The organism is Pseudomonas sp. PD9R (assembly GCF_019200975.1).
Lineage (GTDB): Bacteria > Pseudomonadota > Gammaproteobacteria > Pseudomonadales > Pseudomonadaceae > Aquipseudomonas.
The window spans coordinates 168,746-226,416 of the sequence record NZ_JAHTMR010000012.1 but is presented as its reverse complement, the minus strand read 5'-3'; the positions used below and the strand labels follow the sequence as shown (position 1 = coordinate 226,416).

Annotated in this window: 51 protein-coding genes (2 of these 51 running past the window's edge); 35 read left to right on the top strand and 16 right to left on the bottom strand. The window is 58.5% G+C overall.

Annotation, left to right across the window (positions count from 1 at the left end):
- From araG to KUF73_RS22365, 6 genes are all read left to right on the top strand, one after another.
- Positions 1-984: the 3' portion of an L-arabinose ABC transporter ATP-binding protein AraG gene (gene araG, locus KUF73_RS22390; protein WP_218440194.1), read on the top strand. Its footprint begins 558 nt before the window's first position; 984 of the gene's 1,542 nt are visible here — the last part of the coding sequence; its start codon lies beyond the left edge, outside the window; its stop codon occupies positions 982-984.
- 12 nt (positions 985-996) lie between these two features.
- The gene (araH, locus tag KUF73_RS22385; RefSeq protein ID WP_218440193.1) at positions 997-1,965 is read left to right on the top strand and encodes an L-arabinose ABC transporter permease AraH; all 969 of its coding nucleotides are present in this window, start codon (positions 997-999) and stop codon (positions 1,963-1,965) included.
- 222 nt (positions 1,966-2,187) lie between these two features.
- A complete protein-coding gene (locus KUF73_RS22380) occupies positions 2,188-2,901 on the top strand; it encodes a GntR family transcriptional regulator (RefSeq protein WP_218440192.1) in 714 nt (237 codons plus the stop codon).
- Positions 2,898-3,896 carry an ADP-ribosylglycohydrolase family protein gene (locus tag KUF73_RS22375; RefSeq protein ID WP_218440191.1) on the top strand — a complete coding sequence of 333 codons (999 nt, stop codon included), beginning with the start codon at positions 2,898-2,900 and terminating at the stop codon, positions 3,894-3,896. Before KUF73_RS22380 ends, KUF73_RS22375 begins: the two co-directional genes overlap by 4 nt.
- 125 nt (positions 3,897-4,021) lie before the next feature.
- Positions 4,022-5,488 carry a cytosine permease gene (locus KUF73_RS22370; RefSeq protein WP_218440190.1) on the top strand — a complete coding sequence of 489 codons (1,467 nt, stop codon included), beginning with the start codon at positions 4,022-4,024 and terminating at the stop codon, positions 5,486-5,488.
- The gene (locus KUF73_RS22365; protein WP_218440189.1) at positions 5,481-6,410 is read left to right on the top strand and encodes a PfkB family carbohydrate kinase; all 930 of its coding nucleotides are present in this window, start codon (positions 5,481-5,483) and stop codon (positions 6,408-6,410) included. The genes KUF73_RS22370 and KUF73_RS22365 overlap by 8 nt, the downstream gene beginning before the upstream one ends.
- 130 nt (positions 6,411-6,540) lie before the next feature.
- Here KUF73_RS22365 and KUF73_RS22360 read toward each other — a convergent pair whose 3' ends face one another.
- The 3 genes from KUF73_RS22360 to KUF73_RS22350 form a co-directional block, all read right to left on the bottom strand.
- Positions 6,541-6,921: a Rho termination factor N-terminal domain-containing protein gene (locus KUF73_RS22360; RefSeq protein WP_218440188.1), complete on the bottom strand. Its 381-nt coding sequence runs from the start codon at positions 6,919-6,921 to the stop codon at positions 6,541-6,543.
- A gap of 32 nt (positions 6,922-6,953) precedes the next feature.
- Positions 6,954-7,283 (bottom strand): hypothetical protein, encoded by a 330-nt coding sequence (locus KUF73_RS22355; RefSeq protein ID WP_218440187.1) that lies wholly within the window; start codon positions 7,281-7,283, stop codon positions 6,954-6,956.
- Positions 7,284-7,364: 81 nt separating this feature from the next.
- The gene (locus KUF73_RS22350; RefSeq protein WP_218440186.1) at positions 7,365-8,570 is read right to left on the bottom strand and encodes an MFS transporter; all 1,206 of its coding nucleotides are present in this window, start codon (positions 8,568-8,570) and stop codon (positions 7,365-7,367) included.
- 297 nt (positions 8,571-8,867) lie between these two features.
- Between KUF73_RS22350 and KUF73_RS22345 the strand changes: the two genes are divergently transcribed.
- From KUF73_RS22345 to KUF73_RS22320, 6 genes are all read left to right on the top strand, one after another.
- Positions 8,868-9,350, top strand: a complete 483-nt coding sequence (locus KUF73_RS22345; RefSeq protein ID WP_218440185.1) for a GNAT family N-acetyltransferase — start codon at positions 8,868-8,870, stop codon at positions 9,348-9,350.
- A gap of 192 nt (positions 9,351-9,542) precedes the next feature.
- Complete coding sequence (locus KUF73_RS22340) at positions 9,543-10,535, top strand: 2-dehydro-3-deoxygalactonokinase (RefSeq protein ID WP_218440184.1); 993 nt, start codon at positions 9,543-9,545, stop codon at positions 10,533-10,535.
- Positions 10,536-10,554: 19 nt separating this feature from the next.
- Positions 10,555-11,175, top strand: a complete 621-nt coding sequence (locus KUF73_RS22335) for a 2-dehydro-3-deoxy-6-phosphogalactonate aldolase (RefSeq protein ID WP_218440183.1) — start codon at positions 10,555-10,557, stop codon at positions 11,173-11,175.
- 48 nt (positions 11,176-11,223) lie between these two features.
- On the top strand, positions 11,224-12,372 hold the full coding sequence (gene dgoD, locus KUF73_RS22330) for a galactonate dehydratase (protein ID WP_008085519.1): 1,149 nt from the start codon (positions 11,224-11,226) through the stop codon (positions 12,370-12,372).
- A 170-nt stretch (positions 12,373-12,542) separates the two neighbouring features.
- On the top strand, positions 12,543-13,853 hold the full coding sequence (locus tag KUF73_RS22325) for an MFS transporter (protein WP_218440182.1): 1,311 nt from the start codon (positions 12,543-12,545) through the stop codon (positions 13,851-13,853).
- A gap of 60 nt (positions 13,854-13,913) precedes the next feature.
- Complete coding sequence (locus tag KUF73_RS22320) at positions 13,914-14,717, top strand: IclR family transcriptional regulator (RefSeq protein WP_218440181.1); 804 nt, start codon at positions 13,914-13,916, stop codon at positions 14,715-14,717.
- A 179-nt stretch (positions 14,718-14,896) separates the two neighbouring features.
- Here KUF73_RS22320 and KUF73_RS22315 read toward each other — a convergent pair whose 3' ends face one another.
- Entirely contained in the window at positions 14,897-16,561 is a 1,665-nt protein-coding gene (locus tag KUF73_RS22315) for an electron transfer flavoprotein-ubiquinone oxidoreductase (RefSeq protein ID WP_218440180.1), read from the bottom strand.
- 548 nt (positions 16,562-17,109) lie between these two features.
- Here KUF73_RS22315 and KUF73_RS22310 point away from each other — a divergent pair.
- From KUF73_RS22310 to KUF73_RS22265, 10 genes are all read left to right on the top strand, one after another.
- The gene (locus KUF73_RS22310; protein WP_007945693.1) at positions 17,110-17,859 is read left to right on the top strand and encodes an electron transfer flavoprotein subunit beta/FixA family protein; all 750 of its coding nucleotides are present in this window, start codon (positions 17,110-17,112) and stop codon (positions 17,857-17,859) included.
- A gap of 2 nt (positions 17,860-17,861) precedes the next feature.
- Positions 17,862-18,791, top strand: a complete 930-nt coding sequence (locus KUF73_RS22305) for an electron transfer flavoprotein subunit alpha/FixB family protein (protein ID WP_218440179.1) — start codon at positions 17,862-17,864, stop codon at positions 18,789-18,791.
- A gap of 194 nt (positions 18,792-18,985) precedes the next feature.
- Positions 18,986-19,822: an ABC transporter substrate-binding protein gene (locus tag KUF73_RS22300; protein WP_218440178.1), complete on the top strand. Its 837-nt coding sequence runs from the start codon at positions 18,986-18,988 to the stop codon at positions 19,820-19,822.
- Positions 19,823-19,831: 9 nt separating this feature from the next.
- Positions 19,832-20,188: a DUF4398 domain-containing protein gene (locus tag KUF73_RS22295; protein WP_218440177.1), complete on the top strand. Its 357-nt coding sequence runs from the start codon at positions 19,832-19,834 to the stop codon at positions 20,186-20,188.
- The gene (locus KUF73_RS22290) at positions 20,185-20,997 is read left to right on the top strand and encodes an OmpA family protein (protein ID WP_218440176.1); all 813 of its coding nucleotides are present in this window, start codon (positions 20,185-20,187) and stop codon (positions 20,995-20,997) included. The genes KUF73_RS22295 and KUF73_RS22290 overlap by 4 nt, the downstream gene beginning before the upstream one ends.
- 316 nt (positions 20,998-21,313) lie before the next feature.
- Positions 21,314-22,753, top strand: coding sequence for a PLP-dependent aminotransferase family protein (locus KUF73_RS22285; protein WP_218440175.1), 1,440 nt, complete (start codon positions 21,314-21,316; stop codon positions 22,751-22,753).
- Positions 22,754-22,853: 100 nt separating this feature from the next.
- Positions 22,854-23,321: a translation initiation factor 2 gene (locus KUF73_RS22280; protein WP_218440174.1), complete on the top strand. Its 468-nt coding sequence runs from the start codon at positions 22,854-22,856 to the stop codon at positions 23,319-23,321.
- 165 nt (positions 23,322-23,486) lie between these two features.
- Positions 23,487-23,741, top strand: a complete 255-nt coding sequence (locus KUF73_RS22275; RefSeq protein ID WP_218440173.1) for a YkgJ family cysteine cluster protein — start codon at positions 23,487-23,489, stop codon at positions 23,739-23,741.
- 41 nt (positions 23,742-23,782) lie between these two features.
- Complete coding sequence (locus KUF73_RS22270) at positions 23,783-24,388, top strand: START domain-containing protein (RefSeq protein ID WP_218440172.1); 606 nt, start codon at positions 23,783-23,785, stop codon at positions 24,386-24,388.
- Between the two features lie 273 nt (positions 24,389-24,661).
- Positions 24,662-26,755, top strand: coding sequence for an LTA synthase family protein (locus tag KUF73_RS22265; RefSeq protein ID WP_218440171.1), 2,094 nt, complete (start codon positions 24,662-24,664; stop codon positions 26,753-26,755).
- Between the two features lie 149 nt (positions 26,756-26,904).
- Here the strand turns inward: KUF73_RS22265 and KUF73_RS22260 are convergent, their stop codons facing one another.
- The gene (locus KUF73_RS22260; RefSeq protein ID WP_032833547.1) at positions 26,905-27,057 is read right to left on the bottom strand and encodes a DUF3309 family protein; all 153 of its coding nucleotides are present in this window, start codon (positions 27,055-27,057) and stop codon (positions 26,905-26,907) included.
- Positions 27,058-27,408: 351 nt separating this feature from the next.
- On the opposite strand from KUF73_RS22260, the gene KUF73_RS22255 reads away from it, so the two are divergent.
- From KUF73_RS22255 to csrA, 3 genes are all read left to right on the top strand, one after another.
- Positions 27,409-28,224, top strand: coding sequence for an SDR family oxidoreductase (locus tag KUF73_RS22255; protein ID WP_218440170.1), 816 nt, complete (start codon positions 27,409-27,411; stop codon positions 28,222-28,224).
- Between the two features lie 64 nt (positions 28,225-28,288).
- A complete protein-coding gene (locus KUF73_RS22250; protein WP_218440169.1) occupies positions 28,289-28,621 on the top strand; it encodes a YnfA family protein in 333 nt (110 codons plus the stop codon).
- Positions 28,622-28,767: 146 nt separating this feature from the next.
- Positions 28,768-28,959 (top strand): carbon storage regulator CsrA, encoded by a 192-nt coding sequence (csrA, locus tag KUF73_RS22245; RefSeq protein WP_218440168.1) that lies wholly within the window; start codon positions 28,768-28,770, stop codon positions 28,957-28,959.
- Here the strand turns inward: csrA and KUF73_RS22240 are convergent.
- The 5 genes from KUF73_RS22240 to mnmC form a co-directional block, all read right to left on the bottom strand.
- Positions 28,948-29,175: a YheU family protein gene (locus KUF73_RS22240; protein ID WP_205892131.1), complete on the bottom strand. Its 228-nt coding sequence runs from the start codon at positions 29,173-29,175 to the stop codon at positions 28,948-28,950. The two genes, csrA and KUF73_RS22240, sit on opposite strands and share 12 nt — an antisense overlap.
- 183 nt (positions 29,176-29,358) lie before the next feature.
- Positions 29,359-30,549 carry an osmoprotectant NAGGN system M42 family peptidase gene (locus KUF73_RS22235; protein WP_218440167.1) on the bottom strand — a complete coding sequence of 397 codons (1,191 nt, stop codon included), beginning with the start codon at positions 30,547-30,549 and terminating at the stop codon, positions 29,359-29,361.
- 180 nt (positions 30,550-30,729) lie between these two features.
- Positions 30,730-32,478, bottom strand: a complete 1,749-nt coding sequence (ngg, locus tag KUF73_RS22230; protein WP_218440166.1) for an N-acetylglutaminylglutamine synthetase — start codon at positions 32,476-32,478, stop codon at positions 30,730-30,732.
- 3 nt (positions 32,479-32,481) lie between these two features.
- The gene (locus tag KUF73_RS22225; RefSeq protein WP_218440216.1) at positions 32,482-34,254 is read right to left on the bottom strand and encodes an N-acetylglutaminylglutamine amidotransferase; all 1,773 of its coding nucleotides are present in this window, start codon (positions 34,252-34,254) and stop codon (positions 32,482-32,484) included.
- A gap of 182 nt (positions 34,255-34,436) precedes the next feature.
- Positions 34,437-36,416, bottom strand: coding sequence for a bifunctional tRNA (5-methylaminomethyl-2-thiouridine)(34)-methyltransferase MnmD/FAD-dependent 5-carboxymethylaminomethyl-2-thiouridine(34) oxidoreductase MnmC (gene mnmC, locus KUF73_RS22220; RefSeq protein ID WP_218440165.1), 1,980 nt, complete (start codon positions 36,414-36,416; stop codon positions 34,437-34,439).
- Positions 36,417-36,612: 196 nt separating this feature from the next.
- Here mnmC and pap point away from each other — a divergent pair, with 196 nt between their 5' ends.
- Positions 36,613-38,127: a polyphosphate:AMP phosphotransferase gene (gene pap, locus KUF73_RS22215; RefSeq protein WP_218440164.1), complete on the top strand. Its 1,515-nt coding sequence runs from the start codon at positions 36,613-36,615 to the stop codon at positions 38,125-38,127.
- Positions 38,128-38,229: 102 nt separating this feature from the next.
- Positions 38,230-39,414, top strand: a complete 1,185-nt coding sequence (locus tag KUF73_RS22210) for a thiolase family protein (RefSeq protein ID WP_218440163.1) — start codon at positions 38,230-38,232, stop codon at positions 39,412-39,414.
- Between the two features lie 103 nt (positions 39,415-39,517).
- On the opposite strand, the gene KUF73_RS22205 is transcribed toward KUF73_RS22210, so the two are convergent.
- Entirely contained in the window at positions 39,518-39,721 is a 204-nt protein-coding gene (locus KUF73_RS22205; protein ID WP_218440162.1) for a DUF6316 family protein, read from the bottom strand.
- A gap of 208 nt (positions 39,722-39,929) precedes the next feature.
- On the opposite strand from KUF73_RS22205, the gene KUF73_RS22200 reads away from it, so the two are divergent.
- Complete coding sequence (locus KUF73_RS22200) at positions 39,930-40,883, top strand: DMT family transporter (protein ID WP_218440161.1); 954 nt, start codon at positions 39,930-39,932, stop codon at positions 40,881-40,883.
- A gap of 89 nt (positions 40,884-40,972) precedes the next feature.
- Here the strand turns inward: KUF73_RS22200 and KUF73_RS22195 are convergent, their stop codons facing one another.
- Positions 40,973-42,367 (bottom strand): class II fumarate hydratase, encoded by a 1,395-nt coding sequence (locus KUF73_RS22195; protein WP_218440160.1) that lies wholly within the window; start codon positions 42,365-42,367, stop codon positions 40,973-40,975.
- Positions 42,368-42,559: 192 nt separating this feature from the next.
- Here KUF73_RS22195 and KUF73_RS22190 point away from each other — a divergent pair, with 192 nt between their 5' ends.
- The 5 genes from KUF73_RS22190 to KUF73_RS22170 all read left to right on the top strand — a co-directional run bounded on the left by KUF73_RS22190 (position 42,560) and on the right by KUF73_RS22170 (position 46,961).
- Positions 42,560-43,084 (top strand): DUF2059 domain-containing protein, encoded by a 525-nt coding sequence (locus KUF73_RS22190; protein ID WP_218440159.1) that lies wholly within the window; start codon positions 42,560-42,562, stop codon positions 43,082-43,084.
- Positions 43,085-43,096: 12 nt separating this feature from the next.
- Positions 43,097-43,396: a BolA family transcriptional regulator gene (locus KUF73_RS22185; protein ID WP_218440158.1), complete on the top strand. Its 300-nt coding sequence runs from the start codon at positions 43,097-43,099 to the stop codon at positions 43,394-43,396.
- Between the two features lie 171 nt (positions 43,397-43,567).
- A complete protein-coding gene (locus KUF73_RS22180; protein WP_218440157.1) occupies positions 43,568-44,509 on the top strand; it encodes a rhodanese-related sulfurtransferase in 942 nt (313 codons plus the stop codon).
- A gap of 3 nt (positions 44,510-44,512) precedes the next feature.
- The gene (locus KUF73_RS22175; RefSeq protein ID WP_218440156.1) at positions 44,513-45,151 is read left to right on the top strand and encodes a DsbA family protein; all 639 of its coding nucleotides are present in this window, start codon (positions 44,513-44,515) and stop codon (positions 45,149-45,151) included.
- Entirely contained in the window at positions 45,144-46,961 is a 1,818-nt protein-coding gene (locus tag KUF73_RS22170; protein WP_218440155.1) for an ABC transporter ATP-binding protein, read from the top strand. The genes KUF73_RS22175 and KUF73_RS22170 overlap by 8 nt, the downstream gene beginning before the upstream one ends.
- 25 nt (positions 46,962-46,986) lie before the next feature.
- On the opposite strand, the gene KUF73_RS22165 is transcribed toward KUF73_RS22170, so the two are convergent.
- Positions 46,987-51,621: a deaminase domain-containing protein gene (locus KUF73_RS22165; protein ID WP_218440154.1), complete on the bottom strand. Its 4,635-nt coding sequence runs from the start codon at positions 51,619-51,621 to the stop codon at positions 46,987-46,989.
- A gap of 277 nt (positions 51,622-51,898) precedes the next feature.
- Here KUF73_RS22165 and KUF73_RS22160 point away from each other — a divergent pair, with 277 nt between their 5' ends.
- Together KUF73_RS22160 and KUF73_RS22155 are read left to right on the top strand one after the other, a co-directional pair.
- A complete protein-coding gene (locus tag KUF73_RS22160) occupies positions 51,899-54,358 on the top strand; it encodes an EAL domain-containing protein (protein ID WP_218440153.1) in 2,460 nt (819 codons plus the stop codon).
- 45 nt (positions 54,359-54,403) lie between these two features.
- Positions 54,404-55,201 carry a TenA family transcriptional regulator gene (locus KUF73_RS22155; protein WP_218440152.1) on the top strand — a complete coding sequence of 266 codons (798 nt, stop codon included), beginning with the start codon at positions 54,404-54,406 and terminating at the stop codon, positions 55,199-55,201.
- 136 nt (positions 55,202-55,337) lie between these two features.
- Here the strand turns inward: KUF73_RS22155 and KUF73_RS22150 are convergent, their stop codons facing one another.
- From KUF73_RS22150 to mupP, 3 genes are all read right to left on the bottom strand, one after another.
- Positions 55,338-56,264, bottom strand: a complete 927-nt coding sequence (locus KUF73_RS22150) for a GGDEF domain-containing protein (RefSeq protein ID WP_218440151.1) — start codon at positions 56,262-56,264, stop codon at positions 55,338-55,340.
- Positions 56,265-56,626: 362 nt separating this feature from the next.
- Positions 56,627-57,367 (bottom strand): YciK family oxidoreductase, encoded by a 741-nt coding sequence (locus KUF73_RS22145; protein WP_218440150.1) that lies wholly within the window; start codon positions 57,365-57,367, stop codon positions 56,627-56,629.
- A 110-nt stretch (positions 57,368-57,477) separates the two neighbouring features.
- On the bottom strand, positions 57,478-57,671 hold the 3' end of the coding sequence (mupP, locus tag KUF73_RS22140; RefSeq protein ID WP_218440149.1) for an N-acetylmuramic acid 6-phosphate phosphatase MupP. It continues 478 nt past the right edge of the window; 194 of the gene's 672 nt are visible here — the last part of the coding sequence; its start codon lies beyond the right edge, outside the window; it ends in the stop codon at positions 57,478-57,480.

Here is a 57,671-nt window from a genome sequence, read left to right as displayed (position 1 = left end):
GATCGCTTGATGGCGATCATCGGTCGCCTGCGCGATGAGGGCAAAGTGGTGCTGTACGTCTCCCACCGCATGGAAGAAGTGTTCCGCATCTGCAACGCCGTGACCGTGTTCAAGGACGGTCGCTACGTGCGCACCTTCGAAGACATGAGCGAACTGACCCACGATCAACTGGTCACGTGCATGGTCGGTCGCGACATCCAGGACATCTACGATTATCGCTCTCGTCCGCGTGGCGCGGTGGCGTTGAAAGTCGACGGGCTGCTCGGCCCAGGCCTGCGCGAGCCGGTGAGTTTCGAGGCGCACAAAGGCGAAATTCTCGGGCTGTTCGGTTTGGTCGGTGCCGGTCGCACGGAGCTGTTTCGCATGCTCAGCGGCCTGGAACGCAACACTGCCGGGCGCCTTGAACTGCGCGGCCATGAGTTGAAACTGCGTTCTCCCCGCGACGCCATCGCAGCCGGGATTCTGCTGTGCCCGGAAGACCGCAAAAAGGAGGGCATCATGCCGCTCTCCAGTGTTGCCGAGAACATCAACATCAGTGCACGCGGCGCCCATTCCACCTTCGGTTGCCTGTTGCGTGGTCTGTGGGAAAAGGGCAACGCCGACAAACAGATCAAAGCGCTGAAAGTGAAGACGCCTAACGCGGCGCAGAAAATCATGTACCTGTCCGGCGGCAATCAGCAGAAGGCCATTCTCGGTCGCTGGCTGTCGATGCCGATGAAGGTCCTGCTGCTCGACGAGCCCACGCGCGGCATCGACATCGGTGCCAAGGCCGAGATCTACCAGATCATCCACAACCTGGCCGCCGACGGTATTTCGGTGATCGTGGTGTCCAGCGACCTGATGGAAGTGATGGGTATTTCCGACCGCATCCTGGTGCTGTGCGAAGGCGCCCTGCGCGGCGAACTGAGCCGCGAACAGGCCAACGAATCCAACCTGCTGCAACTGGCTTTGCCGCGCCAACGCGCTGACGGCGTGGCGAACTGAGAGGTAACTATGATGACAACCCAAAACAATGCCCTGCCAACCCAGCGCAAACCTCTGGACCTGCGGCGCTTTCTCGATGACTGGGTGATGCTGCTGGCAGCCGTCGGGATCTTCGTGCTTTGCACCCTGATGATCGACAACTTCCTTTCGCCGCTGAACATGCGCGGCCTGGGCCTGGCGATTTCCACCACCGGAATCGCCGCGTGCACCATGTTGTATTGCCTCGCGTCCGGGCATTTTGACTTGTCGGTGGGCTCGGTGATTGCCTGCGCCGGGGTGGTTGCGGCGGTGGTGATGCGCGACACCAATAGCGTGTTTCTGGGTGTTTGTGCGGCGCTGGTGATGGGGCTGATCGTCGGCCTGATCAACGGGATCGTGATTGCCAAGCTGCGGGTCAATGCGTTGATCACCACGCTGGCGACCATGCAGATCGTACGCGGCTTGGCCTACATTTTCGCCAACGGCAAAGCGGTAGGCGTGTCTCAGGAGCAATTCTTTGTGTTCGGTAACGGCCAGCTGTTCGGCGTGCCGGTGCCGATTCTGATTACCATCGTCTGCTTCCTGTTCTTCGGCTGGCTGCTCAATTACACCACCTATGGCCGCAATACCATGGCCATCGGCGGCAATCAGGAAGCGGCGCTGCTGGCGGGTGTGAACGTTGATCGGACCAAGATCATCATCTTCGCCGTGCACGGTGTAATCGGTGCATTGGCCGGGGTGATCCTCGCATCGCGCATGACCTCGGGCCAGCCGATGATCGGGCAGGGCTTTGAGCTGACAGTGATCTCGGCATGCGTGCTGGGCGGCGTTTCGCTCAGCGGCGGGATCGGGATGATTCGGCACGTGATTGCCGGTGTGCTGATTCTGGCGATCATCGAGAACGCGATGAACCTGAAGAACATCGACACGTTTTATCAGTACGTGATTCGCGGTTCGATTCTGCTGTTGGCCGTGGTCATCGACCGCCTCAAACAACGCTGACACTTAGGCTGATCTCACGGACGCCATCGCGGGCAAGCCACGCTCCCTCGGATTACATGTCGATTGCATAATTCGTGCACGACACCTGACCTGTGGGAGCGTGGCTTGCCCGCGATGGCGGTGTACCTGATTCACCTTGTTATCGCGAACAATCGCATCCTTCCGTCATCTCCCTTAAATATTCCTTGCCTGCCGCGGCCCGTTTCGGTTATCAATTTGTACATGATTAGACAGGTACGATTTGACAAGAAACAACGGGTGGTCGACGAACTCATCCGGCGCATTGAAAGCGGCCTCCTGGAGGACGGTTTTCAGTTGCCGGGCGAGCATCAGTTGGCTCAAGAATTCAAAGTCAGCCGAGGTACTTTACGTGAAGCCCTGGCCGAGTTGAAACGGCGTAACTACATCGCCACGCAAAGCGGGGTCGGCTCCATCGTCACGTTCGACGGTGTGGTGCTCGATCAACGCAGCGGCTGGGCACAAGCCCTGGCCGACAGCGGGGCGCTGGTCAATACCGAAGTGCTGCGGCTGGAGGCGGTCACCCGTCCTGACCTGCTGTCGCGTTTCGGCACCGACCAATTCATCACTCTGGACCGTCGTCGTCGTGACAACAACGGCACGCTGGTCTCCCTCGAACGCTCATTGATGCCCGCCACCGGAGGCCTGGAAAGCCTGCCGCGCGTCGGTCTGATCGACAACTCCCTGACCATCACGCTGGCCGCCTACGGTTATATCGGTGAGCGCGGCGATCAATGGATCGGTGCCGAACCGCTGAGCGCCGAAGACGCTGAGCTGCTGGGACGTCCGGTCGGCACGGTTTTCCTCAAGGCGTTGCGCACCACTTATGACCGACAGAACCGTTTCATGGAACAGGTGGAAAGCCTGCTCGACCCGGTACATTTCCGTCTGCACCTGCAATTTGGAACGTCGAAATGACTGTGCTTGATCGTGCCTTGGGCGCGTTTTATGGCTTGGCCCTGGGCGATGCGCTGGGTATGCCGACCCAATCCCTGAGCCGCGCCGAGATCAAGGCGCGCTTCGGTGAAATTACTGATCTGCAGGATGCCGGCCCGCATCAACCCATTGCCGCCAACATGCCCAAGGGCTCGATCACCGACGACACCGAACAGGCGATCCTGGTTGGCCAGTTGTTGATCGATGGCAAGGGCCGCATAGAACCGGAGCTGCTCGCCCAGCGGTTGATCGAATGGGAGGCCGAGATGCAGGCCAAGGGCTCGCAGGATTTGCTCGGCCCTTCGACCAAGCGTGCGATCGAGATGATTCTCGCCGGTCATTCGCCGGAAGAAGCGGGGCGCTACGGCACCACCAATGGCGCGGCGATGCGCATCACTCCCGTAGGAATTGCGGCGAACGTTGCCAATCCTGAGCGTTTCATCGACGCCGTGGTACAGGCTTGCCAGGTCACCCACAACACCACGCTCGGGATCTCAAGCGCGGCGGCGGTGGCGGCGGTGGTTTCGGCCGGGATCAATGGCGTCGATCTGGGCGAAGCGCTGACCCTCGGCCAGCAAATCGCTCAGCAAGCTGAAAGTCATGGCCACTGGGTCGCCGGCGGACGCATTGCTTCACGCATCAGTTGGGCGCGGACTATCAGTGTCGATAGCGACAAGGCAATGTTGGCCGATTTGATGTACGACGTGATCGGCACTTCGGTGGCGTCACAGGAGTCGGTGGTGGTCTCGTTCGCGCTGGCCCAGCAAGTGGCGGTCGGCGAAATGAATGCCTTCGAAGCGCTGTGCATGGCTGCCAGCCTGGGCGGCGACACGGACACCATCGCCGCGATTCTCGGTGCGATGCTTGGGGCCTGCCTGGGCCTTGAGAGTTGGCCTGCCGAGATGATCGACACGGTTAAAGCCGTCAATGGTCTGGAGTTGGAACCCCTTGTGAAAGGGCTCCTCTCCCTGCGCTGAGGAAGCTCCTACATAGACCTTTTACCTTCACGACATCGTGGGGGGGGCGGCGATCGATGAGTATCGCGGGCTGCCAATTATCTGAATTGCCCACAACCACAAAAATGGCAACAGGAGCATTTTTCATGAGTTCATCAAACACCGGGCAAAGCGTCGGGCAACTGGAAACCCGTGGCATCGAACCGGTACCGGAAGCCGAGTGCAACGGCCATCCGTTGCAACTGTTCTGGGTCTGGTTCGCTGCCAACATTTCCATCCTCGGCCTGCCTCTCGGCGCGACACTCGTGGCGTTTCGCGGGTTGGCGATCTGGCAAGCGATCATCGTCGCGATTCTCGGTGCCGCTGGTTCCTTTGCGGTGGTCGGGATCATCTCCATCGCCGGTCGGCGTGGCCGTGCGCCAAGCCTGACCCTGTCCCGCGCCATCTTCGGCGTACGCGGCAATATCGGCCCGACCCTGGTCTCGCTGATGTCGCGTCTGGGCTGGGAAACCGTCAACACCACAACCGCCGCGTTTGTACTGCTGTCGCTGTGCTCGATCCTGTTCGGCTCTCCGGTTGAGGCCAAAAGCGCCCCTGTGCTGACGCTGTTGTTCATCGCGATTTTCGTGCTGCTCACCTTGTCCGTGTCCGGCCTCGGTCACGCCACGTTACTGGTGATCCAGAAGTGGGCGACCTATGTATTCGGCGCCCTGAACATTCTGGTCGGCGGCTTCCTCTGCGCCACCATCGACTGGAGCGCGGTATTCAACGCCACACCTGCGCCATTGAGCGCGATGATCATCGGCGTCGGCACCATGGCTGCCGGTACTGGCATTGGTTGGGCCAACGCTGGTGCCGACATGTCGCGTTATCAGCATCGCAGCGTCAAAGCCGTGCGTCTGGTGGCGTCGGCGGCGTTCGGTGCGGGGATTCCGCTGGTGCTGTTGATCACCCTCGGCGGCCTGTTGTCGGTGGGTAACAATGACCTGGCCCAGGCCACCGATCCGATCATCGCGATCCGCGACATGCTGCCGACCTGGATGGCCGTGCCCTACCTGATCACGGCGTTCGGCGGCCTGCTGCTGTCGAACAACCTGTCGGTGTACTCCGCTGGTTTGACTACGCTGACCCTTGGCCTGAAGGTCAAGCGCGTCTACGCCGTGGTGGTGGATATCGTCGCGATCTTCGCCGGTTCGATCTATTTCATGCTGATCGCGGACAGTTTCTACGGCCCGTTCATCACCTTCATTTCCCTGCTCGCGGTGCCGATCACCGCGTGGGTCGGGATCTTCGTGGTCGACCTGATTCACCGTCACTATTACAGCCCCAAGGATCTGCTGGACGTCAGCCCGAGCAGCGCCTATTGGTATCGCGGCGGCGTCGAATGGCGTGCGTTCGGGGCCTGGGCCATTGCCATCGTATTGGGTTTCAGCTTCACCACCATCGGCACCACGGCCGAAAACGTGTGGTTCAAAGGCTTCCTGTCCGACTCGTGGCTGGGGCATAACGGCCTTGGCTGGATCGTGACCTTTGTGGTCGCCGGTGGCCTGTACTTCGTACTCGGCGGGGCGAAGGATCGTCGCGCTGCCTTGACCGAGAATGCTCATGCCTAAACTGTTGCACACCGGCCAGGTCATCATCGATCTGGTCATGGCTGTGGATAAATTGCCGCAAGCGGGTGGTGACGTGCTGGCGCAGTCCGCCAGTTTCGAAGCCGGTGGCGGCTTCAACGTGATGGCCGCCGCCCAGCGTAATGGGTTGTCGGTGGTCTATCTGGGGCGTCATGGCACCGGACGTTTTGGTGACCTGGCCCGCGAGGCGATGCGCGTGGAAGGCATCCAGATCGGCATCGCTCACCGCGCCGAGCGCGATACCGGGTTATGTGTCGCTATTACCGATGCTTCGGCCGAGCGCAGTTTTGTGTCCTACATCGGCGCTGAGGGCGAGCTGACTGCCGAAGACCTGGCGAGCGTGTCGGTCGAGGCGGGGGATTATGCCTACGTCAGCGGTTACAGCCTGCTGCATGTCGGCAAGGCTCAGGCGCTGGTGGATTGGGTGCTGGCGTTACCGGGCGAAGTCAACGTGGTGTTCGATCCGGGGCCGTTGGTGAACTCGCCGGATGCGCCGTTGATGCAGGCGTTATTGCCGCGCATTGATCTGTGGACCAGCAACGCGGTCGAGGCACTGCGATTTACCGGGGCATCGGACATTGCCGGGGCGCTGGATCGCCTGGTTGAACACTTGCCCGCCAAGGTGTTGATGGTGGTGCGTGATGGGCCGCAAGGGTGCTGGATCAATCAGGGTTCTGAGCGGCAGCATGTGCCGGGTTTCAAGGTCGATGCAGTGGACAGCAATGGCGCTGGCGATGCGCATGCAGGGGTGTTTGTGGCGGGGCTGGCGCAGGGCTTGACGGCGTTTGATGCGGCGCGCCGGGCCAATGCGGCTGCGGCGTTGGCAGTCACTCGGTGGGGCCCGGCGACTTCGCCGAGGACGGCGGAGGTGGATGCGTTGATCAGCAGGAATTTCAGCGCCTGATCGGTCCTCATCGCGGGCAAGCCCACTCCCACAGGTTGGATGGTGGACACATGATTTGTGAACGCCATTGACTCCTGTGGGAGCTGGCTTGCCCGCGAAGGGGTCATCAAATTCAACACATGAGCTGGCCCTAACTCGCCTTTCGCAGCGCCTCAATCAACTCCTGCTTGCGCATCGTCGAACGCCCGGAAATATTTTTCGCCCGAGCCTCTTTCCTCAAACTGTCGACGGTCTGGGTATCCCGCGAAGCCCTGCTGTTACGCGAATGACCTTCACGGCTGGCCACCGCGCGCCGTGACGACTCCTTGCGATCCTCCGATTTGGCGCTCGCTGGTTTTTTCTGTCCTGAACCGCCGGATTTCTCACCACCGCCCGACTGTTTGTTCACCGTCGCCCAAGCTCGCGCTTCGGCCTCGCCCTTGGACACACCTTTGCTTTCGTAACTGTCTTCGATGTGTTCTGCCTTGCGTTTCTGCTCGGCGGTGTATTTGGTTTTGCTTCCCCGAGGCATGGGATTTCTCCTGGTTTCAGAAGTATTGCCACCTATTGGCTGATGCCGCCTTTTGCACCTGAACTGTCAGTGGTAGTCGAGCCCAGTCCACCGCTGGGCGGCGTTTTCGTGTCCGGTAGATTCAACCCGCCCTGGCGTCCTGCATCGTTGCCCTGAGTCCGTGGATCGGTGCCGGTAGAGGGTGGCAGACGGCTGTCGGTTCCCGTGCCATTGATGTTGATGACGGGGGCGCTCTGAATGGCCGGGGCGATGGGTTTTTCCACTGGATTGGTGGGGCCGGTGCTCGAACCGATGGTCCCGGCGAACGCGGCAGTGGACAGCAACGTCGTGAGGGCGAGGGCGGTCAACCTGGACAGGCTCATGGTGTCGTCTCCAATAAATAGAGTCCCTACCTGATTAGTCCGCCCTTGCTCTGGATGGGTGCCTGACAGGCGACGAACGGCTTACGCCCGTTGCAAGGCCTTTGCCCGATTCGCTCGGCGCCAGATCAACCGGCCCCCGGTGATCAGCCAGTTGAGGAGGGCGACGGCCAGTACCGTAAGCAACAGTGCGGCCATGCCGTGTTCGACGATGATTTTGCCGGCCAGTAATGGAAAGCCGAACACGCCGATGAAGTAAGAGAGGCTGAACAACAGCAACGATTGCGCGGTGGTACCGCTCGGCGCCTCATTGGCCGCCAGGCCGTTGATCACTGAATAGGTCAGTCCATAACCCACCCCGAGCATCACTGCGGCGAGCACGTAGCTGAAACTGCTGTCGACCACGAAGCCGAACATCAGGATCGAGCCCATCATCAAACCTGACAACAGACAAGACGCCCGCAGTGGGTCGCGCTTGACCACGATGCCCGCGATCAGCATGCGGCTGCTGATGGCAGCACTCATGAAGCCGAGGAAAAACAGCGAGTAGTCGAGCGAGTGCAGCGCGGCGTAACTCGTCTGGAAGCTCGACAGTCCGCCGAAAACACAACCGCCCAGGCCAACCATGATGATCGGGAATACCGCCCTGGACGACAGCACTTGTGACGCTGCCCGCCAGGAAATTCGCGATACGGCAGTCGATTGCACCGAAGCTTCTTTCAGGTGTTTATCCAGCCGCCAGAACAGCAAAACACCGATCAGGCTGGCCAGCGCGGCGAGATAAAACGCCGCCGTCACTGGATAACCGAGCGCACTCGCGGCGCGCCCCAGCAGTGGGCCACTGCCGATCCCGGTCATCATGCTACCGGACAACAAGGCAAAGTATTTGGCACGTTGCGCAGGGGTTACCAGACTTGCAACGATGATCGGGCCCAAGGTGTAGAACACCCCCCAGCCCAACCCCAGCAGCAGCCCGAAAAACAGAAGAAGATGGCCGAAGCCCGGTGTCAGTGCGAAGCCGAGGCTGGCGGCGACCAGCAAGATGCCGAACAGCGCGACCGAGCGGGCCGCGCCCAGCAAATCGGACAAGTGACCTGACATGAGCACCGCGGCAAAGGTGCTGAGCATCGCCGCCGAAATCACGCTGCCGGCATCGTGCTCGTTACCCCCGCGTGAACCAATCAGCAGCGACAGCAAAAAGGTCGAACCGTAGGACAACGAGAGCAAGTAGCTGGCCAGGCAAAACAGGCCGAACAACTTACTGGAGACGGGCGGTGTTGCGGTAGACATGACGCGGTTCCTTGACCTGATAAATACGCAGGGCATTTATCTACCACGCCAGGCGGCAATGTTAGGTCCGAGGTTCGCGATGCGAGGGTTAGTACCGACCGGAGTATGGCGTTTTTGTGGCGAGAGAGCTTGCTCCCGCTGGTTGCGAAGCAGCCCCGGAAATAGGTAACGCGTTCCTTCAGGAGAAAAGAAGGGCGGCAACTGGGGGCTGCTTCGCAGCCAGCGGGAGCAAGCTCCCTCGCCACAGGCCGCTTGCCGACTTAGTATGGCGTTTTCCTCTTCTGACAAGGCACGTCCATGACGATCGAAATCCGCCCGGCGACCCCCAGTGATGCCCCGCAAATACTCGCATTCATCACTGAACTGGCCGATTACGAACGTGCGCGCCATGAAGTCATCGCCAGCGTCGCCGACATCGAGCGCAGCCTGTTCAGCGAAGGCGCCACCGCCCACGGCCTGATCTGCCTGCGTGATGGCTTGCCGATTGGCTTTGCCGTTTTCTTTTTCAGCTATTCCACATGGCTGGGCAGCAACTGCCTGTACCTAGAAGACCTCTACATCACCCCGGAACAGCGCGGCGGCGGTGCGGGCAAAACCTTGTTGCGCCACTTGGCGAAAATCGCCTGCGCCAATGATTGCGGGCGTTTCGAATGGAGCGTACTGGAGTGGAATACGCCGGCCATTGAGTTCTACAAATCTTTGGGCGCACAACCGCAGGAAGAGTGGGTTCGGTATCGGATGGATGGGAAGGTGTTGCGCGAGTTTGCCCAAGGTAATTAATCGACCCTAAAAGATCGCAGCCTGCGGCAGCTCCTACACAGGATTTATGTTCCCTGTAGGAGTTGCCGAAGGCTGCGATCTTTTTTTGTTCATGTCCCAATATATGGGAGTGATATTTATATATTGAGATTTTTCCGCATCAGGGTTTATAGTCCAGCTCACTCACTGCCAAAAAACAGAACAGGTGAAGCGATGCAGGCGCAACTGATCGCGCTGGATTGGGGGACAACCTCATTACGTGCTTACAAACTTGCCGCGGGTGGCCATGTGCTCGAACAGCGTTCGCTGTCGTCGGGGATCATGCAGTTGCCCAAGGCGCCGCGAATTATCGGCGGCCAGGCATGCTCCAACGGTTTTGAACTGGCTTTCGATGAAGCCTGCGGTGACTGGCTCGACGCCCAGCCGGATTTGCCGGTGATTGCCTGTGGCATGGTCGGTAGTGCCCAGGGGTGGCGCGAAGCGGCCTACTGCGATACACCGGCAAACGTCGCCAATCTCGGAACTTCCCTACAAACCGTACGCAGTCTTCGCGGTGTCGATGTGCACATCGTGCCGGGTGTGATTCAGCGTTCGCATTTGCCGAACGTGATGCGCGGCGAAGAAACCCAGGTACTCGGTGTGCTGCAAAACCTGTCGGGCGAGGCGGGCGCTGATGTGCTGATCGGCCTGCCCGGCAGCCATTCGAAATGGGTGGAAGTGGTCGATGGCTGCATCGTCCATTTCGATACCTTCATGACCGGCGAAGTCTTCGCCGTGCTCAGCGAACACAGCATTTTGGGGCGCACTCAACAGCGCGGTAGCTCGTACGATGGCGAGGCCTTTGATCGCGGCGTGCAGGTGGCGTTGTCGGCGGACGGTGAAATCGGGCCGCTGTCGACGTTGTTCAGCGCCCGCAGCCTTGGCTTGACCGGTGAACTGAGCGCCAGCGCGCAACCGGATTATCTGTCTGGCCTGCTGATCGGCCATGAACTGTCGGCCCTTGCCAATGTTCAGCGGCGTCGGCGCAACAGCGTGCATCTGCCTTCGATCATCCTGATCGGCAATTCCCAGCTCTGCACGCGTTACAGCCGCGCCCTCGACGCCTGCGGTTTTGCCAGGGTAACCCTGGCCGAACAGGCCACCGAACGCGGGTTGTGGCAACTGGCGCTGGCCGCCGGTCTGGTCACGCCCAACCTATCCCGTTAAACCTGACTGGAGCTATGACATGCTCAAACAAGCACTGGCGCAAAACGGTCTGATCGCGATCCTGCGCGGCCTGCGTCCACAGGAAGCAGCCGCCATCGGTGAAGTCCTGTATGCCGCCGGATTTCGCGTCATCGAAGTGCCGCTTAATTCCCCCGAGCCGTACGAAAGTATCCGCATCTTGCGCAATACCTTGCCCGCTGATTGCCTGATCGGTGCCGGCACGGTGCTGACACCGGAACAGGTCGAGCAAGTGAAAGCGGCGGGCGGCCAGGTGATCGTCATGCCCCACAGCGATCCCAAAGTGCTGCGTGCGGCAAAGGCGGCCGGTTTGTATCTGTCGCCGGGTGTCGCCACACCGACCGAAGCCTTCGCGGCACTGGCCGAAGGCGCGGATGTGCTGAAGATGTTCCCGGCCGAGCAGATGGGCCCGGCGGTCGTCAAAGCCTGGCTCGCCGTGTTGCCTGCCGGGACCATCCTCGCGCCGGTTGGCGGGATCACTCCGGACAACATGCAGGTGTTTATCGATGCCGGCGTAAAAGGCTTCGGCCTCGGTTCCGGTCTGTTCAAGCCGGGCATGACACCCGAGCAAGTGGCGGCCAATGCCAAGGCTTACGTCGCTGCCTGGAAAGCCCTTCGCTAAGACTTTTTTGGCGCTGCGAGCGCTACGTCTAACAAGAGAGACAAACAGATGAAAATCACCAAACTGACCACCTTCATCGTTCCGCCACGCTGGTGCTTCCTCAAAGTCGAAACCGACGAAGGTGTAACCGGGTGGGGCGAGCCCGTGGTTGAAGGTCGCGCCCACACCGTTGCCGCCGCCGTTGAAGAATTGTCCGACTACCTGATCGGCAAAGACCCACGCAACATCGAAGACATCTGGACCGTGCTCTATCGCGGCGGCTTTTACCGTGGTGGCGCAATCCACATGAGCGCCCTGGCCGGTATCGATCAGGCATTGTGGGACATCAAGGGCAAGGCGCTGGGTGTGTCGGTCAGCGATCTGCTGGGCGGTCAGGTGCGGGACAAGATTCGTGTGTATTCGTGGATCGGCGGCGACCGTCCGGCGGACACCGCGCGCGCGGCAAAAGAAGCGGTCTCGCGCGGCTTTACCGCAGTGAAAATGAACGGCACCGAAGAGCTGCAGTTCCTCGATACCTTCGAGAAAGTCGATCTGGCCCTGGCCAACGTCGCGGCGGTGCGTGACGCAGTAGGCCCGAACGTCGGCATCGGTGTGGACTTTCATGGCCGGGTGCACAAGCCGATGGCCAAGGTGCTGATGAAGGAACTCGACCCGTACAAACTGATGTTCATTGAAGAGCCGGTGCTCAGCGAAAACTACGAAGCGCTGAAGGAACTGGCGCCGCTGACCAGCACGCCGATTGCCCTGGGCGAGCGTTTGTTCTCGCGGTGGGATTTCAAGCGCGTGCTCAGCGAAGGTTATGTCGACATCATCCAGCCCGATGCGTCCCACGCTGGCGGTATCACCGAAACCCGCAAGATCGCCAACATGGCCGAAGCCTACGACGTGGCGCTGGCGCTGCATTGCCCGTTGGGCCCGATTGCGCTGGCGGCTTGCCTGCAACTGGACGCGGTTTGCTACAACGCGTTCATCCAGGAGCAGAGTCTCGGCATTCACTACAACGAGAGCAACGACCTGCTGGACTACGTTAAAGATCCGCGGGTGTTCGACTACGACAAAGGCTTCGTAAAGATCCCGAATGGCCCGGGCCTGGGCATCGAGATCAACGAGGAATACGTGATCGAACGCGCAGCGGTCGGCCACCGCTGGCGCAACCCGATCTGGCGTCATGCCGATGGCAGTTTTGCCGAGTGGTGAGTGTTGTTTGATTCACCACCATTCCCTGTAGGAGCGAGCCTGCTCGCGAAGGTGTGTCAGTCGCCATTAATGCTGAATGACCCACCGCTATCGCGAGCAGGCTCACTCCCACAAGGGTTAAGTGTCAATCTTCAGAACGACCTCAATAAACATAATAAGAGGCACTCCTCATGCAACCGCAAACCCTCACCGGGCAGGCGTCGTTGGTGACGCCGAGCCGCAAGCGGTTTTTCATCATGGTCCTGCTGTTCATCACCGTGGTGATCAACTACCTGGACCGCAGCAACCTGTCGATCGCCGCCCCGGCGTTGACCAGCGACCTGGGCATCGATCCGATTCACGTCGGGCTGATCTTCTCCGCGTTCGGCTGGACCTACGCCGCCATGCAGATCCCCGGCGGCTGGCTGGTGGACCGGGTTCCGCCGCGAATTCTCTACAGCGTCGCATTGCTGTTGTGGTCGGTGGCCACGGTGATGCTCGGCTTCGCCGCCAGTTTTATCGCGTTGTTCGTGTTGCGCATGGCGGTGGGCGCTCTCGAAGCGCCGGCGTATCCAATCAACAGCCGTGTAGTAACCACCTGGTTTCCCGAGCGTGAGCGCGCCACGGCCATTGGTTTCTATACCTCTGGGCAATTTGTCGGTCTTGCATTTTTGACGCCGGTTCTGGCCTGGCTTCAGCACGAATTCGGTTGGCACATGGTATTCGTCGCTACCGGCGCGGTGGGCATTCTCTGGGCGGTGATCTGGTACGCGGTGTATCGCGAACCACGGGATTTCAAAGGCGCCAACGAAGCTGAAATCGACCTGATCCGCGAAGGCGGCGGGTTGGTGGATATTCAGGCCGAGCAAGCCAAAGTCAAAGCCAAGTTCAGCTGGACCGACCTGGGGATTGTCCTGAGCAAACGCAAACTCTGGGGCATCTACCTCGGCCAGTTCTGCCTCAACTCGACGCTGTGGTTTTTCCTGACCTGGTTCCCGACCTACCTGGTGAAATACCGTGGCATGGACTTCATCAAGTCCGGCCTGTTGGCGTCGCTGCCGTTTCTCGCCGCGTTCATTGGTGTGCTGTGTTCGGGGTTTTTCTCGGACTTTTTGATCCGTCGCGGCTACACGGTAGGTTTCGCTCGCAAGCTGCCAATCATCAGTGGCCTGCTGATTTCCACTTCGATCATTGGTGCTAACTTCGTCGAATCCACGCCGTTGGTGATTGCCTTCCTCGCATTGGCGTTCTTCGGTAATGGCCTCGCTTCCATCACCTGGTCGTTGGTGTCGACCCTGGCGCCAGCGCGGTTGTTGGGATTGACCGGCGGGGTGTTCAACTTCATCGGCAACCTGTCGGCTATCGCCACGCCGATTGTCATCGGTTTCCTCGCCACGGGCGATTCGTTTGCTCCAGCGATTACCTATATCTCGGTTCTGGCGTTGATGGGGGCACTTTCCTACATCTTGCTGGTGGGCAAGGTCGAGCGTATCGAGTTGTAGTAGCAGCCATCGGACGACCATAATGCCGCCCGTTCACTCGCTCAACGGTAAAGGCTGGATATGCAGGAAGACGCCCCAAAAATCGCCAAGGACGCTGCGCCGACCGGCACCCAGACACTGCTTCGCGGTCTGGGTGTGGTTCAGGCCGTGGCCAGCGGCGCTCGCGATCTCAAGGAAATCGCCCGGTTGATCGGCACCACGCGCAGCACCACCCATCGTCTGGCCAGTTGCCTGGTGGACGAGCGCTATCTGCGGGTGGTGCCGCAAGTCGGTTATCTGTTGGGGCCGAAGCTGATCGAACTGGGGTTCCAGGCGCGTGAGGAGTTGCCACTGGTGACCCTGGCTGGGCCATATTTGGATGAGTTGTCGGCGTTGACCGGTGACACCATTCACCTGGCGATCCGTGAAGGTGACGAGGTCCTGTACCTGCACAAGAATCCGGGGCGCAATGGCCCGGAAATGCGTTCGCGGGTTGGTCATCGCATGCCGCTGGCACGCACCGGGATCGGCAAGGCGCTGATGCTTGATGACACGCCGCAAGAGTGGCAGCGGTTGTACGAAGTCAGCCTGCCGGCGGGTGGGAAAAACCTGTTTTGGCCGCAGCACCCGGAGCAGTCCTGGGAGCAGTTTGAACAGCGCATGGTCGAGTACGTGGCCGGTGGTTATGCCTTCGACCTGGAAGACAACGAACCGTCAATTCGTTGTGTGGCGGCGCCGATTCGTGATGCCAGCAAGCGCATAGTGGCGGGTATCAGCATCGCCAGTACCGTGCCGTACATGCCGCTGGAGAAAATGGCCGAGCTGATCCCGTTGATCAAAGGGGTGACAGCGCGGTTGTCGGCGGAGCTGGGCCTGAAGGTTTAAACACAAACTCTGTAAGAGCCGAGCTTGCTCGCGATGGCGGTTTATCATTCGTCATTGTTGTCGTCTGGCACACCGCTATCGCGAGCAAGCTTGGCTCCTACAGGAAATCAGTGTCAGGTCATGAATTTCAGGCAACAAAAAGGCCCCCATTCGGGAGCCTCGTTGTTTAGGCGTTCGGCTTACATGTTCGGGTAAGTCGGGCCGCCAGCGCCTTCCGGCGTCACCCAGGTGATGTTCTGCGAAGGGTCCTTGATGTCACAGGTCTTGCAGTGAACGCAGTTCTGGGCATTGATCTGGAAGCGCTTCTCGCCGTCTTCCTTGGTAATCACTTCGTACACACCAGCCGGGCAGTAACGCTGAGCAGGCTCATCGTACAACGGCAGGTTCTTGCTGATCGGGATGCTTGGATCGGTCAGCTTCAGGTGGCACGGCTGTTCTTCTTCATGGTTGGTACCGGAGATGAACACCGAGCTCAATTTGTCGAAGCTGAGCTTGCCGTCCGGTTTCGGGTAGTCGATCTTCTTGCAGTCGGCCGCCAGCTTCAGGCAAGCGTAATCCGGCTTGGTGTCGTGCAGGGTGAACGGCAGTTTGCCGCCGAAGATGTTCTGGTCCAGCCAGTTGAAACCACCACCGACGATGGCGCCGAACTTGTGGATCGCCGGGCCAAAGTTACGGCTGGCGAACAGTTCGTCGTAGAGCCAGCTCTTCTTGAAGGCATTGACGTAAGTGGTCAGCTCTTCGGTGCCGTCCTTTTCAGCGAACAGTGCGTCAGCCACCGATTCAGCGGCGAGCATGCCGGACTTCATCGCGGTGTGGCTGCCCTTGATCTTGGCGAAGTTCAGGGTGCCGAGATCGCAACCGATCAGCGCGCCGCCCTTGAAGACCATTTTCGGCAGCGAGTTCAGGCCACCCTTGCAGATGGCGCGAGCGCCATAGCTGATGCGCTTGCCGCCTTCCAGGTACTGCTTCAGTACCGGGTGATGCTTGAGGCGCTGGAACTCATCGAACGGCGACAAGTAAGTGTTGCTGTAGGACAAATCAACGATCAGACCGACTACCACCTGATTGTTTTCCAGGTGATAGAGGAACGAGCCACCGGTGTTCTCGGTGCCCATGATGTCCAGCGGCCAACCGGCGGTGTGAACCACCAGGCCTGGCTGATGCTTGGCTGGATCGATTTCCCAGATTTCTTTCAGGCCGATGCCGTAGTGCTGCGCGTCGGCATCACTGTCGAGATTGAAGCGCTTGATCAGTTGCTTGCCGATGTGGCCACGGCAACCTTCGGCGAACAGCGTGTATTTGCCACGCAGTTCCATGCCAGGGGTGTACAGGCCTTCTTTCGGGTGACCTTCGCGGTCAACGCCCAGGTCGCCGGTGATGATCCCGCGAACCACGCCGTTCTCGTCGATCAGCGCTTCCTGAGCGGCGAAGCCCGGGTAGATTTCCACGCCCAGGTTCTCGGCCTGTTGGGCCAGCCAGCGGCACAGGTTGCCCAGCGAGATGATGTAGTTGCCTTCGTTGTGCATGGTCTTGGGCACAAATAGGTCAGGAATTTTTTGCGCGCTGTCTGCGTTTTTCAGAACGAAGATGTCGTCGCGGGTGACTGGCGTGTTCAGCGGCGCGCCGAGTTCTTTCCAGTCCGGGAACAATTCGTTCAGGGCGCGTGGTTCGAACACGGCACCGGACAAGATGTGAGCACCGACTTCGGAGCCTTTTTCGACCACGCAGACGCTGATTTCCTTACCGGCTTCGGCGGCCTTCTGCTTCAATCGGCAGGCAGCGGAAAGACCAGCGGGGCCGGCACCGACGATGACCACGTCGAATTCCATGTATTCGCGTTCCACAGGTTATCTCCTACTCAAGGCTCAACAGTTTTTTTTCTAATTGGAGGTTTGATGTCGCATTCGTTATTTCCTTGAGGCAAACGCTGAAGGTAATAATCAATGACCGACCTTTCTCTCTGGGTGGCGCATTATATCTACACCACTCTCAGGGTCCAATACAAACGTTTGTTTGAATTGGCTCAAAGCCAGAGAAATCAAAGTCACGCGGCTTATGAACGGCTATTTTTCCGTATTGACCGGAATAGGTGTTCCGGTCAAGATACGGGCGGTTTTGCGCTCGCCGTAGGCTGACTGTTGGTTTCAAGAGCACCTCTAAAGACAGGGCGATGGCAATGCAAGGTGATGCGCAGTGCAGGTTTGGCGCGCAGTTTACACGTCGCGATATTGAATGACTCGTTGGTCACTACTGACGAACGGTCATGAGCATCGTGAGCGATGGTCACTTGACACTTTGCCGGCGTTTTTAGAGGTGCCCTTGCGCCCGATGAGCATCAACCGCCAGGTTCGCCTAGGCGACTTTCTTTTCACCGGAGAGTAACGAGGAATCCATGAAGGTTCTTGTAGCTGTCAAACGCGTTGTTGATTACAACGTCAAGGTTCGCGTCAAGGCGGACAATTCCGGCGTCGATCTTGCCAACGTCAAGATGTCGATGAACCCGTTCTGCGAAATCGCCGTGGAAGAAGCCGTACGCCTGAAAGAGAAAGGTGTTGCGACTGAAATCGTCGTCGTCTCCGTAGGCCCGTCCACCGCTCAAGAGCAACTGCGCACCGCGCTGGCTCTGGGTGCCGACCGCGCCATCCTCGTCGAATCCGCTGAAGATCTGACTTCCCTGGCCGTTGCCAAACTGTTGAAAGCTGTTGTCGACAAGGAACAGCCTCAGCTGGTGATCCTTGGCAAACAAGCCATCGACAGCGACAACAACCAGACTGGCCAGATGCTCGCGGCATTGAGCGGTTACGGTCAGGGCACATTCGCGTCCAAAGTCGAAATCAGTGGCGACAGCGTTGCCGTGACTCGCGAAGTCGACGGCGGCGCGCAGACAGTTTCCCTGAAGCTGCCGGCCATCGTCACCACCGACCTGCGTTTGAACGAGCCGCGCTACGCGTCTCTGCCAAACATCATGAAAGCCAAGAAGAAGCCTCTCGAAGTGCTGACTCCGGACGCTTTGGGCGTTTCCACCGCCTCCACCAACAAGACCGTGAAAGTCGAAGCGCCAGCTGCACGCAGCGCGGGTATCAAGGTCAAGTCGGTGGCTGAATTGGTCGAGAAACTGAAAAACGAAGCGAAGGTAATCTAATCATGACTATCTTGGTAATCGCTGAACACGACAACAAAGTAGTGGCCCCGGCCACACTGAATACCGTGGCTGCTGCCGCTAAAATCGGTGGTGACATCCACGTTCTGGTTGCCGGTCAAGGCGTTGGCGCCGTGGCGGAAGCCGCTGCGAAAATCGCCGGCGTGGCTAAAGTGCTGGTGGCCGACAACGCTGCCTACGCTCACCAACTGCCGGAAAACGTCGCGCCTCTGGTTGCTGAATTGGGCAAGGGTTACAGCCACATCCTGGCTGCCGCCACCTCCAACGGCAAAAACATCCTGCCGCGCGTTGCCGCTGCACTGGACGTTGACCAGATCTCCGAGATCATCTCGGTAGAAAGCGCTGACACCTTCAAGCGTCCGATCTACGCCGGCAATGCTATCGCTACCGTTCAATCGAACGCTGCAGTGAAAGTGATCACTGTGCGCGCCACCGGTTTCGACCCGGTTGCCGCTGAAGGTGGTTCGGCGGCCGTTGAAGTCGTTGCTGCAGCTCATGACGCTGGCACCTCCAGCTTCGTTGGCGAAGAGCTGGCCAAGTCCGATCGTCCGGAACTGACCGCTGCCAAGATCGTCGTTTCCGGCGGCCGTGGCATGCAGAACGGCGACAACTTCAAGCACCTGTACGCTCTGGCTGACAAGCTGGGCGCTGCTGTCGGCGCTTCCCGCGCTGCGGTCGACGCAGGTTTCGTACCCAACGACATGCAGGTCGGTCAGACCGGCAAGATCGTTGCTCCACAGCTGTACATCGCGGTCGGTATCTCCGGCGCGATCCAGCACCTGGCCGGCATGAAAGACTCCAAAGTGATCGTTGCGATCAACAAGGACGAAGAAGCGCCGATCTTCCAGGTGGCCGATTACGGCCTGGTGGCGGACCTGTTCGAAGCAATCCCTGAGTTTGAGAAACTGGTCTAATCCAGCGTCTTGACTTATAAAGAGCCCGACCTTTTGGTCGGGCTTTTTTTTGCTCTTCTGTAGGAGCTGTCGAGTGAAACGAGGCTGCGATCTTTTGACTTTGTATTTTTAAGGCAAGATCAAAAAATCGCAGCCTCGTTTCACTCGACAGCTCCTACAGGGGATGTAACCGGAAATGAGTGGAGTGTATTGCCATGGATCTGCGCCGCGTATATGACTGGTCAATGTTGCTGGGGCTGGCGGTATTGCCGGCACTGTCCCTCGCCGCGGGCAAGTGTGATCGCCTGGTAGTGACCGGGAGCCCGGACGCACCACCCTATCTGTGGCAGGACCCGCAAAATCCCAAGCACCTGATCGGCGCCAGTGCCGATCTATTGCAACAAGTGGCGGGGCAGTTAGGGATCAAGGTCGAAATACTTTACGCCGGCAACCGCGCTCAAGCCCTGGACGAAGTGCGCAGCGGGCGCATGGATATGCTGGCCGACGCTGTGCTGACGGTCAGCGAACTCGAATCCCTGGACTACATTCACCCGGCGTTGCTGGAAAACGATTACCTGGTCTGGACCCGCAAGGATTCATCACTGGTCTACAACGATGCGCAGGACCTGCACGGGCATCCCGGCGCGGTGTCGGAAAAGTCTCGATTAACGTCGGGATTCGGCACGTTTGGCGAGCAGCAATTGACCCTCACGCGTACAGCCAACTTGACCCAGGCCTTTCAGAAATTGCTCTTGGGTGAGGTGGAATTCGTCCTGGCGGGACGTTACTCGGGCACGGCAATGGCGCAGACGCTGGGCATGGCTAACGATCTGATCGCCCGCGTACAACCCGTAGACAAACCGGGACTGTTTCTGGCGGTTTCTCACAACTCCGCATGCAACGATCCGTGGTTGCGCGGACAGTTGGCCAAAAAGATGACAGAATTGCCCGCGTCCGGACTGACGGAGGCTGCGCTGTTGCGCAATATTGAGCGCTGGAATGCTCAACTTTCTCAACGGCAGAAGCAACCTGTCAGTACCCCAAAACAGTAGGGATTTTTAGTGAGTATTCGACCTCTTTTCGCTGCCCTGGCCCTTCTGGCTCTGGCGGGTTGTGCAGCCGATCCGGCGCCGAATGAACAAATGCGCCTGACCGCACAGGCACTGGAACAAGCCAAGGCTGTCGGCGCCACTGCTGACGAAGTACCGGAAATGAAACTGGCCGAAGACAAGTACAACCGGGCCAAGGGCAACATGGCTGACCAATCCTTCAAGAACGCACGCATGCGCGCCGAACAGGCCGAGCTGGACGCGCGTCTGGCTGAAGCCCGGGTCTTGACCCTCAAGAGCGAAGAGCAGTTGAACGTGCTCAATACCCGCATCGCCCGTCTACGCAAGCAAGTGGGAGATGCCCAATGAGCCTCAAGACCAAGGCCCTCGGCGGTTTGATCCTGGCGGGTTGTGCGAGCCTTTATGGTTGCGCAGGTCAGCACAGCGAAGCAGCGTTGCAGCAGGCCAGCGCTGATTTCCAGAAGGTCAAGGAAGACTCCAACGTGCTGCGTATTGCCCCCAAGGACGTGATTCGCGCCGGAGAGTCCCTGGCTCGTGCCGATCGCTTGTCCAGCTACTGGGGCAGCGGCTCGGATGTGCTCCAGTACGCCTATCTGAGCCAGCGCTACAGCGAAATTGCCCGGGAACACACCAATCAGGTGCTTAACGAAGAGCGCGCGGCGAAGCTCGAACTGGAGCGTCAGCGCCTGCAACTGGCCTTGCGCGAATCCAAGTTGCTCAGCGTGCAACAGCAGGGCAAGTGGCTTGAAGAGCAGATCGTTGCGCTGGCTACCACTCAGACCGACCGTGGTTTGGTGATGACCTTGGGCGATGTGCTGTTCGATACGGGTGAAGCGGAGCTGAAAAACTCGGCCAATCGCGTGGTGCTGAAAATCGTCCAGTTCCTGCAACTCAATCCCAAGCGCGTGGTGCGGATCGAGGGTTACACCGACAGCACCGGCGGCAAGCAGGACAACCTCCAACTGTCCCGCGACCGTGCGCAATCGGTGGCTGACGTTTTGATCGACCTGGGCATCGACGATAAACGCATCCAGGTTGAAGGCTACGGTGATGAATACCCTGTGGACGTGAACGCTTCCGAGCGTGGCCGTGCGCAGAACCGTCGGGTAGAAATTGTGTTCTCGGACGAAAAAGGCCAGCTCGGCGCCACCCGGTAGAAACCCTGCAAAAACCCTGTAGGAGCTGTCGAGTGAAACGAGGCTGCGATCTCTTGATCTTGTCTTGAAAAAACCAAATCAAAAGATCGCAGCCTCGTTTCACTCGACAGCTCCTACATGGAAGCCCAGCCCAACTCGGCCTGCCCGTCAGCGCCGGGTTTTTTTACGCCTGCCGATCAGTTAACGAAACAGTACAGTTTTTGCTGACACTGCACTGTACGGTCGACTATTGTGGCAACTGTCCCCGTACACTTCTAAACTGTTCCGGTATTGTTTCACACAAGAATAAAATGCCTGTGAAATCGAGTGCTGCGTCATGACCAATCTCTTGCTCTACCAACGTATTGCTCAGCAACTGGCCGAAGACATCCGTCGTGGTGTCTATCAACCGGGGGAGCGCGTGCCTTCGGTGCGCAAGATGAGTTCGCAGCTCAATGTCAGTCATGCGACGGTGTTGCAGGCGTATGCCAATCTTGAGGATCAGGGCCTGATCCGAGCCCGTCCGCAGTCGGGTTACTACGTGCACCAGACGCCGGCCCTGACAGCGCCGACGCCAGACATTGCCCGGGTTGAGCGTCCAGGCCTGGTCACTCGCAGCAGCATTATTCAGCAGGTATTGGTCGAGTCCCGCCGTGAAGGCGTGTTCCCTTTGGGCGCCGCAGTGCCGAGCGTCGACTATCTGCCGGTGCGAGCGCTGCATCAGCAACTGGCCAAAGTCACCCGTTTTCATAGCCCTCGGGCGTTCAGCTACATGTTCAGCCCCGGTTTTGAACCGTTGCGCCGACAAGTGGCGATCCGCATGCGCGATGCTGGCGTGGTGGTCGATCCTTCGGAAGTGGTGATCACCCACGGCTGCGTCGATGCCTTGCAAATGTCCTTGCGTGTGCTGACCCGGCCGGGCGACCTGATCGCTGCCGAGTCGCCGACCTACTATGGTTTGTTGCAATTGGCCGATCTGTTGGGCCTCAAGGTCATTGAAATTCCCAGCGATCCGTCCACCGGTATGAGCCTCGAAGCCCTGCAACTGGCGGCCAATCAGTGGTCGATCAAGGCACTGGTGCTGACCACTCGCCTGAGCAATCCATTGGGCGGCACCATGCCCGAAGAGCGGCAGAAACAGCTGCTGCGCCTGGCGTCGGACTTCGATATCCAGATTGTCGAGGACGATATCTACGGCGAGTTGATGTTTGAGCAGGGCCGTACCAAATCGCTCAAGGCCTATGACCGATTGGATCGAGTGATCTATTGCTCAAGCTTTTCCAAGACCCTGTCGCCGGGTGTGCGGATCGGCTGGATGATTGCCGGCAAATACCAGCAGGAAATCCAGCGTTTGCAGACCTTCAGTACTCATTCCGCCTGCAGCGTCACGCAGATGGGCATTGCCGCCTATCTGGAAAATGGAGGGTACGATCGTCATTTGCGTTACATCCGCCAGGAGTACCGCAAAAATCTCAGCGCTTTCCAATTGGCGGTGCAGCAGTACTTCCCCGAAGGCACGCAGATGACACGGCCAACCGGTGGTTTCATTTTATGGGTGAGTCTGCCAGGCCGGGTCAATACCCAGGAACTGCATGTGCGTGCGTTGCAGCAGGGCATCAGTATCGCGCCGGGTCTGATTTTCAGTAACACCGAGCAATTCAATCATTGCATCCGCCTGAACTGCGGAATCCCCTGGAACCGTGAAGCCGAGCGTGCCTTGATGACGCTGGGCATGCTCGCCACTCAACTCTGCCAGGAAACGGCCAGCGGTTTGTGACGGGAACGGGCAGGTTATTCCTGTCCGTACTTGTCATGTGATCTCCAACAAGCGAGCATATGCCCCCTCTGTCGTCTGCGCCGCTCGCGCCGTTGGGTCCATGAAACCGATTTTTCCTGCTGCCTGGTTGATGATCTGCCTGTTACTGGGCGCTCAGCCGGTATCCGTTATGGCTGCCTCCGCTCAGGAAAAACCCGCAGCTGACGCCACCTCAAAGAAAATAGCGCCCGCTAAAAAAAACGCACCGGTTAAAAAGAAAGCCCCTGCGATAAAACAGCGCGCGCCCATTGCTTCCAAGTCGAAACCCGCCAGTGAGGTGGTGAAAACCGAACTCCCTCCCGCCAAGCTTGATTTGAGCCTGCCCAAGGACATGGTCGAGGAACTGAAACCGGTGGGTACTGTGCCGTTGCCCAAGCGTGACCCGGTCTTGCCGCAAATGTTTGGGGGCAAGAGCAGTCCATTCCAGCTGAACGGGCGCCTGTTGAGCAACGAAATGCAGCTGCAACTGCGCAATGAAGAGCGCCGTGAAGTTGAAGGTGCGGCACTGGACTTCGAGTTCAAGCAGTAATTTCCGCCTGTTCGTGAGCCGCCAGCCAGACGCTTTGTCGGAGACTGACCGGCCACACCCGTTTGCAGGAAAAAACCCGTTGCCCGGTAATTTAAAACAACTGTTTTAGCGGTTACTCTGTGCCACGTCTTTTAACACATCGCCCGTCGCGAGGAGCTCGTCGTCATGAAATGCCGTGAGGGCTGTGGCGCCTGTTGCATTGCCCCTTCTATCAGTTCACCCATTCCCGGTATGCCCAACGGCAAAGCCGCCGGGGAACGTTGCCTGCAATTGTCTGCCGAAAACCTGTGCACTATTTTCGGTAAACCGGAGCGTCCGGCGGTTTGTTCGGCGTTCGAGGCTGATGTCGAGGTGTGCGGCGATAGCAGTGAAGACGCGATCAGGCTGATTGGCTGGTGGGAGCAAATGACGGCGGCGTGATGTGTTCAACGAACGGAACTTCAACAATAAGGAATAAGACTATGGGTTCGCTGCATCGTATTGCTGTGCTGTGTGGTTTGACGGCGGTACTGGCCACTTCCGCCGCCCAGGCTGAAGACTGGAAAGTTGCCAAGAACGAAGACGGCATCAAGGTATCCCTGAGTGAAGTGGCCGGCTCCGATTACAAGGCCTACCAGGGCGTCACCCTGATGAAGACCACCATGGCCAAACTGCGCGCGCTGCAGGAAGACGTATCTGGCGCTTGCGCCTGGATTCACGAATGCAAGGCCCAGAAACTGCTCAAGCACGAAGGCGATCAGAGCTGGACCTACACCCAGTTCAATACGCCATGGCCGGTTACGCCGCGTGATTCGGTGTTGCATGTCACCACCATCGAAGGCGCCGATGGCAGCCTGACCCGCAAGCTTGAGGGTGTGCCGAAGTATATTCCTGAAGAGAAGGGCTTTGTCCGGGTCGCGAAGGTCGACGGTTTCTGGAAGTTTGTACCCAAGGGCGATCAGATTGAAGTGACTTACCAGGTACACACCGAGCCCGGTGGCAGCGTTCCATCGATGCTTGCCAACAAGTTTGTCGTTGATGCGCCGTTCGATACCTTGAAAAGCCTTAAAGAGCGCGCTGAGAAGTAATTGCACAGTGCTTTGAGTAGCGCCCCGACTGGTTCGGGGCGTTTTACTTTTTGGCTTTATTATGTTTCCGGATATTCGTTGCACGAAATTTTCACGAAGTCTCCAAGACAATTCGCGCGCGTCAGGTTTGCCGGGCAGTAATCAATGGCAATGCAGCCGTTGATCGTGCAACATTTGCGCACCGCGCAACCCCCCGGGCCAGGTACTGGCCAATAGAGGGCAGGGCGCAGCTGTATTTTTGAAACTTCAACTTCCAATGGGTCCTAAAACGACATGGCAATCCCGGACGCCCTGAATCAGCAGCGAGCTTCGAATCGCCTGCTGCAACCGACCGTCAAATCGCATCTGGCCTACACGCTGCTGTGCGCTTTGGTCATGATGGTGATGTTTTCCGCACTGCGCCTCGCGCTGCTGGTCTACAACCGCTCGATGATCCTCGACACCCCCGCCTCGACTTTCCTCGAAGCGTTCGCCAATGGCATGCGTTTCGATCTGCGCCTGGTGGTGTACCTCAGCGTTCCGTTGCTGCTGGCGCTGTTCAGTGTTCGAGCCATGGCGGCGCGTGGGCTCTTCCGTTTCTGGCTGACGGTTGCTTCCAGCATCGCGCTGTTCCTGGGCCTGATGGAGATGGACTTCTACCGCGAGTTCCACCAGCGCCTAAACGGCCTGGTCTTCCAGTATGTGAAGGAAGACCCGAAAACCGTGATGAGCATGCTCTGGTACGGTTTTCCAGTAGTCCGTTACTTGCTGGCCTGGGCCGTAGGCACCTGGATTCTCAGCCTGGCGTTCAAGGGCACCGACCGTGCGACCCGTCCTCGTGGTCCGTTCAGTGGCGGCAGCATTGGCACTCGCCAGGTAGCCCCTTGGTATGCGCGCATCGTGGTGTTCGTGGTCTGCCTGATGATCTGCGTGGTCGCGGCTCGTGGCACCTTGCGTCAGGGCCCGCCGTTGCGCTGGGGTGACGTCTACACCACCGACTCGAACTTCGCCAATCAGTTGGGCCTCAATGGCACCTTGCAACTGATTGCGGCAGCCAAAAGCCGTATGTCGGATGAGCGCAGCAACATCTGGAAAGCCACTATCGACCAGCCGGTTGCCCAGCAAACCGTGCGCGACATGCTGCTGACCCCGAGCGATAAACTGGTGGATGCCGAAACCGCCGCCGTACGTCGTAATTACACACCAAACGCCGACAAGACCCTGCCGATCAAGAACGTTGTCGTGATCCTGATGGAAAGCTTCGCCGGTCACTCGGTGGGCGCGCTGGGGCGTCCGGGCAATATCACGCCAGCCTTTGACCAACTGTCGAAAGAAGGCCTGCTGTTCGACCGTTTCTTCTCCAACGGCACGCATACCCACCAGGGCATGTTCGCCACCATGGCCTGCTTCCCGAACCTGCCGGGTTTCGAATACCTGATGCAGACCCCGGAAGGCAGTCACAAACTGTCCGGCCTGCCACAGCTCCTCAGTGCCCGTGATTACGACGACGTGTATGTCTACAACGGCGACTTCGCCTGGGACAACCAGTCGGGTTTCTTCAGCAACCAAGGCATGACCAACTTCATCGGGCGCAACGACTTCGTTAACCCGGTGTTCTCCGACCCGACGTGGGGCGTTTCCGACCAGGACATGTTCAACCGTGGCCTGGAAGAACTGAAAGCCCGCGACGGCAAGGACAAAAAACCGTTCTACGCCTTGCTGCAAACCCTGTCGAACCACACGCCATACGCGCTGCCGACGCCATTGCCGGTCGAGCGTGTAACCGACCGTGGCAGCCTCAACGAACACTTGACCGCCATGCGTTACTCCGACTGGGCGCTGGGTCAGTTCTTCGAGAAAGCTCGCAAAGAGCCGTACTTCAAGGAAACCCTGTTCGTGATCGTTGGCGACCATGGCTTCGGCAACGAACAGCAGATCACCGAGATGGATCTGGGTCGATTCAACGTGCCGATGCTGATGATTGCTCCGGGTATCCAGGACAAATTCGGCCAGCGTGACCACACCGTGGGTACCCAGATCGATATCGTGCCGACCATCATGGGTCGTATCGGTGGCGATGTGGTGCATCAATGCTGGGGCCGTGACCTGCTGAACCTGCCGGAAGGCGACAAGGGTTTTGGCGTGATCAAGCCATCGGGCAGCGATCAGACCGTAGCCTTGCTCACCGCTGATCGCGTGCTGGTGTTGCCAAAGGAAATGCCGCCGAAACTCTACCAGTACGAACTGGGTGCAAATCCGAAAGGGGAACTGATTCCGGCGTCGGCTGACGAAGCAGCGCTGAAGCAGAAACTTGAGTCGTTCCTGCAGACCGCTACCAAAAGCCTGCTCGACAACACTGCCGGTGTGGTTGACGGCAAGCCGGATTAAATAACGGCGCAATAAAGAAACAAACACTTGTAGGAGCGAGCTTGCTCGCGATGGATGTTAACGATAACGCGTATTGGCTGAATAAACGCGTTGTCCTTAAGTCCATCGCGAGCAAGCTCGCTCCTACATTTTTTTTGCTGGTCAGATCTTCATATTCTGCCGAGCAACAACAGAATCAACAGCACCACCAATACCACGCCGATGATACCGGACGGGCCATAACCCCAACTTCTGGAGTGCGGGAAGACCGGCAAACCACCGATCAGCAACAGGATCAGAATTACGATAAGAATTGTGCCCATGTCTGTTTCCTTGCTGTAAGTGTTTAGAAATGACCTAGTCGTTATTGGTCAGCGGGAATGCGATTAATTCGAGCTGCTTAAAAATTCCGACTGTTGCGCTATCAATAAAATTCCATGTTTTTTCGATGTTTTTCGAACCAGTGGTTATTTCCTTTGATTGAATGGCGGTAGTTGCGCAGAGCGTGCATTGGCCAAAAGATCCCAGCCTTCTGCAGCTCCCACCGGGATCAATGGGAAGCCTGCGATCTTTTCGCTTTGCTCAGGCCATTCAGCAATCTGATGGAGCGTGGGTCGGGCCATATCCTTCGCTACACTCGACGCATCTTCCCCGGAACAACAAGGCTGTTTGCTATGCAAAATCGCATGATGATCACTGGTGCGGGCTCTGGCCTGGGTCGCGAAATCGCGCTGCGCTGGGCGCGTGAAGGCTGGCAGCTGGCCTTGTCGGACGTCAGCGAACCCGGCCTGCAGGAATCTTTGAAGCTGGTGCGCGAAGCCGGCGGCGACGGTTTTACCCAGCGTTGTGACGTGCGTGATTACAGCCAGCTCACCGCCTTCGCCCAGGCCTGTGAAGTAAAACTTGGCGGCATTGATGTCATCGTCAACAACGCCGGAGTGGCATCGGGCGGTTTCTTTAGTGAACTGTCCCTGGAAGATTGGGATTGGCAGATCGCAATCAACCTGATGGGCGTGGTTAAAGGCTGCAAGGCCTTCCTGCCATTGCTGGAAAAAAGCAAAGGCAAGATCATCAACATCGCCTCCATGGCTGCGCTGATGCAAGGTCCGGCGATGAGCAACTACAACGTGGCAAAGGCCGGCGTGGTGGCGTTGTCCGAAAGCCTGCTGATCGAACTGGCGCAAGAGGAAATCGGCGTACACGTGGTCTGCCCGTCGTTCTTCCAGACCAATCTGCTGGATTCTTTCCGCGGCCCGACCCCGGCCATGAAGGCACAGGTCGGCAAATTGCTGGAAAGTTCGCCCATCAGCGCAGCCGATATTGCCGACTACATCTATCAGCAGATCGCTGCTGGCGAGTTCATGATCCTGCCCCACGAGCAAGGCCGCATGGCCTGGGCGCTCAAGCAGAAGAACCCGCAGCTGCTCTACAACGAAATGACCTTGATGGCCGACAAAATGCGCGCCAAGGCCAAACAAACCACAGGCTGAACTTGCCCGCACGCAACAGCGTCGTTAGGGTGGCCGCAACTGGTCACCCTCGCGAGACGTTCGCATGCTCAATTACCTGTGGTTTTTCCTCGCCGCGCTGTTTGAAATCGCCGGTTGCTTCGCCTTTTGGATGTGGCTGCGCCAGGGCAAAAGCGCCTGGTGGATTGTGCCGGCGTTGCTCAGCCTGACCTTGTTCGCCGTGCTGCTGACCCGTGTCGAAGCGGTCTACGCCGGTCGCGCCTATGCCGCCTACGGTGGCATTTACATCATTGCATCGATCGGCTGGCTGGCGGTGGTCGAACGCATTCGTCCGCTCGGATCGGACTGGCTTGGTGTGGCGTTATGTGTGATCGGGGCGAGCATCATCCTGTTTGGTCCGCGTTTTTCCGCATCCTGAAGGATCTGTTTAAACGATTTGTCAGACCTTTCCGTCAGCAAGGCGGATCGGTCGCTGTAGGTTCGGTCTGGATTGCTGCCGTTGTCTTGAAGCCCCTTCGTGTGCCGGGCATCTTCAAGGTCCGGTAACCCTGAAGGACGAAGGCCATGCTTGTACTCAGTCGTGTTGTAGGCGAGTTGATATCCATCGGTGACAGCATTTCCGTGCGCGTTGTTGCCATCAACGGCGGCAACGTGCGCTTCGGCGTCGAAGCACCGCAGAACGTCAATGTGCACCGGTCCGAGATCTACGAGCGGATCCAGCGCAAACTGGCGCGAAACAAAAAATCAGTCGAATAGATGCTTGGGTACATCGTGCTTGAGCATCAACTGGCATTGCTCGCTTTCCGGGTCGAAGACAATCAATGCCTGCCCCTTGCTCAATGCCTGACGCACTCGTAATACGCGGGTTTCCAGCGGTGTGTCGTCACCATTGTCAGTGCCGTCACGGGTCACGAAATCTTCGATCAGGCGGGTCAGGGTGTCGACTTCTAGTTGGTCGTGGGGAATCAGCATAGGCACCTCGGGTAATCAATGGCGCGATGCTACGGCGATTGATGAGTCAGAGCTACCCATCGCGCCATGAACGCATGACCTGTAGGCGCTGCCGCAGGCTGCGATCTTTTGATTTTGAGCAATTCAACGGCTGCCAAAGATCAAAAGATCGCAACCTGCGGCAGCTCCTGCATGCGTTCCTCTCTAGCTATCGTTGCGCTGCCCCACCAGGCTATCCACCGACGGCACCCGCGTATCGCTTTCCATCTGGGTGTCATGTTCGATCTGATGACTGAACCGGTCCAGCGAGCCCTTGGCCGGTTGCGCATCGCTGGCGAATACCGGTGGGCTGAGGATATAGGCACCCAGCAGGCGGCTCAGGGCCGCGAGGCTGTCGATGTGGGTCCGTTCGTAGCCGTGGGTCGCGTCGCAACCAAAGGCGAGCAGGGCGGTGCGGATGTCATGGCCGGCAGTGACCGCCGAGTGCGCATCGCTGAAGTAGTAACGGAACAGGTCGCGGCGCACCGGCAACTCGTTGTCACTGGCCAGGCGCAGCAGATGGCGTGACAAGTGATAGTCGTAGGGGCCGCCGGAATCCTGCATCGCGATACTCACTGCATGCTCGCTTGAGTGCTGGCCGGGCGCGACGGGTGCGATGTCGATGCCAACGAACTCACTGACATCCCACGGTAACGCCGCCGCTGCGCCGCTGCCGGTTTCCTCGGTGATGGTGAACAGCGGATGGCAATCGATCAGCAACTCTTCGCCGTTGTCGACGATGGCTTTGAGCGCTGCCAGCAGCGCCGCGACTCCGGCTTTGTCATCGAGATGGCGGGCGCTGATGTGACCGCTTTCGGTGAACTCCGGCAATGGGTCGAAGGCAACGAAATCGCCGACGCTGATCCCCAGTGAGTCGCAATCGGCTCGGGTGGCGCAATAGGCGTCCAGACGTAATTCGATGTGGTCCCAACTGATCGGCATTTCATCCACTGCCGTATTGAACGCGTGGCCGGACGCCATCAACGGCAATACGCTGCCACGGATCACGCCGTTATCGGTAAACAGACTCACGCGGCTGCCCTCGGCGAATCGGCTGGACCAGCAACCCACCGGCGCCAGGGTCAGGCGACCGTTGTCCTTCACCGCGCGCACTGCCGCGCCGATGGTGTCGAGGTGGGCGGAAACGGCACGGTCGGGGCTGTTCTTTTTGCCCTTGAGGGTCGCGCGAATGGTGCCGCGACGAGTCATTTCAAAAGGGATGCCCAACTCTTCAAGCCGCTCGGCGACGTAGCGCACGATGGTGTCGGTGAACCCGGTGGGGCTGGGAATGGCGAGCATTTCCAGCAGGACTTTTTGCAGGTACGTCAGGTCCGGTTCGGGGTATTTGATAGTCATGGAAACTCCTGATGGGTTGAGCGCATCGATGGTTTCGATGAGGGGGATCTTTGTTGTCTGAACCAACGCCTTCGCGTGCAAGCCTCGCTCCTACGGGCTGTGCTGTTCGTGATATTGCGAGCACTCGGAATTGTAGGAGCGAGGCCCGCCCGCGAAGGGGCCGATTCAGGCTCTGCACATCTAGGGCATTGCCGGCTGACTATGCGGAAACAACAAATCCACAAAGCGCTCCGCCGTCGGCTGCGGCTCGTGATTGGCCAGCCCGGCACGTTCATTGGCTTCGATAAACACGTACGCCGGTTGATCGGCGGCGCCCACCATCAGGTCGAGGCCGACCACGGGAATATCCAGCGCCCGCGCGGCTCGCACAGCCGCATCCATCAACGTCGGGTGCAGGATCGCGGTGACGTCCTCGAGAATCCCGCCGGTATGCAAATTCGCCGTACGGCGTACGAACAAATGCTCGCCCGCCGGCAGAATGCTGCTGTAGTCGTAACCGGCCGCATGCAACGTGCGCTGGGTTTCCTGATCCAGCGGGATTTTGCTTTCACCGTCCGTGGCGGCTTGCCGCCGTCGGCTCTGGGCTTCGATCAGCGCACCGATGGAATGCTGACCATCGCCGACCACTTCGGCCGGCCGACGAATCGCTGCCGCGACCACTTCAAAACCGATGACCAGAATGCGCAGATCCAGTCCTTCGTGAAAGCTCTCCAGCAACACGCGGCTGTCGAACTGGCGGGCTGATTCGATGGCTTGCTGCACGTCTTCGATTGACTGCAAGTCCACCGCGACGCCCTGGCCTTGTTCGCCGTCCAGCGGTTTGACCACCACCCTTTGGTGCTCGTCGAGAAACGCCAGGTTATCGTCGGCATTACCCGCCAGTTGCTGCGCAGGCAGGTTCAGGCCGGCAGCCTTGAGCACTTTATGGGTCAGGCTTTTGTCCTGGCACAGGCTCATGCTGATGGCACTGGTCAAGTCTGTGAGGGACTCACGACAACGCACTCGGCGCCCGCCGTGGCTGAGGGTAAACATACCGGCGTCGGCGTCATCGACCTGAACGTCAATGCCGCGCCGGTGCGCTTCCTCCACGATGATTCGCGCATAGGGATTGAACGCCGCTTCGGGGCCAGGACCGAGAAACAGCGGCTGATTGATCCCGTTTTTGCGCTTGATCGCGAACGTCGAGAGGTTGCGAAAACCGAGCTTGGCGTACAGGTTTTTCGCCTGGCGATTGTCGTGCAGCACCGACAGGTCGAGATAGCTCAGGCCACGACTCATGAAGTGTTCAATCAGATGCCGCACCAGTACTTCACCGACGCCTGGCCGCGAACAATGGGGATCCACCGCGAGGCACCAGAGGCTGCTGCCGTGTTCCGGATCATTGAAGGCCTTGTGATGATCAAGGCCCATGACGCTGCCGATCACCGCGCCACTGTCCTCGTCTTCGGCGAGCCAATACACCGGGCCGCCCAAGTGCCGTGGCGTCAGCAATGTGGCATCGATTGGCAGCATGCCGCGCGCCTGATACAGCTGATTGATTGCGCTCCAGTCGGCGTCACTCTGGGCGCGACGGATGCGAAAGCCACGAAACACCCGAGTGGCCTGACGGTAATCGCTGAACCAGAGGCGCAAGGTATCGGACGGGTCAAGAAACAACTGGGTCGGCTCCAAGCCCAGCACTTGCTGGGGGGCCGCGACATACAGGGCGATATCGCGCTCACCGGGCTGTTCGTTGAGTAACTCTTGGGCAAGGCTGGCCGCATCGGCAAAGGTATGACCGATTAAAAGCCGGCCCCAGCCGCAATGCACGGCGATGGGCGCGCCATTCAATTCGCTGCCGTCTTCGGCCAGGCGCGCCTGCAAGCGTTCATAGGACGGCGTCTGACCGCGCAACAAGCGCTGGTTGATGGCCGTGGCGTGAGGTTTCATCGGTCAGATTCCTTGTTCGCTGAGCCACAGGTTCAGGGCCGCCAATTGCCACAGCTTGGAGCCGCGCAACGGGGTCAACTGGCCTTGCGGGTCCGTCAGCAGTCGGTCGAGCATGGCGGGGTTGAACAGGCCGCGATCCTGACTTGGATCGAGCAGCAGTTCGCGCACCCAGTTCAAGGTGTCTCCTTGCAAGTGCTTGAGCCCCGGCACCGGGAAGTAGCCTTTCTTGCGGTCGATCACCTCACTCGGAATCACCAGTCGTGCGGCTTCTTTGAGCACTTGCTTGCCGCCGTCCGGCAGTTTGAATTTGCCCGGCACCCGGGCCGACAACTCCACCAGGCGGTAGTCGAGAAACGGCGTACGCGCTTCCAGGCCCCAGGCCATGGTCATGTTGTCGACGCGTTTGACCGGGTCATCCACCAGCATCACCGTGCTGTCCAGGCGCAACGCTTTGTCCACCGCCGCGTCGGCACCCGGTTGTGCGAAATGCTGTTTGACGAAATCACCCGCGGCGTCATTTTCCGTCAGCCATTTGGGTTGCACGGTGGCGGCATAGTCGTCGTAGCTGCGGTCGAAAAATGCCTCGCGATACGCCGCGTACGGGTCGCTTGCACCGTCCACCTGCGGATACCAGTGATAACCGGCGAACAGTTCATCCGCACCCTGACCGCTTTGCACCACTTTGCAATGCTTGGCCACTTCCCGGGACAACAGGTAGAAGGCGATGCAGTCATGGCTGACCATTGGCTCGCTCATCGCGCGAAACGCTGCGGGCAGTTGCTCGATGATCTCTTTTTCGTCGATACGCAGTTGGTGATGGTGCGTGCCGTAGTGTTTGGCTATCAGGTCCGAGTACTGGAACTCGTCGCCGCGTTCGCCGCCGGCGTCCTGGAAACCGATGGAAAACGTCGACAGGTTTTCCACGCCGACCTCGCGCAACAACCCGACCAGCATGCTCGAATCGACACCGCCAGAAAGCAGCACACCGACGTCGACTGCCGCACGCTGACGGATCGCCACCGCGTCACGGGTGCTGTCGAGCACCCGGTCGCGCCAGTCTTCGAGCGTCAGGTCCATCTCATCGGCGCGTGGGCCGTAGGGCAGGGTCCACCAGGTTTTCTGCTGCGTGGTGCCGTCCGCATCAATGCGCATCCAGGTGGCTGGTGGCAGTTTTTCGATGCCCGCCAACAAGGTGCGCGGTGCGGGGACCACGGCGTGGAAGTTCAGGTAATGGTTGAGTGCCACCGGGTCGAGGATCGGGTTGATGTCGCCGCCCTTGAGCAATGCTGGCAGCGACGAAGCAAAGCGCAGGCGCTGACCGGTGCGAGACAGGTACAAAGGCTTCACGCCGAGACGGTCGCGGGCGATGAACAGGCTTTGTGTGTCGCGCTGCCAAATGGCGAAGGCGAACATGCCGTTGAGTTTTGGCAGCAGCGCTTCGCCCCAGGCGTGGAAACCTTTGAGCAGCACTTCGGTGTCACCACCGGAATAGAAGGCGTACCCCAGGTCTTCCAGTTCGGTACGCAGTTCCGGGAAGTTGTATATCGCGCCGTTGAAGGCCAGGGACAAGCCCAGTTGATGGTCGATCATCGGCTGCGCCGAGCCGTTCGACAGGTCCATGATTTTCAGGCGTCGGTGGCCCAGGGCAATCGGCCCCTGACTGTGAAAACCCCAGGCGTCAGGACCACGAGGGGCCAGGTGATGGGTGATTCGCTCAATGGCTGCAAGGTCTGCAGGTTGATTGTCAAAACGTAACTCGCCAGCTAATCCGCACATAAATTCCTTACCGGTTTTTCCGTTGGGGAGGGTCATTCGATACCGTGCCAAAATGGCGGGTACTCAGAAACTGACCCGCCTCGGTAGTGGGAGTTTTAGAACGATGGGTTATAAGCAGCGGCGACGGGAGGGACGAAGCGATCACCTGGCCGATGTGGGTGGCCAGGCGATTGGGGGCGTAATTATTTGCCGCGGATCAAGCGGCGCAAGGCAAAACGGTTGGGATGACAGGCTTCAGCCACGCTTCTGGGCAGGGGCAGGGGCTCGTTGTCCAGCCAGGCCGCCAGCAATTCCCCGGACAATGGCGCGGTGATCAGGCCGCGCGAGCCGTGGCCGCTGTTGACGTACAGGCCGTCCAGCCACGGGCATTCGATGTCCGGCACTTGGCGGGCGTCCTTGCTGAGCGCCGCATAGGCTTCGGCGAAGGCCTGGTTGTCGGCCAAGGGACCGACGATCGGCAAGTAGTCAGGACTGGTGCAGCGAAAGGCGGCACGTCCCTGAAGGCTTTCAGGGGCAAGCTCTTCGATTTGCAAACGCGTGACCAGATCATGGGAAATCTCTTCGAGCATGGCCAGATTGCCCAGGTGTTCGGCTGTGGTCGGGGTCAGGTCTTCGCTCTTGAAGTCGAAACTGGCCCCGAGGGTGTGTTCGCCCAGACGCGCTGGGGCGACGTAGCCTTCGGCACAGACCACCGTGCTCAGCGACTGGCTTTGCGGGGTTTGCACCAGTCGAGTGATTTGCCCGCGAATACGCTTGAGCGGCAGTTCGGCGCTTTCAGGGAAACGCTGGATTTCGGCGGCACCGGCCAGCACCACCACGGGTGCACTGGCGAGCAAACGCTCGCCGTCCCAGGCTTGCCATTCGCCATCGGTTTTACGCAGTTCCAGCACATCATGGTGCGCAAGCACTTGGATCTGCGGATGCGCTGCTTGCCATTGGCACAGCGCCGGCGGATGGACCCAGCCGCCCTCCGGGTAATACAGACCGCCGTGCGCCAGGCCGATGCCGGCCAAGGCCTGCGCCTGGGGCTGATCGAGCAGGTGCAGCAAATCCTCTGGAAACGCTTCGGCCAATTGCAGTTGACGTTCGGTTTCCTTGGCGTTGAACGCCAATTGCAGCACACCGCAATCGTCCCAGTCGGTGCCTCGCTGCAAGTGTTCGAGCAAGCGTCGGGTGTAGCCGAAACCGCTGATGATCATTTGCGACAACGTGGTGCCGTGGGCCGATAACTTGAGGTAAAGCACGCCTTGCGGATTGCCCGAAGCTTCTTGTGCGACATCCGCGTGCCGTTCCAGCACCGTCACCTGCCAGCCCCGCGCTGCCAGGCTGGCCGCGCTGGCGCAACCGGCGAGCCCGGCACCGATCACCAGGGCATGGCGTTCACCGGTCAACGATGCGGGTCGGGCGAACCAGGGTTTATTGGGAGGACAGGCGAGCACCTCGGGCGGCCAGCCAAGAAACTCACCGCGCAGGATTTCCCATTTGTGGCCGATGCCCGGTGTGCGTTTCATCTTGAAGCCTGCGGCATTCAGCAGGCGTCTTACCCAGCCAGTACTGGTGAAGGTGCTGATGGTCGAGCCGGGGGCGGCCAGACGCGCCAACTCGGCAAACAGTTCGGCGGACCACATGTCGGGGTTTTTTGCCGGCGCAAAACCGTCGAGAAACCATGCGTCGACCTGCGCATCCAATTGCGGCAACTGTTCGAGGGCGTCGCCGATCAACAACGTCAGCGTTACTCGTCCGTTGGCCAATGTCAGGCGTTGGAACCCTTGATGAATCGCCACGTACTGCGCCAGCAATTGATCGGAAAACGCTTTGAGTTCCGGCCACAGCGCCAGGGCGCGCTGCAGGTCGGCCGGGCTCAACGGGTATTTTTCGACGCTGACAAAATGCAGCCGCGCACCCGCCGCTGCGTGCTGCTCAAACACCTGCCAGGCGCACAAAAAATTCAGCCCTGTGCCGAAACCGGTCTCGCCGATGACCAGCCGACCGCCCTGTGGCAGCGCTGCAAAGCGTTCTGCCAACCGGTTTTGTTCGATGAACACGTAACGCGTTTCGTCCAGCCCGGATTTGTCGGAGAAATACACATCGTCGAACACGCGCGAATACGGGCGACCTTGGTCGTCCCAGTCGAGCTGGGCGTGGGGCAATACAGGTTTCATGGCAGGCTCGGCAACGGCAAGGCGGCCATTGTAGGAGCGAGCTTGCTCGCGATGCACGTAAACGATAACGCGTGCTTCCTGAATCAACGCATTGCCCTGAAGTCTATCGCGAGCACGCTCGCTCCTACGGGGAACTTTCTGCGCTGACGTTCGGCCCGATCCGCTAGTCTTACTGAAATCTGGAAGGGAGCCATCCATGTTCGAATCTGCCGAAATCGATCACGCCATCGACAAAGAAACCTATGACGCCGAAGTGCCGGCCCTGCGCGAAGCCTTGCTCGAAGCGCAGTTCGAGCTTCAGCAACAGAAACGCTTTCCGGTGATCATCCTGATCAATGGCATCGAAGGCGCCGGCAAGGGCGAGACGGTCAAGTTACTCAACGAATGGATGGACCCGCGCCTGATCGAGGTCCGTACTTTCGATCAGCAAACCGACGAAGAACTGGCACGGCCACCGGCCTGGCGTTATTGGCGGATGCTCCCGGCCAAGGGGCGCATGGGGATTTTCTTCGGCAACTGGTACAGCCAGATGCTGCAAGGGCGGGTCCATGGCGAGTTCAAGGACCCGCGTCTCGATCAAGCCATCAACGCGGCTGAACGCCTGGAAAAAATGCTCTGCGATGAAGGCGCGCTGATCTTCAAGTTCTGGTTCCACCTTTCCAAGAAACAAATGAAAGCGCGGCTCAAGGCCTTGGCCGATGATCCGTTGCACAGCTGGCGCATTAGCCCGCTGGACTGGCAGCAATCCGAAACCTACGACCGCTTCGTGAAGTTCGGCGAACGCGTTTTGCGCCGCACCAGCCGCGACTATGCGCCCTGGCATGTGATCGCCGGGATGGATGCGCGTTATCGCAGCCTTGTGGTCGGCAAGATTTTGCTCGAAGGCCTGCAGGACGCCCTTAAGCGAGCGAAGATTCACCCGGAGAAAGTCAGCGCCGCCCCGGTGTTCCCCAGCGTCGATCAATTGAACCTGCTAGATAGCCTCGACCTGACCTTGCAGCTGTCCAAGGACGATTACGAGGAGCAACTGATCACCGAACAGGCGCGGTTTTCCGGGCTGATGCGCGACAAACGCATGCGTCGCCATGCGCTGGTGGCAGTGTTCGAAGGCAACGACGCGGCCGGCAAGGGCGGGGCGATTCGCCGGGTTGCCGCAGCGCTGGACCCACGCCAGTACAACATCGTGCCGATTGCCGCGCCGACGGAAGAAGAACGGGCGCAGCCGTATCTCTGGCGTTTCTGGCGACATATTCCGGCACGCGGCAAATTTACGGTGTTCGACCGTTCCTGGTATGGCCGGGTGTTGGTGGAGCGCATCGAGGGGTTTTGCAGCGCGGCGGACTGGCTGCGTGCCTACAGCGAAATCAACGATTTCGAAGAGCAGGTCACCGATGCCGGGGTGATCGTGGTCAAGTTCTGGCTGGCCATCGACAAACAGACGCAACTGGAGCGTTTTCAGGCGCGCGAGGAGATCCCCTTCAAACGTTTCAAGATTACCGAGGACGACTGGCGCAACCGCGACAAATGGGATGACTATCGCGCGGCCGTCGGCGACATGGTTGACCGCACCAGCACCGAGATCTCGCCGTGGACGCTGGTCGAAGCCAATGACAAACGCTGGGCGCGGGTCAAGGTCTTGCGCACGATCAATCACGCGCTGGAAGCGGCCTTCGAAAAGTCCGACAAGCAGGCACGCAAAGGCAAAAAGTGAAGCGATGGTTACGCATACGCGGGGTGAATGATTGTCGCGGTCGGTAATTGTGTGGGCTTATGCTCGGTCCACTCTCAACCGATAACAACAATGAGGTATGCCATGCGTGAAGTGGTGATCGTCGACAGCGTGCGGACCGGCCTGGCCAAATCCTTTCGCGGCAAATTCAACATGACCCGTCCTGACGACATGGCGGCGCATTGCGTCAACGCCTTGCTGACACGCACCGGCATCGATCCAGCCAGCGTCGAGGACTGTATTGTCGGGGCCGGTTCCAACGAAGGCGCCCAGGGGTTCAACATCGGTCGCAACGTCGCCGTGCTGTCGCGCTTGGGTATCGGCACCGCCGGCATGACTCTGAACCGTTTCTGTTCTTCGGGTTTGCAGGCGATCGCGATTGCCGCCAACCAGATTGCCTCTGGCTGCAGCGACATCATTGTCGCGGGTGGCGTCGAGTCCATCAGCCTGACCATGAAAAGTGTCAACACCGACAACCTGATCAACCCGCTGCTCAAGGAGCAGGTGCCGGGCATCTACTTTCCGATGGGCCAGACCGCCGAAATCGTCGCTCGTCGCTACAGCGTCAGCCGCGAAGAACAGGATCTGTACGCCCTGCAAAGTCAGCAGCGTACCGCTCAGGCTCAGGCCGCCGGGTTGTTCGATGATGAAATCGTGCCGATGGCGGTGAAATACCGGGTTGAGGACAAGGCCACCGGTCAGGTGCAGATTGTCGACGGCGTCGTGGATCGCGACGACTGCAACCGGCCTGATACCACACTGCAGAGTCTGGCCGGGTTGAATCCAGTGTTTGCCGAGGACGGTTCGGTCACCGCTGGCAACTCGTCGCAGCTGTCTGATGGCGCCTCCATGACGCTGGTGATGAGCCTGGAAAAAGCGCTGGAGCTGGGATTGAAACCCAAAGCGTTTTTCCGCGGTTTTACCGTGGCCGGTTGCGAGCCGGACGAGATGGGCATCGGCCCGGTGTTCTCGGTGCCGAGACTGCTGAAGGCCAAGGGTTTACAGATTGCCGACATCGGCCTGTGGGAACTCAACGAAGCGTTCGCCTCGCAATGCCTGTACGCGCGTAACCGACTGGAGATCGATAACGACAAGTACAACGTCAACGGCGGTTCGATTTCCATTGGTCACCCATTCGGCATGACCGGATCGCGGCAGGTCGGGCACATCGTTCGCGAGTTGCAGCGGCGCAATCTGCGTTACGGCATCGTGACGATGTGCGTGGGGGGCGGGATGGGCGCGACCGGGTTGTTTGAGGCGGTTCGTTAAGCCTCAAGTATTTTTGGTGGTTATTTAGATTGCTTTCGCGGGCAAGCCTCCCTCCTACAGGATTCAGCCGGTCCCGTAGGAGCGAGGCTTGCCCGCGAAGCAGTCAACCCGGTGAAGGATTAGTCCGCAACGATTGCATCCGCTCGATATAAGCCTGAACCTCGCGCAATGCTGCTTCCCTTTCAGCAAATGGCCCCTCCAGGGTGTTTTCCCGGGTGCTGAAATACAACTCCCCGTTCACCCGACATAACCGGTCACTGCGAAAGTGCGTGGCGGGGGCGTTGTCCTGGGCGCGCATGCCGTACATGGCAATCTCCTGCGGGATTTCTTTTATTGGATCCAACGAGCTTATGCATGAACCACTTGCAGCGCCCGGGCAGCCGATCAACGGCACATCGCCAATTTAATGAAGCGACCTGCACAGTTTCATTCACGCCCAGGCGCTAACTGTCCCTGTGTGCCACACGACGGTGCGCCTAGAATGACGGCTCTTGAAAATTGGCTTTGGGGTTCGCATGCACATTTCATCGGGTCGCTGGGTTTACGGTCTGTTCCTGGCCTTGCTGACCGCGCTGCTGTGGGGAATCCTGCCGATCAAACTCAAACAGGTGTTGCTGGTGATGGACCCGGTGACGGTCACCTGGTTTCGCCTGATGGTGTCCGGAGGCTGCCTGTTCATTTACCTGGCGGCGACCAGACGCCTGCCAAGTCGCAAAGTGCTCGGCCCGCGCGGTGGCTGGCTGGTGTTGATGGCGGTACTCGGCCTGGTGGGCAACTATGTTCTGTATCTGATGGGGTTGAATTTGCTCAGTCCCGGTACCGCCCAACTGGTGGTGCAGATGGGGCCGATCATGCTGCTGATCGCCAGTCTGTTTGTGTTCAAGGAACGCTTCAGTCTGGGGCAAGGGATTGGCTTGCTGGTGCTGCTGGTCGGCTTCGCGCTGTTTTTCAATCAGCGCCTGAGTGAACTGCTGACCTCGTTGACCGACTACACCGCTGGCGTACTGCTGGTGTTGCTGGCGTCCACGGTCTGGACTTTTTATGCCTTGGGGCAGAAACAATTGCTGACGGTGTGGAATTCGTTGCAGGTGATGATGGTGATTTACCTGTTCTGCGCGCTGTTGTTGACGCCGTGGGTGCATCCGCTGGAAGCGTTGCAACTCAACCCATTGCAAGGCTGGCTGCTGTTCGCATGCTGCATGAACACCCTGATCGCCTATGGCGCGTTTGCCGAAGCATTGGCCCATTGGGAAGCGTCCCGGGTCAGCGCGACGCTGGCGATCACGCCGTTGGTGACGTTCGCTGCCGTCGCCGTCGCCGCGTGGTGGTGGCCGGATTATGTGCATGCCGAGACGATCAATGGGTTGGGCTATGGCGGGGCGGTGCTGGTGGTGCTGGGGTCGGCGCTGGTGGCGTTGGGGCCGTCGTTGATCGCGGGGTTGAAAGCGCGTCGGATGCGGATGGCCTAAAGATCAAAAGATCGCAGCCTTCGGCAGCTCCTACAGGGGTACGTGTAGGGGTTGCCGCAGGCTGCGATCTTTTCACTTCACGGCAAAAATTACCCTTTGGCCCCAGCCTCCAACATATTCTCTGGCCTGACCCACGCATCAAACTCTTCATCGGTCAGGTATCCCAGCTGCAACGCTGCCGCCCGCAAGGTCAGCCCTTCGCTGTAAGCCTTTTTCGCAATCTCCGCCGATTTGTCGTAGCCAATGTGCGGATTCAACGCCGTTACCAGCATCAACCCTTGTTCCAGGTGTTCAGCCATTTTGCCGGCATCCGGTTCCAGGCCGGCGATGCAATGCTGCTGGAAGTTGCTGCAACCATCGCCGAGCAAACGGATCGATTGCAGCAGGTTGTGGATGATCACCGGTTTGAACACGTTCAGTTGCAAGTGCCCCTGACTCGCGGCGAAACCAATGGTGACGTCGTTGCCCAGCACTTGGCAGGCGAGCATCGACAACGCTTCGCACTGGGTTGGATTGACCTTGCCGGGCATGATCGAACTGCCCGGTTCGTTGGCCGGCAGTTTCACTTCGGCGAGACCAGCGCGTGGGCCGGAGCCCAACAGGCGCAGGTCGTTGGCGATTTTCATCAGGGTCACGGCGAGGGTTTTCAGCGCGCCGGATAAGGTGGTCAGCGGCTCGTGGCCGGCCAGCGCGGCGAATTTGTTCGGTGCGGTGATAAAGGGCAGGCCGGAGAGTGCAGCCAGCTCGGCGGCAATGGCTTCGCCGAAACCGTGGGGTGAATTCAGTCCGGTACCGACGGCGGTGCCGCCCTGAGCCAGTTCGTAAACCGCCGGCAGTGCGCTGCGGATCGCCCGCTCGGCGTAATCCAGTTGCGCGATGAACGCCGAGACTTCCTGGCCGAAAGTGATCGGCGTTGCGTCCATCATGTGCGTGCGACCGGTCTTGACCAGTTTCATATGGCGGGCCGACAGCTCAGCCAGGCCGCCCGACAGTTCGCTGATCGCCGGCAGCAAGTGATGCTGCACCGCTTGGGCGGCTGCGATGTGCATGGCAGTAGGGAAACAGTCGTTGGAACTCTGGGAGCGATTGACGTGATCGTTGGGGTGTACCGGGGACTTGCCGCCGCGCGGGTTGCCGGCCAGTTCGTTGGCGCGTCCGGCGATCACTTCGTTGACGTTCATGTTGCTTTGGGTGCCGCTGCCGGTTTGCCACACCACCAGGGGAAACTGATCGTCATGGTTGCCGTCGAGCACTTCATCGGCGGCCTGCTCGATCAGTCGGGCGATGTCGGCGGGCAAATCACCGTTGCGATCATTGACCCGGGCCGCAGCTTTCTTGATCAGCGCCAGGCTGTGCAGCACGGCCAAAGGCATGCGCTCATTGCCAATGGCGAAGTTAACCAGCGAGCGTTGCGTCTGAGCGCCCCAGTAGGCTTCATCCGGGACTTCAACCTGGCCAAGGCTGTCGGTTTCGATACGGCTCATCATGCACACTCCTGTAGGTCTGATAGCGCAGTTTAGGCCGTGATCGACGGCCGTGGTTCCATCTCTCTGGATTCTGCCCATTCAACCCCTCTAAATCAGGCGCGACAAGGCTTGGGGTTGAGTGACACACTTTTTTAGGCGCAGAATGGACGCCCTTGGGGTTTTACCTCGCCTGCTAGAAAAGGAAACTCGATGACTCGTCTTCGTGCCATCTGTACCGCGGTTGCATTGGTTTGTGCCAGCGGCCAGGTTTTTGCCGATACCGCCAGCCACAACGCCAGTGCCGAGGCTTTCCTGACCCTGGCGCATGCTGACAAATTGGGCACTCCGGTGTACATGCAAGTTCAGCAGATGTTCGCTCAGCGCTTCCAGCAAACCAAAGCCCCTGATTCGAAAAAAGCGGTACTCGAAACCTACCAGGCCAAGGCTAACGCCGCGCTGGACCAGGCCATTGGCTGGAACAAGCTGAAGCCAGACATGGTCAAGCTGTACACCACCAACTTCACCGAGTCCGAGCTCAAGGACCTGGTTGCCTTCTACCAGTCGCCACTGGGCAGGAAAGTCCTGGAAAAAATGCCGCAGCTGACCCAGCAATCGGCCCAGATGACTCAAGCCAAGCTGGAAAGCGCGGTGCCTGTGGTCAACAAGTTGCTGGCTGACATGACCGACGAGCTGACGCCGAAAGACGCAGCAGCGCCAGCCAAGAAAAAGCCTTAAGCGGAGTTGGGTATGACCATGCAACAACGCATCGAATCGACGCTGGGCCTGCTTCAGCCCCAGCATCTGCAGGTGCTGGATGAAAGCCACATGCACAGCCGCGGGTTGCAGACCCACTATAAGGCCGTGGTGGTCAGCGAACAGTTCGTCGGGCTCAACCGCGTCAAGCGTCATCAGAAAGTCTACGGCACACTGGGTGAGCTGATGGGCGAGTTCCATGCGTTGGCGCTGCATACCTATACCCCCGAGGAATGGGCGCAGATCGACGCGGCTCCGGCCTCGCCGACCTGTGCGGGCGGCAGCAAGCATTAAGATCAAAAGATCGCAGCCTGCGGCAGCTCCTGCATGGGAACGCATTCTCCTGTAGGAGCTGCCGCAGGCTGCGATCTTTTTTGTTAGACTGCACAACGCGCCGCTCACCCGGCGCGTTTTTTTTCGCATCCGGTTCACCCCTTACGAGGGTAGCCACCTGGAGATTTACCCATGACACAACAGATTGTCGTGGCGGCACTGTATAAGTTCGTCACCCTGGAAGATTACGTTGACCTGCGCGAGCCGCTGCTCAAGGCGATGGTCGACAACGGCATCAAAGGCACACTGCTGATCGCCGAAGAAGGCATCAACGGCACTGTGTCCGGCAGCCGTGAAGGTATCGACGGGCTGATGGCCTGGCTCAAGAACGACCCGCGCATGGACGACATCGATCATAAAGAGTCGTACTGCGACGATCAGCCCTTCTACCGTACCAAAGTCAAACTCAAGAAAGAAATCGTCACCCTTGGCGTCGAAGGCGTGGACCCGAACAAAAAGGTCGGCACCTACGTGGATCCGCAAGACTGGAACGCGCTGATCAACGATCCGGAAGTGCTGTTGATCGATACCCGTAACGACTATGAAGTGTCGATCGGCACCTTCGAAGGCGCGATCGATCCGAAAACCACCAGTTTTCGTGAATTCCCCGACTACATCAAAGCCAACTTCGACCCGGCCGTGCACAAGAAAGTCGCGATGTTCTGCACCGGCGGCATTCGTTGCGAAAAGGCATCGAGCTTCATGCTCAGCGAAGGCTTCGATGAGGTCTATCACCTCAAGGGCGGCATTCTGAAGTACCTCGAAGAGGTGCCGCAGGCGGAAACCAAATGGCAGGGCGACTGCTTCGTGTTCGATAACCGTGTGACGGTTCGCCACGATCTGAGCGAAGGTGACTACGATCAGTGCCACGCCTGCCGCACGCCTATCAGCATCGAAGACCGCGCGTCCGAGCATTACGTGGCCGGTATCAGTTGCCCGCATTGCTGGGACAAACTGAGCGAGAAAACCCGTCGCAGTGCCATTGATCGGCAAAAGCAGATCGAACTGGCCAAGGCGCGCAACTTGCCTCATCCGATCGGCTACAACTACAAGCAAATCACCTCCGAGGCTTGAATCATGTCTGCATGCCGCCTGCTCTATGTGATGGACCCGATGTGTTCCTGGTGCTGGGGCTTTGCTCCGGTGGCTAACGCGCTGGTCGAGCAGGCGCAGGCAGCCGGTGTGGACGTGCATCTGGTGGTGGGCGGCTTGCGCACCGGCAGTGGCGCGGCCCTTGAACCGACCACCCGGCGCTACATTCTTGAGCACTGGCAGGCGGTCACCGAGGCCACCGGCCAGCCGTTCAAACGGGAAGGGGCATTGCCTGAGGGATTTGTCTACGACACCGAGCCTGCCTGTCGGGCGCTGGTGACGGCGCGCAACCTGGCGCCGGATTGTGCGTGGAAGTTGCTCGGGCTCATTCAGCATGCGTTTTACGCCGAAGGCCGCGACGTTACTCACGCCAGCGTTCTGGTCGAATTGGCGGAGCAGGCCGGTCTGCCGCGTATCGAATTCGCCGCTGCGTTTGACCGTGCCGATACGCACACCGCCACCTCTGCCGATTTTACCTGGGTCCAGGACCTGGGTATCGCCGGTTTCCCGACCCTGCTGGCTGAGCGCAATGGTCAATTGGCACTGCTGACCAATGGCTATCAGCCGCTCAGTGTGCTGTCTCCGCTACTCGGCCGCTGGCTGGAGCGCGCGGCCTGTGCATGACCTGCCTGACGACGCCCCCAACGCAAAGCGTGTCGACCGGCTGAGCTGGGCGGAAATCCGTCGCCTGGCCCTGCATCACAAGAAATCCCTGTGGATCGCCAACGGCGTGGCCGTATTGGCGACCCTGTGCAGTGTGCCAATTCCCTTGCTCTTGCCGTTGCTGGTAGACGAAGTGTTGCTGGGCCACGGTGACGCTGCACTCAAAGTCATGAACCATGCGCTGCCGGATGTCTGGCAGAAAGCGGCCGGTTACATCGGCCTGATGTTGCTGGTGACCCTGACGCTGCGCTGCGCGGCCCTGCTGTTCAACGTGGTGCAGGCGCGGTTGTTCGCGGCGCTGGCCAAGGACATCGTGTACCGCATTCGTATCCGCCTGATCGAGCGGCTCAAGCGTATCTCGCTCGGGGAATATGAAAGCCTGGGCAGCGGTACGGTGACTACGCACCTGGTCACAGACCTGGATACGCTGGACAAATTCGTCGGCGAAACCCTCAGCCGTTTCCTCGTGGCCATGCTGACGCTGGTGGGCACCGCGGGCATTCTGATGTGGATGCACTGGAAACTGGCGTTGCTGATCCTGCTGTTCAACCCGCTGGTGATCTACGCCACGGTGCAGTTGGGCAAGCGGGTCAAGCACCTGAAAAAACTCGAGAACGACAGCACCTCGCGCTTCACCCAGGCGTTGACCGAAACCCTCGATGCGATCCAGGAGGTTCGTGCCGGTAACCGTCAGGGGTTTTTCCTTGGGCGTTTGGGGCTGCGTGCCAGGGAAGTACGCGATTACGCAGTGAGTTCGCAATGGAAAACCGATGCCTCGAACCGGGCCAGTGGTTTGCTGTTCCAGTTCGGTATCGATATTTTTCGTGCCGCGGCCATGCTTACGGTGTTGTTTTCCGACCTGTCCATCGGCCAGATGCTCGCCGTGTTCAGCTACTTGTGGTTCATGATCGGTCCGGTTGAACAGCTGCTGAATCTGCAATATGCCTATTACGCCGCCGGTGGTGCGCTGTCGCGAATCAATGAGCTGCTGTCCCGCGCCGATGAGCCGGAGTACCCGAAGGGTGTCGATCCGTTCATTGGTCGCGAGACCGTAGGCATCGAAGTTCAGGGTTTGAGTTTCGGCTACGGCGACGAGCTGGTGTTGAGTCAGATGAATCTTTCCATTGCCCCCGGTGAAAAAGTCGCGATTGTCGGCGCCAGTGGTGGCGGCAAAAGCACGCTGGTGCAGTTGCTGCTTGGCCTTTACACACCGCTGGCCGGGACCATCCGTTTCGGCGGTTCGACCCAACAGGAAATCGGACTGGAAACGGTGCGGGAAAACGTCGCCGTGGTCCTGCAGCATCCGGCATTGTTCAACGATACGGTTCGGGCCAACCTGACCATGGGCCGCGAACGCAGCGACGAGGCTTGTTGGCAGGCGCTGGAAATCGCCCAGTTGCACGCCACGATTCGCGAGTTGCCCAACGGTCTGGATAGCGTCGTCGGGCGTTCTGGCGTGCGCTTGTCCGGCGGTCAGCGGCAACGCCTGGCGATTGCGCGGATGGTGCTGGCTGAACCGAAAGTGGTGATTCTCGATGAAGCCACTTCCGCGCTAGATGCTGCCACTGAATACAACCTGCATCAGGCACTCGCGCGTTTCCTCAGTCATCGAACCACGCTGATCATTGCCCATCGTCTTTCCGCCGTTAAACAGGCTGATCGTGTATTGGTGTTCGACGGCGGGCAAATTGCCGAAGATGGCGACCACCAGCAACTGATTGCTGATGGCGGTTTGTATGCAAAGCTTTATGGGCATTTGCAGCAGCACTGAGTACACGCACTTACTTCCAGGACATTTACTTCCAGGCGACGTCCAGTGCATTTGGGCTGCCGTCATAGCTGAACTGCTTCATGACCACCGAACATGAGTCACAGGGTGCCATGGTGGTGGCGATCGTGATGGACTCAAGATCTTTCGAGTCAGGATATTTGGCTCGTATTACGCTGACGAGCTTGCTCTCGGTATCCAGCGATGTGGGTCGAGAGGTGAGCGCAGGCGAGTAGGTTTCAATGTTGTCGATGGTATGAGGGATTGCCTGCAACTTGCCTTGAGGTGTCACGTGGAGTGCCGTCTGCGGGAAGCGAACACCCTGATCGATATTGATGTAGGTAGCGGTGCCGACTTTTACCTCTCTGGTACTTTTGTGTTTGGCAAACAACGGCAGGTAATCAGTGTCACCCTTACTGCCGGACACGCTGACATACACTTCATGTACGCCGGATTTTGTTTTGATTTCAGCAAACGCAATGTTCCTGGGGCCGTGTACGCGCTGACGTTTTGCCGTGCCTATCAGGCGTTGCAATTGCATCATCGTGTCGTCGATTCTCAACGCCTTGGGTCCGGATTGCGTCGATGATTCGACGGTGATGACTTTTTTCGCGAACAGGTTGTTGAAGATTTCTGCGGTGGTTTCGCGCACGTTGTCGGGCGCAGCCTTGGACAGCGACCAGGTTGCGGCGCCATCGGTGGAAGCCCGGACAATCATTCGCGTGGAGTGATCGAACAACACGGCCTCCGCCGGGCTGGTATCGACCTTGAGCCATTTGAGCGTTTCGGGTGGATTGGCATGTCCACCGATTGGAATCGCAATCTCATTCATGGCTTTCAATGCTCGCTCGACAGACGCCTGACCGTGGATTCGGACCATGTTGTTGGCATTAAGTGAACCGGTGTAGACCACCAGCAACTCTTTTTTCACTTCGGCATGGAGAGTGTCGGCTTTCTTGAAGGTCAGTCTGTCGTACACGCTTTGTCCCTTTACACGCTCGGCCACGTAAAAGTCGCCGGCATTCAAACGCATGAACACATAGTGTTTGCTCCCGTCCGCTGCCTCCACGAGGATGACGCCTGCGCTCACGGTATCGACCAACGGTTGCCCCGCAACGGGCATGCTGACCTTGGCGCGTCCATAGATTCCTTTTTGAAACTCCATCGTGGCTTCTAGCGTCGAGTGCGCGCGCAGCCCGCTGATCCGCATTGCAGCTCTGCCGGTAGCCGGTGTGTAAATAACATCTCCAAACCAGGGAGCCCAACCTTTGGTCGTATCGAAACTACCGATGTCGGGAGTGGGGGCCGGGTCGCGAACGACATAGCTTGTTTTGCACAGCTGTTTGCCGGGCGTACGCGGTACTCGACAGGGAATAGCCTTATAGGTGTCATCAGTCAGTTCAGCGCGGCGCAGCGTGCCGTTCTTTAGTCGGTAAGGCTGGTCGTCGATGAACAGAGTTGTTCTGCCATCGACTTCAAGCACTTCCCGAACGCGGCTGTTATCAGCGAGTTCGACAATGACCTGTCGATTGCTGTTTTCCAGCGTGTGATAGCGCGAACGTCCCAACGACAGTCCGCCTGAATGGGTTGTGAGTGACGGGCCATAAGGTTTGGACGATAACGGATCGATCAGGCGGTAATTGGCTTTGCCTGTAGAAGCAATGTTGCGCACGGGCACGTCGTCGATCCCTCTGATCGTCGCCAGTTGGTCACCGCTCACCCATGGTCTCCATCGACCGCCATCGTTCATCTGCGGCAGGCTTTGGACAAAGTCATAGTGCCCGGCTTTGCCCGTCAATTCCTGAAGTCTGAAAATGGCAGTTCTGCCCAGCCTCAATCCTCTGCCTCCCAACGCCCGAAGCAGCGTAACGACACCATCAATCGGGTTGAGAGCCTGAACCGTCAGAATCAGCAGTTCTTTGGAGAGTGATGCAAATACGGGCAGTCTGGCGCGCAAGGTCAGGCGGCTTGCATTGCTGAGCAGCTTGATTGACCCCGAGGTAAATTTGCCGATCGGTTGCGCAAACGAAAGCAGGTCGGTAAACAGGCCGAATGCACCATTGATCAAGCGTGTTCTGTCGCCGGAAGCCACGTCTTCGACACTTTTCCAGAATGGGACGAACATTTTGCCGATTTCCAGTGCCTTATCATGCAAGGCTTGTTCACGTTCGAACTCCGTTCGCCCGTAGGCAGCGGAGCGAAGTTTTTCAGGGTCGACAAATAGCAGTTGGGTGGCAATGAATTTGCTGATTGCTGCACAACGACTCGACGATATCGACAGCGGAACATTTTCCGAGCGACCTTCGAGCGGCACCGCGATAAATTTTTCACCTAGCTGTTCGATGATCGCCTGGCAACTCGCATCCTGTTTCGGCACGTTTGCATTCGCATGGGCGTCCCAATCAAACGGTATGCTCTTATGACGTCGTACCGAAACGGCAACGGTCGATTTAGCCAAGCGCCATTGTTCGGACTTCAGATCCCCCCCGAACTGCTCAGCGTCTGGATTGGCGATACGGCGTATCACACCTGCCCGCGGGAGCAGTTCGTAAGTCGTTGTCAGGTTATTGAAGGTTGATTGCACAATCAGGCCGTTGCGCGCCCGCAGAGGCAAGATGATTTCAGCCGTTTCGTTTTGCGCTTCTATCCCTTGGGTTTCTTTCCTCAGGCTATAGATGCGCAGTTCGCCCCACTCAAGCGACTGACGGTCGGAAAACGCAAGCGATGCTAGCAAGCTTTGGATCAGTGTTTGATAGGAGGTGGTCAGCGATTGCAAATGGAGTTTGAATTGCCGATCAAACTGTGCCGGGATATCGGGTAGGGTGCCGGTAGGAGGGCCCACCATAAGGTCCCACCATCGAGAGGATGATATTGATCGATTCTTGTCTATGCGGACCCAACGTTGACTCGGTTCACCGTCGAGTGTCGTTGTATTCCATGGTTCTAGATCATCGAATTTGCCGGATGCCAGGACGTCGACAGCCGAGTAGTAGTCATACTCCTTGCCTTTGAGCGTTGGCACGCTATTCCAGCGGATGGTTTCGATTCGCTTCCTCGTTAGTTTTCTCCCATCCGAAAAAAAATCTTTGCCAAAGAGTTTTTCCACCGCAGATTTCGCCATGGATAGTCGCTTGGGCGGCTCTTCATTGAGTCGAGTGATTGCTTCAGTGAGGGCTGTCGAGTGATTGTCCAGTTCGGTTAGCGCCAGCTCAATTTCGTCCTGTACGTAGGTTTCATGGCGTTTTCGGGTAATGATGCCTTGGGTTTGGGCCCAGTCCAAAGCCGGAAGCAACCGTGCCAGGCTGATCTCATTGAGCCCATCGGAAGTGGCTCCGAGAGACCGTTGCAGGGGCAGATCTACCAACTGCTGGAAAGTCATTCTGCTCAATGCTCCTGGATCGCCGGCATTGATCAGATTCACACCATTCAGAAAATTCACCCAGACCAGAGAGCTTCTATACGGAAGATCAGTCGGGATATTGCTGACACGAAACTCGATGGGAAACTGGCCCAGAAACAACCTTGCAATAACAATCGCCTCTTTCTCCGACGCTGCCCGTTTTGATGTGAGCAGGTGGGTTTCGAATTCCTTCCAGATCGCCTGATAACTCTTGCCCCAGTGTGAATGAGACTGCCAGTCAAAACCGGCGATTCCTTCGGGGTGCTCGGTCGTCGGCGATTTCAGCCAGATCTGCAATGCATTGGCGACTACTTTGGTGCGGATCTGAGGTGATGTCTCTTCGCCTGTTTTCCCTCCATACCAATCCATGACCGACAGTAAGGTCGTTGCGAGCTCCTCGGCTTGGGGGCTCTGAAGGATTTTCTGCAAATAAACCGCTGGTGTTGCCCGTACCTGTGCATAGGTGGCTGAGGGGAGAATATCTTGGGCGAAATAGGTCAGTGGGGAGGCACTTCCCTGCGGCAAAAATGTACTGATTGTGTCGACTGCCTCCCTGGCAATTATTTGGGCCTGCAATGCCTGTTTGTCGACTTGGGAAGAGGTGGAGGAGGCAGACTGGACGGCTTGAAATACCTCGTGATCTTTTTGGGTGGGATGGCGCTTCAGGTCGAGAACGTTGAAGTCGTCCTCCAGGCTCAAACGATAGCTGGCGATCTTGTCTTCGACAGTAGCGATGGCAGCCTTGTTGGCGGCAGTGTCTGCCGGGTCCCAAGGCGTAAGACCGTAGAACGCGGCAATGCCGGGCAGACTGACGAGCCGGTCATAGCGAATTTGCCCACCCATTAACGCAGCGGATTTTTCAATCCGGTCGGTGAGTGCTTGCAAATGTGCACACTCGCACATCGGCAAGACGATCTTTTCTTCACTGCCACGATTTGAGGTCTCATAGACGTAGGTTCCGTCCTTGAGGGTGACAATCAGAAAATGCGGGGAGACCTTGTATGTTTTGCACAACTCCAGATAGTCGGTATTTTTCAGTAACTGCTGCAAGGCCTCATGACCCACTTCGTTCTCCTGGTCCAACGGGGAGAAAGTACGAGGCCTGAGTACGGTTTGCCTGAATTGGGAAATCGATCCGGTTTCGGCACGCATGAAGGACAGCAACAGTTCGTAGTCCCCCAATTGGCTTTGATACACCTGAGTCGCGGACGGGGACGAGTCGTGGTTGCTGGCTTCAACAGGGCTCAAAAGTGTTGATTGCATGGTGTGCCTTCTCATGATTCGTTGTTTCGAATGGTTTTCGTGCTGTTACACGTCATCGATTACAACGAGCCATGGGAAAAGCCGTGCGGTACATAATTACTGCGAAGAAAATATCTTTCCTCCGAGCGTGATCATTGAGTGTGGCGTGCGTCTATTTGAAAGGGTTGGTTCACGTGAGACAGGAGGTTCGTACTTGCCGGGAGTACGAACGCACCCTAGTCTAGCTACAGCCATTTCGTCCGGAAGACGATCAAGTAGTGCTAATGCAAGGGACCTCATGAATCAAACGCGGACACTCGGAACGCCACGGTTGTTGGGCATCGTCTGGCCATTTATCGCCGTCGTGTTGTTTCAAGCCTTGTTGGGCGGCGTTAGCCTTTACGTGCTGTCGGCGGTCCGCGGCTATGTCGCCGGTGAAAGCCTGTGGTCCAAGGGCCAGAAAGACGCCATCTACTACCTCAATCTTTACGCAGACAGTCGTGACGAGTCGATTTTTCTCAAATACCAGAGCGCGATTGCCGTGCCCCAGGGCGGTCACGAGTTGCGTGTGGCACTGGATCACCAACCACCGAATATAGAGGCCGCGCGCGCGGCGATCCTTAAGGGTGGCAACCACCCGGATGACGTTTCCAGCCTGATCTGGCTGTACTTGAATTTCCGGCACTTCAGTTATCTCGAAAAAGCCATCGATCTGTGGACGGTAGGTGACGCGTATCTGGTCAAGCTCGATGACGTCGCGCAGGACATGCATCAACACATCACGGCCACCCCGGCCTCGGATGCCGACATCAAACGCTGGAAGGCGCAGATTTTCGCGATCAACGATGAAGTGACGCCAGCGGCGAAAGCCTTCAGCGATGCCCTGGGTGAAGGTTCGCGGGTCATTCTTCGGCTGCTGCTGTTGACCAACCTCGCGACCGCCCTGGGCTTGATTGCATTGGCCTTGATGCGTACGCATAAGCTGCTCAAACAACGCCACGCCTTCGCCGACGCGCTGCAACTGGAGAAAGACCGGGCGCAGATCACCTTGCAATCGATTGGCGATGGCGTGATTACCACGGATGTCGAAGGCGCGATTGCCTACATGAATCCGGCCGCCGAGGCGTTGACCCACTGGAAGGCCGAGCAGGCGACGGGATTGCCGTTGGCAGCGCTGTTCAATCTGCTGGATGAGAATGCCCAGAGCGATGGTTTTACTTTGATCGAACGCATTTTGAGCGGTCAGCTCAGCGGTGGCAGCGAACATTCCAAGTTGATCCAGCGCCTGGACGGCAGCACCGTTTCGGTGACGCTGGTGGGGGCGCCGATCAGCAATGCCGGCAAGGTCAGCGGCACCGTACTCGTGCTGCATGACATGACCCAGGAACGGCAATACATTGCGAATCTGTCCTGGCAGGCCACCCATGACGCTCTGACCGGGCTGGCCAACCGTCGCGAGTTCGAATTCCGTCTGGAGCAGGCGCTGCACACTCTGGGGCGGCAGACGGGGCGTCATGCCCTGATGTTTCTCGATCTCGATCAATTCAAACTGGTCAACGACACCTGCGGCCATGCGGCAGGTGATGAGTTGCTACGGCATATCTGCGCGCTGCTGCAATCCGGGCTGCGAGAGGGCGATACCCTGGCCCGGTTGGGTGGCGACGAGTTCGGCATCCTGCTGGAAAATTGTGGGCCGGACGCGGCGGAAAAAATTGCCGAGAGCCTGCGTCAGACCGTGCAAAACCTGCACTTCGTCTGGAAGGGCCGGCCATTCGTGACCACCGTCAGTATTGGCCTGGTGCATGTCGCGCAGAATCCCACCACCCTTGAAGCCTCGCTGCGCGCTGCCGACATGGCTTGCTACATGGCCAAGGAAAAAGGCCGCAACCGGGTCCAGGTCTATCACCCGGACGATTCGGAACTGTCACTGCGCTTTGGCGAAATGGCCTGGGTACAACGCCTGCACATGGCGCTGGAAGAAGATCGTTTTTGCCTGTATGCCCAGGAAATCGCCCCGCTTGGCCATACCGAACAGGGCAGTGGGCATATCGAAATCCTGTTGCGCCTGCATGACGAAGCCGGTCGCATGATCCTGCCCGACAGCTTTATTCCGGCAGCCGAACGCTATGGCCTGATGACCTCGCTTGACCGTTGGGTGGTGCAGAATGTATTCAAGATCATTGCCCAGTGCCGAGCCGAAAAGCGCCAGGGGCCGCTGGCGATGTGTGCGATCAATCTGTCGGGTACTACCATCGGCGATGAGGCGTTCCTGGACTTCCTGCGTGAGCAGTTCGTTACATATTCAATTCCGGCTGAAATGATTTGTTTTGAAATTACTGAAACCAGCGCTATTTCCAATCTTGGCAGTGCGATCAGATTCATTAATGAACTCAAAGGCTTAGGTTGTCATTTTTCGCTGGACGATTTTTGCGCCGGTATGTCCTCATTCGCTTACCTGAAACATTTGCCTGTAGACTTCCTGAAGATCGACGGGAGTTTTGTAAAGGATATGCTGGACGACCCGATTAACCGCGCCATGGTCGAGGTGATCAATCACATCGGGCATGTCATGGGTAAGCGTACGATTGCCGAGTTTGTCGAGACGCCTCAAATCGAACAGGCATTGCTGGAAATAGGGGTGGATTACGCTCAAGGGTATGTCATAGAACGCCCGCAACTGTTTACCTGCGATAGCTTGCAAAGTCGTCCTGCCAGGCCTCAACCTTTGTTATTCAAGGCACCTGGCACGTTCCGTTGAAATCTCTTGCTGATCCTAACAATCACAATCAAAAGGAGCCCGACAGTGATCGACACATTCAGCCGAACCGGACCACTCATGGAAGCTGCAAGTTATCCGGCCTGGGCCCAGCGCCTGATCCAGGACTGCAGCGAGAGCAAGCGCCGGGTTGTCGAACACGAACTGTATCAGCGCATGCGTGACAACAAGCTCAGTGCAAAGACCATGCGTCAGTACCTGATTGGTGGCTGGCCGGTGGTCGAACAGTTCGCGTTATACATGGCACAAAACCTCACTAAAACCCGTTTTGCCCGTCATCCCGGCGAAGACATGGCGCGTCGCTGGCTGATGCGCAATATCCGCGTCGAATTGAACCACGCCGATTACTGGGTTAACTGGAGCCGTGCTCACGGTGTCAGCCTGGAAGATCTGCAGGCGCAACAGGTTGCGCCTGAACTTCACGCCCTGAGCCATTGGTGCTGGCACACCAGTTCGGCGGACTCGCTGATCGTGGCCATCGCCGCCACCAACTACGCCATTGAAGGCGCGACCGGGGAGTGGTCGGCGCTGGTCTGTTCCAATGGTGTCTACGCGGCGGCATTCCCCGAGGAAGACCGCAAGCGAGCGATGAAGTGGCTGAAGATGCATGCCCAGTATGACGATGCCCATCCGTGGGAAGCGCTGGAAATCATCTGCACCCTGGCGGGCCTGAACCCGAGCAAATCGCTGCAGGAAGAATTGCGTTCGGCGGTGTGCAAGAGCTATGACTACATGTTCCTTTTCCTGGAACGCTGCATGCAACTGGAGCACGCGGAAAAGGCACCGGTAGCCCGTGAACGAGTGGCGGTACTGGCCGAGAGCTGATCCAACGGCAACACAAACCAAATGTGGGAGCGAGCCTGCTCGCGATAGCTGTTTAACATTCGCCGAATAGGGTGAATGACAGATAGCAATCGCGAGCAGGCTCGCTCCCACATTGTTTTGTATTGTGATTGAAAGCTCAGCCCGCCATCGTCAACCGGTTTCGCCCCTCGCGCTTGGCCACATACAACGCGTTATCAGCTCTTCGCAACAGGCTCTCGACAGATTCGCCGGGCAACAAGGTCGAGCAGCCGAGGCTGACTGTCAGCCCAATCACACGGCCATCGGCCAGAAAATCCTCGGCCTGCGCCGCAACCCGCAGTCGCTCACCGACCAAAGCCGCTGCTTCCCGGGTGGTGTTGGACAGCAGGATCAGGAATTCTTCGCCTCCATAGCGAAACACCATGTCCACGTTGCGCAACTGTCCCTTGATCGAGGCGGCAACGGCCTTCAACACATCATCGCCAGCGCTATGACCGTGGGTGTCGTTGATCTGCTTGAAGTGATCGATGTCCAGCATCAACAATGACAACGGTTGCAGGTGGCGCCGTGACAGCTCGATTTCGCGCTGTAACGTCTGGTCCATGGCGATGCGGTTACCGGTGTCCGTCAGCGGATCACGCAATGCACTTTGGGTGGCGGTGCGGTAAAGCAAGGTGTTACGCATCGGGTACAGCAGAGAGGCCAGCAGGGATTCGAGGTTGCCCTGTTCCTGCTCGGAGAAACGCTGATTGCGACGAAACACCAGCTCACCGAGGTGCTCGCCTTCGTGGCTGAGGTTGTAGCTGATCGAGTGGTGGCCGCGCTGGCCGAATTCCAGGCGCAAATCGCTGCTCTTGTGCTGATAGCTCAAGGCGTCGAGTGGAACAAGTCGTTGAATTTCACGGAAGAACAACCCGAGAATGCGTTGTGGCTCAAGACTGGTTTGCAGCTGCATGCTCAGTTGCTGGCGCAATTGCGCAAGACTCAGAGGCCGTTCCAGAGTCGGTTGCTGCTGACCAAAGCCCAGGCGTTGCAATTTGGCACTATCGAAGTCAATTGCGTTGGTCTGGGAAGGTGATTTCATATGGCATGCGCCCCTGAGCAGTAAGGCTGTCTTACAAGCTGGGTGAGAGCGGCTTTGGGCTGCGCGTCATACTGGTCCGTCAGTCCCGTAGGACATATCGCACAAGTCTAATCTGCTTTGGCGAAGTTTAGGAACCGCCGACGCGAGACCCGCCCCATCTGCTTTCACGCTGAATGTCTGAGCAAATATAGAGCGAAAGTCGTGCCAGTCAGTTCGATTTTATAAAAAATCGTTATGAATCAATGCTTTGTTAGGAGACGAAAAGCAGAGGGGGGATTTTGTGGCATTTGTTTGACTGAAAACGAGGGGATACCTGAGTGCCGCGACGGGAAGTCGACGCGGCACAAAAGCGACGCACGGTATTACTGGGCGTTGAATGCCTGGCCATTAATGCCCGTGCTGTCCGGGCCCATCAGGTAAAGGTAGACCGGCATGATCTCCTCGGGCGTCGGGTTGTTCAACGGGTTTTCCCCTGGATAGGCCTGTGCACGCATGCTGGTGCGAGTGGCACCCGGGTTGATGCTGTTGGAGCGCACGGGGGCGACGGTTTCGACTTCGTCGGCGAGGGTTTGCATCAAGCCTTCGGTGGCAAATTTCGAAACGCCGTATGCACCCCAGTAAGCACGCCCCTTGCGGCCGACGCTGCTGGAGGTGAACACCACCGAAGCATCCTGAGACAGCTTGAGCAGTGGCAGCAGAGTGCTGGTGAGCATGAACATGGCGTTGACGTTGACGTGCATGACCCGCATGAAGTTCTCGCCGGAGAGCTGTTCGATCGGCGTACGCGGACCAATGATCGAGGCGTTGTGCAGCAAGCCGTCGAGGTGGCCGAATTCGGTTTCGATCATCGCGGCCAGCTCATCGTATTGATGGGGCAGGGCGGTTTCCAGGTTGAACGGGATGACGGCGGGTTGCGGATGACCGGCAGCTTCGATTTCGTCGTAGACCTGCGTCAGATTGGCCTCGGTCTTGCCCAGCAACAGTACGGTCGCGCCGTGAGCGGCGTAGGTTTTCGCGGCGGCAGCGCCAATGCCACGGCCAGCGCCGGTGACCAGAATGACCCGGTCCTTGAGCAATTCAGGGCGTGCGGAATAATCAAACATAAAAACCTCAATCCATTAACAAGCTTTAAAAGATCGCAGCCTTCGGCAGCTCCTACATTGATCGCATTTCCCTGTAGGAGCTGCCGCAGGCTGCGATCTTTTGACGTCTATCAGCAGCTGCACAGGGCGCTATCTAAGACCTTGCGCAACTCCAGCGGATGATCAACTACCACGTCCGCACCCCAATGCCGTGGGTTGTCGTCGGGATGGATATAGCCGAAGGTCACCGCCGCCGTCTTGGTGCCGGCATCTCGACCCGATTCGATATCGCGCAAGTCATCACCGACAAACAATACGCTGGCCG

Excerpts from the sequence above, each read along its gene's own strand:
- araH (WP_218440193.1), top strand. The coding sequence starts at position 997 with ATGACAACCCAAAACAATGCCCTGCCAACCCAGCGCAAACCTCTGGAC.
- KUF73_RS22380 (WP_218440192.1), top strand. The coding sequence starts at position 2,188 with ATGATTAGACAGGTACGATTTGACAAGAAACAACGGGTGGTCGACGAA.
- KUF73_RS22375 (WP_218440191.1), top strand. The coding sequence starts at position 2,898 with ATGACTGTGCTTGATCGTGCCTTGGGCGCGTTTTATGGCTTGGCCCTG.
- KUF73_RS22370 (WP_218440190.1), top strand. The coding sequence starts at position 4,022 with ATGAGTTCATCAAACACCGGGCAAAGCGTCGGGCAACTGGAAACCCGT.
- KUF73_RS22365 (WP_218440189.1), top strand. The coding sequence starts at position 5,481 with ATGCCTAAACTGTTGCACACCGGCCAGGTCATCATCGATCTGGTCATG.
- KUF73_RS22360 (WP_218440188.1), bottom strand. The coding sequence starts at position 6,921 with ATGCCTCGGGGAAGCAAAACCAAATACACCGCCGAGCAGAAACGCAAG.
- KUF73_RS22355 (WP_218440187.1), bottom strand. The coding sequence starts at position 7,283 with ATGAGCCTGTCCAGGTTGACCGCCCTCGCCCTCACGACGTTGCTGTCC.
- KUF73_RS22350 (WP_218440186.1), bottom strand. The coding sequence starts at position 8,570 with ATGTCTACCGCAACACCGCCCGTCTCCAGTAAGTTGTTCGGCCTGTTT.
- KUF73_RS22345 (WP_218440185.1), top strand. The coding sequence starts at position 8,868 with ATGACGATCGAAATCCGCCCGGCGACCCCCAGTGATGCCCCGCAAATA.
- KUF73_RS22340 (WP_218440184.1), top strand. The coding sequence starts at position 9,543 with ATGCAGGCGCAACTGATCGCGCTGGATTGGGGGACAACCTCATTACGT.
- KUF73_RS22335 (WP_218440183.1), top strand. The coding sequence starts at position 10,555 with ATGCTCAAACAAGCACTGGCGCAAAACGGTCTGATCGCGATCCTGCGC.
- dgoD (WP_008085519.1), top strand. The coding sequence starts at position 11,224 with ATGAAAATCACCAAACTGACCACCTTCATCGTTCCGCCACGCTGGTGC.
- KUF73_RS22325 (WP_218440182.1), top strand. The coding sequence starts at position 12,543 with ATGCAACCGCAAACCCTCACCGGGCAGGCGTCGTTGGTGACGCCGAGC.
- KUF73_RS22320 (WP_218440181.1), top strand. The coding sequence starts at position 13,914 with ATGCAGGAAGACGCCCCAAAAATCGCCAAGGACGCTGCGCCGACCGGC.
- KUF73_RS22310 (WP_007945693.1), top strand. The coding sequence starts at position 17,110 with ATGAAGGTTCTTGTAGCTGTCAAACGCGTTGTTGATTACAACGTCAAG.
- KUF73_RS22305 (WP_218440179.1), top strand. The coding sequence starts at position 17,862 with ATGACTATCTTGGTAATCGCTGAACACGACAACAAAGTAGTGGCCCCG.
- KUF73_RS22300 (WP_218440178.1), top strand. The coding sequence starts at position 18,986 with ATGGATCTGCGCCGCGTATATGACTGGTCAATGTTGCTGGGGCTGGCG.
- KUF73_RS22290 (WP_218440176.1), top strand. The coding sequence starts at position 20,185 with ATGAGCCTCAAGACCAAGGCCCTCGGCGGTTTGATCCTGGCGGGTTGT.
- KUF73_RS22285 (WP_218440175.1), top strand. The coding sequence starts at position 21,314 with ATGACCAATCTCTTGCTCTACCAACGTATTGCTCAGCAACTGGCCGAA.
- KUF73_RS22280 (WP_218440174.1), top strand. The coding sequence starts at position 22,854 with ATGAAACCGATTTTTCCTGCTGCCTGGTTGATGATCTGCCTGTTACTG.
- KUF73_RS22275 (WP_218440173.1), top strand. The coding sequence starts at position 23,487 with ATGAAATGCCGTGAGGGCTGTGGCGCCTGTTGCATTGCCCCTTCTATC.
- KUF73_RS22270 (WP_218440172.1), top strand. The coding sequence starts at position 23,783 with ATGGGTTCGCTGCATCGTATTGCTGTGCTGTGTGGTTTGACGGCGGTA.
- KUF73_RS22265 (WP_218440171.1), top strand. The coding sequence starts at position 24,662 with ATGGCAATCCCGGACGCCCTGAATCAGCAGCGAGCTTCGAATCGCCTG.
- KUF73_RS22260 (WP_032833547.1), bottom strand. The coding sequence starts at position 27,057 with ATGGGCACAATTCTTATCGTAATTCTGATCCTGTTGCTGATCGGTGGT.
- KUF73_RS22255 (WP_218440170.1), top strand. The coding sequence starts at position 27,409 with ATGCAAAATCGCATGATGATCACTGGTGCGGGCTCTGGCCTGGGTCGC.
- KUF73_RS22250 (WP_218440169.1), top strand. The coding sequence starts at position 28,289 with ATGCTCAATTACCTGTGGTTTTTCCTCGCCGCGCTGTTTGAAATCGCC.
- csrA (WP_218440168.1), top strand. The coding sequence starts at position 28,768 with ATGCTTGTACTCAGTCGTGTTGTAGGCGAGTTGATATCCATCGGTGAC.
- KUF73_RS22240 (WP_205892131.1), bottom strand. The coding sequence starts at position 29,175 with ATGCTGATTCCCCACGACCAACTAGAAGTCGACACCCTGACCCGCCTG.
- KUF73_RS22235 (WP_218440167.1), bottom strand. The coding sequence starts at position 30,549 with ATGACTATCAAATACCCCGAACCGGACCTGACGTACCTGCAAAAAGTC.
- ngg (WP_218440166.1), bottom strand. The coding sequence starts at position 32,478 with ATGAAACCTCACGCCACGGCCATCAACCAGCGCTTGTTGCGCGGTCAG.
- KUF73_RS22225 (WP_218440216.1), bottom strand. The coding sequence starts at position 34,254 with ATGTGCGGATTAGCTGGCGAGTTACGTTTTGACAATCAACCTGCAGAC.
- mnmC (WP_218440165.1), bottom strand. The coding sequence starts at position 36,416 with ATGAAACCTGTATTGCCCCACGCCCAGCTCGACTGGGACGACCAAGGT.
- pap (WP_218440164.1), top strand. The coding sequence starts at position 36,613 with ATGTTCGAATCTGCCGAAATCGATCACGCCATCGACAAAGAAACCTAT.
- KUF73_RS22210 (WP_218440163.1), top strand. The coding sequence starts at position 38,230 with ATGCGTGAAGTGGTGATCGTCGACAGCGTGCGGACCGGCCTGGCCAAA.
- KUF73_RS22205 (WP_218440162.1), bottom strand. The coding sequence starts at position 39,721 with ATGTACGGCATGCGCGCCCAGGACAACGCCCCCGCCACGCACTTTCGC.
- KUF73_RS22200 (WP_218440161.1), top strand. The coding sequence starts at position 39,930 with ATGCACATTTCATCGGGTCGCTGGGTTTACGGTCTGTTCCTGGCCTTG.
- KUF73_RS22195 (WP_218440160.1), bottom strand. The coding sequence starts at position 42,367 with ATGAGCCGTATCGAAACCGACAGCCTTGGCCAGGTTGAAGTCCCGGAT.
- KUF73_RS22190 (WP_218440159.1), top strand. The coding sequence starts at position 42,560 with ATGACTCGTCTTCGTGCCATCTGTACCGCGGTTGCATTGGTTTGTGCC.
- KUF73_RS22185 (WP_218440158.1), top strand. The coding sequence starts at position 43,097 with ATGACCATGCAACAACGCATCGAATCGACGCTGGGCCTGCTTCAGCCC.
- KUF73_RS22180 (WP_218440157.1), top strand. The coding sequence starts at position 43,568 with ATGACACAACAGATTGTCGTGGCGGCACTGTATAAGTTCGTCACCCTG.
- KUF73_RS22175 (WP_218440156.1), top strand. The coding sequence starts at position 44,513 with ATGTCTGCATGCCGCCTGCTCTATGTGATGGACCCGATGTGTTCCTGG.
- KUF73_RS22165 (WP_218440154.1), bottom strand. The coding sequence starts at position 51,621 with ATGCAATCAACACTTTTGAGCCCTGTTGAAGCCAGCAACCACGACTCG.
- KUF73_RS22160 (WP_218440153.1), top strand. The coding sequence starts at position 51,899 with ATGAATCAAACGCGGACACTCGGAACGCCACGGTTGTTGGGCATCGTC.
- KUF73_RS22150 (WP_218440151.1), bottom strand. The coding sequence starts at position 56,264 with ATGAAATCACCTTCCCAGACCAACGCAATTGACTTCGATAGTGCCAAA.
- KUF73_RS22145 (WP_218440150.1), bottom strand. The coding sequence starts at position 57,367 with ATGTTTGATTATTCCGCACGCCCTGAATTGCTCAAGGACCGGGTCATT.